We start from the raw sequence: 57,671 nt of genomic DNA on the forward strand, positions 1-57,671 counted from the left end.
GATCATTGAGCTTTACAAACGCCAAGGCCGCTTTGCTGCCACGGTTGAGCCAAAGATGGTTCAGCTGCCGCAAAACCGCGTCGATATTGTGTTTGAGATCAGCGAGGGGCCAAAGTCTAAAGTTCGCCAGATCAACATCATCGGAAACGAAGAGTTCTCCGATGGCCAGCTGCGCAGCGAAATGGTGACTAAGCAGGCGCGCCTTACCAGCTTCTTCAGCTCCAACACGAGCTATGACCCTGACCGTCTGGCGTTTGACCAGCAGAAGCTTCGTCAGTTCTATCTGACTGAGGGCTACGCTGATTTCCGTGTTGTCTCGGCGGTTGCCGAGCTGACCCCGGACAAAGAAGACTTCATCATCACCTATGTGGTGGAAGAGGGTGAGCGCTACAAATTCGGCGATGTCGAGGTTGAAAGCCAGATACGCGATTTCGATGGTGATGCGCTTGCGGGCCGCCTGCCGATGCAGTCCGGCGATTGGTATGATGCGAAATCGGTAGAAGACACGGTTGAGCAATTGTCCGATCTGGCCGGAACCTTTGGCTACGCCTTTGCAGATGTTCAGCCGCGCTTCGACCGCGACAAAGACAATCTGACGATGAACATCAACTTCGTGCTGCGCCAGGCGCCGCGCGTTTATGTTGAGCGCGTGGACGTCAACGGCAATACGCTGACCCAGGATAAGGTCATCCGCCGTGAATTCCGGATTAGCGAAGGCGATGCGTTTAACTCGCTCGGTGTCCAACGCACCACCGCGCGGATCGCTTCGCTCGGCTACTTCCAAGAGAATTTTGAGGTCAATCAGGTCGAGGGCAGCCAGCCTGACCGGATTGTTCTGGAAGCAAACGTCCAAGAGCAGCCGACCGGAGAATTGCAATTCTCCGCTGGTTTCTCTTCGATTGAGAGCTTTATTCTTTCGGGTAGCATCCGTCAGCGGAACTTCCGCGGGCGTGGCCAGACTGTCGGTTTGAGCCTCAATTACTCGCGCTTCTCGCGTTCTGCGCAGCTTAGTTTTTCAGACCCATATGTGTTTGATCGCAATATCTCGGCCGGGATCGATATCTATCGCCGCGATTTCGAAAACCCGAGCTTCCTTCTCGATGATCGTGCGCCTTCGTTCGAGCAGGCGACGACAGGCTTTTCGGTCCGGGGCGGTGTTCCGCTCACAGAATTCCTGTCACTGATCGGCAGTTATACTCTCAACTATGATGACGTGAACCTGGGTGACCAGTTCTTCTCCGATCAAAATGGCGATGGCATCGCGACTTGCGATCCAAACCTTGCCGGACGCTTCCTCTGCGATGCTTTGGGTGAACGACTTAGCTCCATCCTCGGGGTAAGTTTGGCCTACAACACGCTAAACTCTCGGATACGTCCGTCACGCGGTGCGAGCATCGATTTCACCACGCAATTCGCCGGTCTTGGCGGAGATGTGAGATATCTTCGTCTTCGCGCCAAGGGCACGCAGTATTTTAACCTTGGCAGCGGCTTTATCTTCTCACTGAGCGCGGAAGGTGGGTCGATCATTCCTCTCCAGGATCGCGTTGGTGCGGGCGTTGATGACGTTTTGCTTACCGATCGTTTCTTCTTGGGCGAACCGCAAATTCGCGGCTTTGATATTCGCGGTGTTGGACCGCGCATCTTGCGCCGTCCGCTCGATACTGACGGCAACCCGATTCTCGACCGCGACCAGGCGCGCGATGATGCGCTTGGTGGCCGCAAGTTCTATCTGGGACGTGCTGAACTGGAAATTCCGCTCGGCACCGGTGCGCGCGAGCTTGGCCTCCGACCATCGATCTTTGCAGATGTCGGCGCATTGTGGGGGATCACCGATCCGCTCCTTGTTTCGTCACCGCAGTTGTTCCAAGAGGCCGATGGGACAGTAACTACCGAAGCTGTAACCGCCGATGGTGTTGCGAATTCGCTCATCCAAGCCGGCTTCCAAGAAGTTTTCTTGGGCGACTCCCCATCACCGCGTGTAACCGTCGGCATCGGCGTCAATTGGAATTCACCCTTTGGGCCATTCCGCATCGACTTTGCGCATGCATTGCGCAGTGTCGAAGGCGATGAGACCAAAACATTTTCATTCAACGTAGGAACTCAGTTCTAATGAAACTCTTTGCTAAGTCGCTCGCGATTGCGGGCCTCGCCCTATCGACAGCTGTTGCTGTGCCTGCCACCGCTCAGGTGCAGGGTAATGTCGCGACCGTTGACACCGCGCGTGTTGTTATCGGCACCACCGCGTTCCAAACCGCTTACCAGCAGATTTCGACGACGTATCAGTCGCAAATCGACACGCGCCGCGCGCGCAATCAAGAGCGTCAGACGCTGCTGCAGCAGCTTGATACGAACAACGACAACCAGCTGGACGAGGCAGAGCAGGCCGCCGCCGCAAACGCCACGCAAACCACGCGGATCCAGGCGATTGACCAGGAAATTCAAACGCTGACCGCGCAAATTGATGGCGCACGCGTTTATGCGGTTGAGCAAATTCTCATGCAATATTCCGCTTCACTGCAAGAAGTGGTGCAGGCGCAATCGATCCAAATGATCGTCTCGCCTGATGCGATTATCTATGCGCCGCCTCAGGCCGATATCAGCCAGCAAGTAACTGCTGCGCTCAATGCGAAGGTCCCAAGCGTCACCATCGTGCCGGCTCAAGGTTGGCAGCCAAACCGTAATTCGGTCGCTGTGTTCCAGCAGATCCAGCAAGTGCTGCTCCAGGCTCAGGCCATTCAGCAGGCGCAGGCCGCTCAGCAGCAACAGCCAGCAGCACAGGCCCCAGAGGGCCGCTAAGTCCAGCTGGGCAAAACAGCAGCAACAGATAACGTACGGGGGCAAGGCATGAGTGAGGGTTCGGAAGCACCGGCCAGCGCGGAACAGATCGTGGACTATGACATCCACAAGATCCTGAAAGCCCTGCCGCACCGTTATCCATTGCTGCTGGTTGACCGGGTTCGCACCATTGATCTGGGCGAGCGCATCCACGCGGTGAAAGCCGTGAGCATGAATGAGGAGTTCTTTCAGGGGCATTTCCCTGGCGCTCCGATCATGCCGGGTGTGTTGCAGATTGAAGCCTTGGCTCAAGCGGCGGCAATTCTGGGAATTGAGACGCTGGAACTTTCGGGCACTGGCAAGCTGGTGATCTTCATGGGGATCGAGAACGCAAAGTTCCGCGCCCCTGTGACGCCGGGGTGCTTGCTCGATCTCAATGTCGAATTCCTCCAGAAGCGCAGCCGGGTCTATAAGTTCAAAGGCAAGGCGAGCGTCGAGGGCAAAACCTCTTGCGAGGTTGAGTTCACCGCGATGATCGCTGACCCGCCAGCCTAACCCAATAGTGCTTGCATTTTTGGGGAAGACGGCTAAATGCGCCGCTTCTCAATTCAACAGCGCAGCCGGTCGGTACCGGCGAAAGCTACGAAGGATATACCGCCATGAAGGCCGATACACACCCAGATTACCACATGATCACGGTCAAGATGACCGATGGTACAGAGTTTCAGACACGCTCCACCTGGGGTAAAGAAGGCGACACTCTGGCGCTTGATATTGACCCTACCAGCCACCCGGCTTGGACTGGCGGCAAGCAGCAAATTCAAGAGGGCGGCCGTGTTGCTGCGTTCAACAAGCGCTTTGGCGGTCTTTCGCTTAAGAAATAAGCGCTTAGCGAAATTTGCGATGGCAACATCGTGCCAATGGGGCGGTCCTGTGGGGCCGCCCTTTTTGTTTGCCCGAAAGCAACTTCACGGCCGCCATTGCCAATCACCCGCCCGGCGCTAATCTCGGCGGGCATGAACGCTTGGGTTTTTCTTGGTATCGCCATTGTGCTGGAGGTGACCGGCACATTCCTGCTCAAGCTCTCCAATGGCTTTGAGAAATGGCAATGGGGCGTGCTCTCTATCCTTTGCTATTCGGCGTGTTTCTGGATGCTTGCGCCCGCGATGAAAGTGATCCCGGTGGGCATCGTCTATGCGATCTGGTCTGGTGTGGGGATTGTTGCGATCAGCATAATTGGCATTTTCGCCTTTGATGAACGGCTGAGCGCGCTGCAATTTGCCTTTATCGGTATGATCTTGATCGGGGCGGTTGGCCTCAATCTCACCGTTCAGCACTAAGGCGCTGCTGAGGCACGATTACAGCGGGTGCAGGCCGCGCAAAAATGCGGCCAAAGATTCGCGCAAACCCGGTCCAATTCGCGCGCCGCCAACGCGGCCCAAATAACGGAGCGAAATATTCTTGCGCAAATGCGATTTCCGCGCAGTTTTCGCTTCACACGGGTCTGTGTTTGTGCAACAGGCTCGCCCCGCACGCAAGCGGCCTTGACCAGGCCGTCAGCACGCGTAACACGCCCCCCTTGCGTAGGCTTGGCAGCGACTTAGGTTGCGTTGAGACGGGGCATATGGCGATCGTAGCTCAGTTGGTTAGAGCGCCGGTTTGTGGTACCGGAGGTCGGGGATTCGAGCTCCCTCGGTCGCCCCATTTTCCCCCTTCAATGCCCCTTTCGATGTGTGGTCATGCAGAGCGCACCGCCAATTGAACTGGGGCTTGATCGCTGATGACCGCATTCTGGACCGAACCGGACTTTGACGAACACGAACTCGTGCAGGTTGTGCACGAGCGTAAGAGTGGCTTGACCGCGATTATTGCCGTGCATTCGTCGCATCTCGGCCCTGGCGCAGGCGGCACGCGGTTCTGGCACTATCCCAATCCCAAAGACGGCCTGCGCGATGCGCTGCGCCTCAGCCGAGGCATGAGCTATAAGAACGCGATGGCGGGCCTGCCGATGGGCGGCGGTAAAGCGGTGATCCTGGCCAATGATGCGCGCACTAAGACGCCCGAAATGTTGGCCGCATTCGGCGATGCTGTTGAAGCACTTGGCGGCCGCTATGTCACAGCGGAAGACGTCGGCATCAGCGAAGCTGATATGGTCGCCGTGGCCAAACAAACCGCGCATGTTTCCGGTCTGCCGGTAGAAGGTGAGGGCAATGCTGGCGGCGATCCCGGTCCGTTCACCGCGATGGGTATTTATCACGGCATCAAAGCCGCCGTTCGCCACAAGCTAGGCAAAGACAGCGTCGATGGCGTGCATGTGGCCGTACAGGGCACGGGCAGCGTTGGCGCCGGTGTTGCGCGCTTGCTCGCCAAAGATGGCGCGAAATTGACCCTCGCAGACATTCACGCTGATCGCGCATCGGAATTGGCGCGCGAATTGGGCGGCGAAGCCGTTGGCGCGGACGCGATCATGAGCACATCCTGCGACGTGTTCAGCCCCAATGCGCTCGGCGCGATACTGGATGAAGAGGGCATTGCTCGCCTCGATACGCCAATCGTCGCTGGCGGCGCGAACAATCAGCTCGCCCGCGCAGAGCACGGCAAAGTGCTGGCGGAACGCGGAATTCTCTACGCGCCGGATTATGTCATCAATGCAGGCGGCATTATTTCGGTCGCGCTGGAATATCTCGCACGCCGCAATGGCACCCCGGGTGACATCAACGACGTTCGCAAGCGGATTGCGCAAATCCCTGAACGGCTTGAGGAAATCTGGCTCAAGAGCGAAGAAACCGGTGTCTCATCAGACGTAGTTGCCGACCGGATGGCGCAAGAGCTGATCGGCCGCGGCTAAGCCTTTGGGCTTGCTCAACCGGGCGTTTCTGACGCGCGGATTGCCGGTGTTTCATCAAGCTTACCGGGTGTTGATAATTTTGCGCCCTTGCCGCGCGGCGAGGGTACGCTAAATCAACGGCGAACAAGCAACGGTATTTATGCACGGCTACGCCAACCCAACCCGTTTTCTATCCCTTGCCCGCTGGCTTACGCCAGTGCTGCTGCTGAGCGGAATTGTGCTGTCTGCGGGCGCGGTCGCATGGGGGCTGTTTGTCGTTCCGCCTGATCGGCTGATGGGTGAGACGGTCCGCATTCTTTACATTCACGTGCCATCGGCATGGCTCGGCATGGGCGGTTGGACCGGCATTGCGCTGTCCAGCGCGGCGCTGCTGATTTGGAAGCATCCGCTCGCCGCGATTGGTGCGCGCGCGGTTGCCGTGCCGGGCATGGTGTTCACCGCGATTTGCCTTGCGACCGGATCCATCTGGGGACGGCCGACCTGGGGCTCTTGGTGGGTGTGGGATGGCCGGCTTACCAGCATGCTGGTGCTGCTTTTCCTTTATGCAGGCTACATCGCCTTGGCTCAGGCCAGCGCGCGCGATGGCGGGTCTAGCAAGATCCCTGCGATCTTCGGCATCGTCGGCGCGGTCAACATCCCGATCATCAATCGTTCGGTCGTGTGGTGGAATTCGCTGCATCAACCGCCCAGCATCACCGTTGGTAAGAGCGCTATTGCAGGTGAATTTCTGATCCCATTGCTGATTGCTGTGCTTGGTTTCTCGCTGCTGTTCGGCGGAATTGTGCTAATGCGGATGCGCGCGCTGATCGCGGAAATGCAGGTTGAGGCGCGCCTGCGCCGCCGCGCGCTTGAAGATGATGTGCCGGCTGCCGCAACTATGGGAACCAGCTGATGCGTGAAGCGCTCAACCAGTGGGACTACGTAATCGCGGCCTATGTGGTCGGCATTGGCGCCTTGATCGCAGTGACGATTTGGGCGTGGCAAAGCATGCGGCGGGCTGAACGCCGCCGGGATGAGGTGAAGCGGCGATGACAGAGACAAGCACCGGGCTACGCGCGAAGCATCAGCGGATGGTGTTGGTGGTGATCGCGATTGTCGCGGTTGTCGCGGCCGGCCTGCTGGCTGCCTATGCGCTGCGCAATCAAGCAAACTTCTTCTATCTGCCGGAGCAAATGAGCGCGAACCCGCCTGAGACTGGCAAAGCGGTGCGGCTGGGCGGTATGGTTCAGCCCGGCTCGCTGGAGACGCTGGATGATGGGATCACGGTCGCCTTTGTCGTTACCGGCAATGAAGCAGCGACTATCCCGGTGCGCTACAGCGGCATCTTGCCTGACCTATTCGTGGAGGGATCCGGCGTGGTTGCCGATGGCAGCCTGCAGGAAAACGGCACTTTCCTCGCCACCAACTTACTGGCGAAGCACGATGAGAATTACGTGCCGCGCGAGCTGGAAGGCTTGGAGCAGCATCAATCGCCTGAGCAATCCTACACCACCACGATGTACACGGATTAAGGCCGCCTGATGATTGCAGAGATTGGCCTTGCTGCCCTGTGGCTCGCCGCTGCGCTGGCCGCGCTGCAATTGTTCGCAGGCGTTTTGGCACTGCGCCAGGAACAGGGCGAAGACGGCGAACTGGCACGACTGATGCGCCCGGCGGCCATGGTTCAGGCGCTGCTCGCAACGCTCGCGTTCTTCATGCTCATGTGGTGCTTTGCGATCACCGATCTTTCGGTGAAGCTGGTTGCGGCGAATTCGCATTCGCTAAAACCAATGCTTTTCAAAGTGACCGGCACTTGGGGCAATCACGAGGGCTCTATGCTGCTGTGGGTGGCGGTGATGGCGCTGTCTGGCGGGTTGATCGGCTGGCTGGAAAAGCGCCTTCCCGTACGCACGATGCAGGCAACGCTGGCAACGCAGGGTTTTGTCGCGCTCGGCTTTTACGCTTTCCTCCTGCTCAGCTCGTATCCGTTTGAACGCCTGCCGATCCCCGCGCCAGAAGGGCAGGGCCTCAACCCGCTCCTGCAAGACATCGGCTTGGCGCTGCATCCGCCGACGCTTTACATTGGCTACGTCGGCCTGTCGGTTGCCTTCAGCTTTGCGATTGGCGCGCTGCTAACGCGCAATGTGACGCCCGAGTTTGCGCGCGTCATGCGGCCATGGGTGCTGGGCGCTTGGGTGTTCCTGACGCTGGGCATTACCGCTGGCAGCTATTGGGCTTATTACGAGCTTGGCTGGGGCGGTTGGTGGTTCTGGGACCCGGTTGAGAACGCTTCTTTGATGCCATGGCTTGCCGCGACCGCATTACTGCATTCGACCAGCGTCCTGGCTGCGCGCGATGCTTTGCGCACTTGGACAATTATGCTCGGCGTGGTTGCCTTCTCGATGAGCATGCTGGGCACGTTCCTAGTGCGCTCCGGCGTGTTGACCAGCGTCCATGCGTTCGCCGTCGATCCAGAACGGGGCAGCTTTATCCTGGTCCTGCTGGCGATCTATATCGGCGGTAGCCTCGCGATTTTCGCTTTGCGCGCTGGTACGGTGGCAGAGGGTAAGCGCTTTGCCATGAGCAGCCGTGAGGGCGCGCTGGTGTTCAACAATGTGATGCTGTCCGCAATTCTCGGCATTGTGCTGCTTGGCACGCTCTATCCGCTGCTGACGGAGGCGTTTGATATTCGGGTGTCGGTTGGCCCGCCGTACTTCAATCCGGTCAGCGCGATTTTCGCTGTGCCAATGTTCCTGGTGATGGCTGCTGGCCCATTGATGCGTTGGCGTGAGGATAAGCCTGCGCGCATTCAACTGGAGCTGGCGATTGTCGGCGCGATCATTCTTGGCGTGCTAGTGCTCGTCGCGGTGCTGGGCGATTATTCTGTCTTGGCAATCATTGGCCTCGCATTGTCGGCCGGCCTTGCGATCGCATCTTTCATGCCCTTGCGCAGCCGCAAATTGTCGCGCGTGCCGCTGGCGACATGGGGCATGGTGTTGGCGCATTTCGGGGTAGCAGTGTCGCTGTTCGGCATGGCTAGCGAGAGCGCCTTTACGACAGAGCGATTGTCGGCGGTGACTGCGGGCGAAAGCCAGCAGGTTGCGGGATGGAACGTAACCTTGGAAAGCGTCGATCCGATTGCTGGCCCGAACTGGACCGCGATGGAGGCCCGAGTGCTTGTCCAGCGCGGCGGAGGCGAGGCCGACGTGATGATCCCGCAGGCACGCAATTTCTGGGCGCCCGCGCAGGCCACCAGCGAGAGCGCTTTGCTCACCCGCTGGGACGGACAGCTGTATGCGGTGATTGGCGATTCTGCCGGGGTTGATGCCAATGGCAATCAGCGCTGGCAGCTGCGGATCTGGTGGAAGCCGTTTGTCACCTTCATCTGGTATGGCGGTCTGCTGATTGCGTTCGGCGGCGCGCTGGCGATTATTGGACGGGTTAGCGCAGATTTGAAACGCCGCCGTGCGGTGCTGCGCGGAACCGAAAAACGCGCTGAAGTCGCAGCATTGAAGCACGGTGAGCTGGGCGAACCAGCGCTCGCCAAGGACGCGCAGGGCAAAGCGCAAGGGGAGCCTGCGTGATGCGCTGGACCATATGGATACCTCTGGGCCTGTTCGTCTTCTTTCTGGGAGTGGCGGGATATCAACTTACCCAGCCGAAGGATGATCAAATCCCCTCGGCCATGGTTGAGAAGGCCCTGCCTGAGTTTGAACTGCCCGCAGCGGTAGAGACCATGCCTGGCGCATCGCGCGCGGATTTTATCGGCGGTAAGCCAAAGCTGCTCAACATCTGGGCGAGCTGGTGCCTGCCCTGCATCGCCGAGGCAAAGCAGCTGGAAGTGCTGGAAGGGCAGGGCGTTGAGATCATCGGCGTCGCGATCCGCGACAAGCCGGAGGACGTGGCAAATTTTCTAGAGCGCTACGGCAATCCTTACACCCGCATTGGCAAGGACGATATCTCTTCACTGATGCTGGAAATTGGCGCGTCAGGCGTGCCGGAAACCTATGTGATCGATGCCGAGGGCGTGATCCGTTATCAGCATATTGGCGATATCCGGCTGGAGCATATCCCGCTCCTACTCGAAGAGCTCAAGAAGGCGGAAACGTGAGGGCGCTTAACACCGCTCTGCTTGCCGCCGTCCTAGCGCCTTTGGTGATGCTCAGTGTGCCGCTGACCGCGCAAGATTCGCTGCCGCCGGCACCCTATGCCTATACGCAGTTAGAAGACCCGGCGCTGGAGGCGCAGGCCGTAGAGCTGATGGCGACGCTGCGCTGCCTTACGTGTCAGAGCCAGAACATCCATGACAGCGACGCGCCGATGGCCGGTGATATGCGTCATCAGGTCCGCTCGCGCCTGGCCGCTGGGGAGGAGCCAGAGGCGATCCGCCAATGGCTGATCGTGCGTTATGGCGATTATGTCAGTTATCAGCCGGAGGTCAGCTCCACGACTTGGCCGCTGTTCATCGTGCCAGCGATTATCTTTGGCTTCGGTTTCCTGCTGTTGTTCCGCCGTCTGGGGCGCAAACGCTCCGATGGGGACGATGCGGATTGCGCGCACACCTCTGAGGAAAGCGCATAATGGGCTGGATCGCCGTCTCACTCCTGGCGCTTGCCGCGTTTGGCTTTGCCGCATTCGTGCTGCGCCTGCCGAAATCGAGCTGGACGCTGTTCGGCGCGGTCTTGGTGTTCGGTCTCACCGGCTATGCTTGGCAGGGCAGCGCCAGCCAGCCCGGCAGCCCGAAGGCCGCGATGGTGCAGGAGCCGCGCTCTGGCGAACAAATGGTCGAGGCGCGCCGCGCCCTGTTTGACGCGGGCGTACCTAAACCAAACTATCTCACAGTATCCGATGGCTTTGCCCGGCGTGGCCGCTTCTCTGATGCGGCTGGTTTGCTGCGCGGCGGCCTTGCAGACAATCCGGGGCACGCAGAGGGCTGGTTGGCGCTTGGCATGGCTCTGGTCGAGCATGCCGATGGCAGCGTCACACCGGCAGCGCACAATGCCTTTGACCGGGCGAGCAAGGCTGATCCGGCCAATCCGGGGGCGGGTTTCTTCCTCGGTGCGGCCTATTTCCGCAACCGCCAAGTGCGCGAGGCGCGCGCCGTTTGGGCCGAACTGTTGGAGCGGACACCAGAGGATGCACCGTGGCATGCAGAGCTCACCCAGCGGCTCGAGGCCATTGATGCCATGCTCTCTGGCGCTCCCAATCCGGCGGCCCAATAAGACGCGCATTCACCGCCTGAGTTGCAGGGCCGCCAAGGCGGTGCTAAGCGCGCGCACCTCACATGGTTCGTGAGGGGCAGAGTCGCTAAATCGGGCGGCTTTTTTACGAGGGCAGTATCGATAGGGCCGCGGCTCTACTTCGGGAAATCCATTACGCATGAGCGATACAGCAGCGCCAGCACACCAACCGCCACAAGGCGGCAAGGGCCATAGTGCGTCTAAAAAGGCGCTCGCGGTTGGCGCGATCGGTATTGTCTTTGGCGATATTGGCACCAGCCCGCTCTATGCATTTCGCGAGACATTTGTTGGCCCGCACCCACTTGCGGTTGATAACGCGCATGTTCTGGGCGTCATCAGCCTGATCTTCTGGTCGATGACGCTGGTCGTCTCGATCCAATATGTCACGATCCTGATGCGCGCCGATAACAAGGGGCAGGGCGGTTCGCTCGCTCTGGTTGCGCTGATCTCCAGCCAGCTCAGCAAATCCAAATATGGCTGGGTTGCGCTGTTGCTGGGCGTGTTTGCGACCTCGCTATTCTACGGCGACAGCATGATTACGCCCGCAATTTCGGTCCTGTCTGCGGTTGAGGGTCTGACGGTGGTGGACCCCGGATTGCAGCGTTTCGTTATTCCGATTGCGCTCGGGCTGCTCGTATTCCTGTTCATGCTGCAAAAGCGCGGCACGGCGAAGGTCGGGGCGCTGTTTGCCCCGGTCATGATCGTATATTTCACGGTCATCGCCAGCATGGGCGCATGGCAGATATTCAACACGCCAGAGATCCTGTGGGCGCTCAACCCGTATCACGCGGTGAATTTCTTTGTCCTCGATGGCTGGCTGGCGTTTCTGGCGCTCGGCTCAGTCGTTCTGGCAGTGACCGGCTCAGAGGCGCTCTATTCCGATATGGGGCACTTTGGCCGCGGCCCGATGCGGCTCTCGTGGTTCGGCTTTGTGATGCCCTGCCTGCTGCTCAACTACTTTGGGCAAGGCGCGATGATCATCGGCTTGCCACCGGAACAAGCCGCCGAGGCCATCCAGAGCCCGTTCTTCTTCCTCGCCAGCGAGGAATGGCGCCTCCCGCTGGTGTTCCTGGCGACAGTCGCAACCTTTATCGCCAGCCAAGCCGTGATCTCTGGCGCGTTCTCGATCACCCATCAGGCCATCCAAATGGGCTATATCCCGCGCCTGTCGATCCGCCACACCAGCGAGACCGAAGGCGGCCAGATTTATATTCCGGTGGTGAACTGGGCGCTGATGGTGGCGGTGATCATTTTGGTGCTGACGTTCCAGAACTCCTCCAACCTCGCAAGCGCCTATGGCATCGCGGTGACCGGCGCGGTCACGATCGACACGCTGCTGATGGCGGTGCTGCTCGTGGGCGTGTGGAAATGGAAATGGTGGTACGCCGCGCCTGTCGTGATCCTGTTCCTGATCGTCGATGGCGCGTACTTCGCCGCGAACCTTACGAAGGTGCCGGACGGCGGCTGGTTCCCGCTGATGGTCGGCTTCATCGCCTTCCTGCTGCTCACCACATGGGCACGCGGCCGCAAGCTGATGCGCGACCGGATGAGCGAGGTTGCTCTGCCGATGGAGATCTTCGCCAAGTCCGCCAAGAATTCCGCCACTCGCGTGCCAGGCACGGCGATCTTTATGGCTTCCAGCACCGCTGGCGTGCCCTCGGCGCTGCTGCACAATATCAAGCACAACAAGGTGCTGCACGAACGCGTGGTGATCCTGACGGTCGATATTCAGGACGTGCCCTATGTCGATCCGAGCAGCCGCTGCGAATACACGGATATGGGCGACGGGTTCTACCGCGCGGTGCTGCGCTATGGCTTTATGGAAGAGACGAACGTTCCGTTGGGCCTGAAACAGATGGAGCAGTGCGGCGGCGAGTTCGATATGATGCACACCAGCTTCTTCCTCTCGCGCCAAACCCTGCTGCCGAGCGACAAGCCGGGCATGCCGATCTGGCGTGAGAAGATCTTTGCGTGGATGCTGAGAAATGCAGCGACGGCGATGGAGTTCTTCCGACTGCCGACCAACCGCGTGGTGGAACTAGGCAGCCAGGTGGAGATTTAGGCTTATTCGTTAGCCTTTGTCTTCGAGAGCTACATCCAGTCCATGCTCAAGCAAGAGTTCGGCATATTCGTTAAGCTTATAGATGGTGCCACCCGACATGGGATCTCCAATTCTGCCGCCATCTATTCCTGCGACTGCTAGCAATCCGGCTCCAAAGAGTGCGTCAGCAATTGGATATTTTTCTCCTTGGGTGCCGGGTCTGAATTCGACGAGGAATTTGAGATCGGTCCAATAGCAACGGTTTACGATAGCGACCAAGCGCATCGCTTGGTCATATGTTAGGTTGCCCTCAACATGTGCAGCCATCAATCGGCCAACTACGCCAGGTTTATGAACGTCATCGGTCCGATCAAGAATAACCAGTATTGCTTCGCCAAACTCCTCTGTTTTGCCTTCCGACTTGAGACCTTCAAGAAAGCGTTGACGGGCTTCCTGCGCACAATCTGAAAATTCCAAGAGAAACCGGGCTATTTTTCGAATGAAGAGTTCGTCTCGTATGTGCGTCCCTGCCCGAATGAGTCCTGTGCCTATTCCTACAATTGGGACGCCATCAAGAGCTCCAGAGTTAATCGCAGCGTCGAGACCAGCATCGGCCACCGTAGCCATTGCGTCCGTAATCTCACTTGATGCTATACTTCTCGTTAAAGCACCCCCGAGCGAATCACGACTTTCATTCGGATTGACTGACATCGAGTCTACTTTCTTTCTTGTTTGATGTTCCCAGATCAATCGCTGGTTCGGAGGTAAAGGGTCGCTAGCAATAACCTAGTTTTGCGATAAGCGAACCACAGCTGTCGACCGTAACAAGATGTTACACGGCCATAGGTTGAACGAATCTAGGTAAGGGTCGATGGCCGCAGTCATCAACGAAAGAGAACGCAAATGACTGCACATCGCATTTTCGCATCAGGGTCGCGCGAGGCCAAATATGGCCATGGTCGCTATCTGAATGTCATCACCACAACCCGCTCAACCGACAATCAAGAACAGGTTGTGCGCGATGTCTTGCAGGAGCGGGCTCGCCGCGCGCTTTATGCCAATTGTGACCGCGCGCCGCTTGGCTGGGAAGACTGCGCCGCTTAAGGCGTTTCGTCCTTCGCCTCGGCCTTGTCTTCCTCACCCAGGTCCAGCCCATGCTTTAGCAGCATCGGGATATTGGCAAAGGTGAACAGGAAGGTGAGCGGCAGGAACACCCACAGCTTCGCCCACAGCCAGCCTTCAAAGGTCATGTAGGCGCGCAGGCCCTCGTTGAGCGCAGCCAGCACGAGGAAGAACACGCCCCAATTGCGCGACAGCTTAAGCCAGCCTTCGTCTGTCAGGCCTTCAAACGCGGCTTCCAGCAGGATTTTGAGCAGAGCCTTGCCCATCTTCCACCCGACCAGCAGGGCCACTCCAAAGAAGCCGTAGATAATGGTGGGCTTAAGCTGCACGAACACCGGATCGCCGAGGAAGATCGTCAGTCCGCCAAACCCTACGATGAGGGCGGTGGAGAACCACAGCATTGGCGAGATCTTGCCGAGGCGCCATTTCGACACCGCCAACGCGATAAGAGCCGCAACCATGAAGGCGCCGGTGCCGCGAATAATCGCGGACAGCTCGCTGATCGGCTCAGGCTCATCCGGCGCATAGAATTTGTAGACGCTGAGGAAGACCAGCAGCGGCCCATAATCAACCAGGACATTGAGCCAGCCTGAGCCTGCCTTTTTTGCAGGTGGGTCGGCAGTTTCAGTGTCTGACATTACGCCACTCCTGCAATAACTTTGGCGACCAGATCGGGGTCGAACGGTCGCAGATCATCCATCGTCTCGCCAACGCCAATCGCGTGGATCGGCAGGCCATATTGCTCCGCCGCCGCCACCAGCACCCCGCCGCGCGCGGTGCCATCCAGCTTGGTCATGATCAGGCCCGTGACGCCCGCGACCTCTTTAAACACATCAATCTGAGACAAAGCGTTTTGCCCATTGGTCGCATCCAGAACCAGCACAACGTCATGCGGTGCCTCTGGATTGAGACGGCCTAAGACGCGGCGAATTTTCTCCAGCTCGTCCATCAACTCGCGCTTGTTTTGCAGCCGTCCAGCGGTGTCCACGATCAGCGCATCAATGCCGGTGTCCGTCGCCTCTTTCACTGCATCGAACACGATGGAGGCTGGATCGCCGCCCTCTGGCCCGCGAACGATGGGGACGCCAACACGCTCTGCCCAAGTGGCGAGCTGGCCAATGGCGGCGGCGCGGAAGGTGTCCCCGGCGGCCAGCATCACGCCATAATCATCCTCTTGGAAGAGGTGCGCGAGCTTTGCGATTGTGGTTGTCTTGCCAGAGCCGTTGACTCCGATCACCAGGATCACTTGCGGGCGGGGAAAGGCGACCACGTCGAGCGGTTTCGCCACGGGGCGCAGGATCTCTGCGATTTCCTCAGCGACGGCCTCTTTCAATTCCTGCTCAGTGATCTCCAGGCCAAAACGCTTCTCAGACAGTTTGGCACGGATACGCCCGGCGGCCGACGGGCCAAGGTCTGAGATGATCAGCGCGTCTTCCACCTCGTCCAAGGTGGCATCATCGAGCTTCGCCGTGCCGACCACGCCAGTGAGATTGGTGGACAGCCGCTCAGAGGTCTTGCGAAAGCCCCCAAACAGCCGGTCACTCCAGCTAGAGCCCGCATTCTCGGGATCGCTCATTGCAGCAGGCCTTTCTCATGGGCATTCGGTGTGACGGTCAAAATCGTGCCGCGCTGTGTGCCGCTGGGCAGTGCGACGCGGGCATAGCTCTCGCTGTAGCCGCTGTTGTCGCCCTCGGCGAGGACCCGAAGAGGTTCGCCCACAAGGCTATCGAGCCAGTTGGTGCGCATTTCAGCGGCTAGAGCGCGCAGTTCAGCGGCGCGCTCCTTGATGAGCGCGCGGTCATGTTGGGGCATGCGGGCCGCTGGCGTTCCTTCGCGCGGGGAGAAGGGGAAGATATGGCCGTGGACGATGTCCAGCTCGCGAATGATTGAGAGGTTAGCCTGATGGTGCTCAGCGGTTTCGGTTGGGAAACCTGCGATCAGATCTGCGCCAATGGCGATGTCGGGGCGGCGTGCTTTGAGCCGCTGCACGAGATCCATTGCATCGCCGCGCAGGTGCCGCCGCTTCATCCGTTTCAGGATCAGGTCGTGGCCATGCTGCAGCGATAGGTGCAGATGCGGCATAAGGCGCGGCTCGCTGGCGAAGAGCTCAAACAGAGCCTCATCAATCTCAATGCCATCGAGCGATGACATGCGCAGGCGAGCGAGCTGCGGGAAGCGATCAAGGATCGCGCCAACCAGCGCACCCAGCGGCGGGGCATCCGGTAAATCGTGTCCCCAGCTGGTCACATCGACCCCGGTCAGAACAACTTCGCGCGCGCCAAGCTCCAGATGCTGCTCCACCTCGCGCAGCACCTCGGCAATGGTCATGGAACGGCTGGCGCCGCGCCCCTGCGGGATGATGCAGAAAGTGCAGGCGTGATCGCAGCCATTCTGGACCGCAATAAAGGCGCGGGTCTTGGTCGGGGCAAGCGGCGCGTGATCGCTGGGCAGGTTCCAGGCGCGCGGATCAAGCTTTGACTGGTTGGAGATAAGCCCGTCGATCTCAGGCATATCGGCGAGTTGTTCACGCTCGATATCGGCAGCGCATCCGGTCACAATCAAGCGCGCATCGGGCCGCGCACGGCGAGCCTTGCGGATGGCCTGGCGCGTCTGGCGCACCGCCTCATTGGTCACCGCGCAGCTGTTGACGACGACGACATCCTCGCCGTCTGGCAGCATCGCGCGCAGCTTCTCGCTTTCGGCAATATTGAGGCGGCAGCCCAGGGAGATCACGTCAGGCTGATTGGCGAGGGGGGCGCTCATGCGAAATCATCCCACTCGAATGTGCCGCGGAAGGCTTCGGTCGCTGGGCCTGACATTAAGATGGTATCATCGCTGCGCCATTCAATCCGCAGATCGCCGCCCGGTAATGACACCATGACGTCACGTCCGGTGATCCCGCGCCGCGCCGCTGCAACCGCTGTAGCGCAGGCCCCGGTGCCGCATGCGCGGGTAATGCCCGCGCCGCGCTCCCACACATGCAGGCGCAGATGATCCGGTGCGATCAGGCTCGCGACATTGACGTTCACGCGCTCGGGGAACACCGCATCGTGCTCTATGATGGGGCCGTAGGTCTCCAGGTCGACCGCATCGGCATCATCCACGAAGAACACCGCATGCGGATTGCCGACATTGACGGCGGCAGGGTTTTCCAGCACTCCCTCGTCCATTGGCCAGCCAAGCGGCATTGCGAGGGTGTCCATCGGATAGTCGAGCGGGATCGCGTCCCAATCGAAGCGGGGCACGCCCATATCGACGCTGGCGCCGCCTTCGCTTGGGTGCAGCGATAGAGTGCCGCCAGCGGTCTCTACTCTGGCGGGCTCGCCATGCAGGATCGCCACTGCGCGGCTGGCATTGCCGCATGCGCCCACTTCACCGCCATCGCTGTTGAAGAAACGCATTTTGAAATCGTGCAAAGTGCTTGGCTCCAGCAGTACAAGCTGATCGCAGCCAATGCCCGTGCGCCGATCCGCAATCGCCTTCGCGAGCGCATTCGTAACGCTTGGCAATTGGGTTTCGCGGGCGTCGAGCACCACGAAGTCATTGCCGAGGCCGTGCATCTTGATGAAGGGAGTGCGCATGATCTGGAGCGCATTTATGCACGCACAGGCGCTACGTCCAGTTTTGCGTCAGTGTTTGTCTGTGCGCAGGCGATGCTGGCGCCTCAGGAGTGCGGCCTTATTCGGCAACGCGCCTGAGGTTCTCGGGATCGACTGTGCTTTCGGTGGCGCTGTCCTGCGATGCAGGAGCTGCGTCTGGTTGCTCGACCAAGCGTCCCGCGGCTTTCAAGCGCAGGCGTACCTCTTCGGCGGTTTCTGGGCGGCCATAGAGATAGCCTTGGCCTTTCAGGCGGCCCATCGTTTTGAGCAGGTCGAGGATGTTCTCATCTTCGATGCCCTCGGCAGTGATCGGCATGTCCAGACCATTGCCGAGCGAGACAATCGCATCAACGATCTTGGAACTCGCATCGGGATTGCGCAGCTCGCTGATGAAGCTGCGATCGATCTTGAGCCGGTCAAACGGCAGCGAGCGCAGCTGTTCAAGGCTGGAATAGCCCGTGCCAAAGTCGTCGAGGCTGACCTTGACGCCTTGGTTGCGCAGGCTGGCAATCATAGAACGGACCATGCCGACATTGTCGTGCAAGCAGCTCTCGGTGATTTCAATCTCAAGCCGGTGCGCTGGGAAATTGTGCTCGACCAGCAGCTTCAGAAGTTTTTGCGCAAACCATGGATCGCGCATTTGGATTGGCGAGATGTTCACTGACAGGGTCAGATCTGGGTCCCAATCGCGGGCATCGGCAAAGGCCTCAACCATCAGCTTCTCGGACAAGTCGCCGATCACCCCAATGTCTTCGGCAATCGGAATAAAGATGTCCGGGCTGACGAGGCCCAGCTGAGGCGACTGCCAACGGGCCAGCATTTCGAAGCCGACCAGATCGCCGCTTTCCAGGTCAATTTGCTGCTCATAGAATGGCACAAACTCACCAACCGCAAGGCCGCGGCGAATGCCCGTTTCGAGTTCGTTGCGGAAACGCAGCTCATTTTCCATCGTTGGCTCAAACCAATAATAGCGGTTCTTGCCTTGGTTCTTGGCGTGATACATCGCGATATCGGCGTGATGCATCAGAGTTTGCGCGTCGCTTACCAGCGGGTTGAAACCTTGTTCGTCATGGTCGGTGGCAATGCCAATCGACATGGTTAGCTCAACCGCCATGTCATCGACTTGATACATGGCTGTTGCGGTTTCAAACAGGCGGATCACCTGCTCATCAATGCGTTCCGGGTGCTTGCCATCATAGGGCATGACGAAGGCGAATTCGTCGCCGCCAAGGCGCGCCAGCAGAGCGTCTTTGGGAAGTTTTTCTTTGAGCCGCGAAGCCAGTTCGATCAGCAATTTGTCGCCGATCGCATGGCCGTTCATGTCATTAACCTGCTTAAAGTTGTCGAGGTCAATCATGACGTAGGCCAGAGCCTGGCCATGCCGGTTTGGCCCGTTGCGCAGTTCTTCGGTTGCTTTCGCCATGGAACGGCGGTTGAGGCAGCCGGTGAGGGGATCAATTTCGGACAGCTTGCGGGCCTGCTCTTCGGCGGCACGGCGCTGTTGGATTTCAGAATGGAGTTCGCGGTAACGGCGCCAGCCAAAGATGATCAGCGCAATGTTCAGCAGCATGGCGTTGACGAGCAAAGGATCGGGGCCCTTGCCTTCGCCAAACGTCGCCTCGGCGATGTCGCCCATTACAGAGCCGCCGATACCAACAAAAATAATGATCGCAGCGGTGGCAATTCCCAGCGCCACAATGTCGCGCTCGGCCGTTCCTACCCGTTGCTCAGTTTTTTCTTCAGCCATAATCGGCTGTGCCCCCAGCGATTTCAGTCTCGGTCGTAATGAGGGCACATATTAAATATCCGGTTAAGACGAGCGCGCGGCCAATTTGGCGCTTGGCGCGGCGCGTCTCTATTGGCAGAACGTTAGCCGTCTGACAGCGCTAAACTGTGGAGCGACCCTGTGCCCAATTACTGGCTGATAAAATCCGAACCTTTCAAATACGGCTGGGATGATCTGATCGCAGAGAAAGAGGGCGTTTGGGACGGGGTGCGCAATCACCTGGCGAAGAATAATCTCAAGGCGATGGAGGTCGGCGATGACTGCTTCTTCTACCATTCACGAGAAGGGCTGGAGATTGTCGGCATTTGCACCGTCAGCGTGGCCGATATTCTCGATCCCACAGACGAGACCGGCAAATGGGCGGCGGTAAAAGTGAAGCCGAAGCGCAAGTTTGAAAACCCGGTGTCACTCAAGCAGATCAAGGCCGAGCCCAAGCTCGCCGAATGTCAGCTGGTGAAGCTGTCCCGATTGTCTGTCGCGCAGATCACGCCGGAAGAATGGCAGATCATTTGCGATATGGCCGAGGGATAGACGCTATCCCTTTGCGGCTGCATTCGCGCGCAGTCCGCTGATGCTCGCTCCGCTCGCGGCGAGTTGTTCAATATCAATCGACATGTGGATGAGGCGCAGGCCGCTCTTCTCGCGCGCTTCTGTCAGAGCAGACTTGAACTCTTCCGTTGTGCTTACGTGGGCGCTCCACGCGCCAAAGGCTGCGCCGAAGGCTGCAAAGTCTGGGTTGGCGAGTTTGGTGGCTGAAACGCGGCTGGGGTATTCGCGCTCTTGGTGCATTCGAATGGTGCCATAGGCGCTGTTGTCGACCACCAGGACGGTGAGGTTTGCGCCGTGCTGAGCTGCGGTTGCGAGCTCTTGGCCGTTCATCAGGAAATCGCCATCACCAGCAACGGTGACCACTTGCCGGTCCATATGCCGCAGGGCCGCAGCGATCCCGGCTGGGACGCCATATCCCATCGCGCCAGCTGTCGGGGCGAGCTGCGTCGGATAGCCATCATAGCGCCAATAGCGGTGCCACCATCCAGCGAAATTGCCCGCGCCATTGGTGACGATTGTATCGGCGGGATAGGCCTCTCGCATAAAGGCGACGCAGGCCGCCATATCGAGCGCATGGCCTGAGGGCTCGGCAGGGTCGTAGCTTGACCATTCGAGCCATTCCGCGTTCGCTTGCGAGCCTGCATCGAAGGGGATGACGCTGTGGTCCTCCCAGAGCGCGGCGGTCTCGGCAAATTCGTCGACGGCGCAGCATAGCGCGAGGTCTGCCCGGTAAACTCGGCCCAATTCTTCGGGGTCTGGGTGGACATGGATCAGCGTCTGATCGGGATGCTCTAAAGTCGGGAAGGTGTAGCCGTCGGTTGTCGCCTCTCCCAACCGAGCGCCGACGGCGAGCACCAAGTCAGCGGCTTTCATCCGTTCGACCAATTTGGGGTTCGGACCGTAGCCGAGATTGCCCGCATAGACTGGTGAATTGGGCGAGATAGCGTCTTGGCGGCGAAAGGCGGTTGCGACCGGCAGGCCAATGCTCTCAGCGAATTGCTGAAAGTGCTCGCGCGCCTTCGCGTTCCAACCGGCACCGCCGATAATCGCAATCGGGCTCGCCGCATCGCCAATCATTGCCAGCATCGCTTGCATTGCATCCGGGCATACCGCTTGCGCGGGGCGAGTAACCTCAGGGCGGGGCGGCGGCGGGTTTTCGCCCATCAGGTCGCACAGCATGTCTTCCGGCAAAGCGAGGACCACCGGGCCAGGTCTGCCTGAAATCGCCACCGAAAAAGCGCGCGCAATGTATTCTGGAATGCGCGCGGCATCATCAATCCGCGCCGCCCATTTGCAGATCGGACCGAAAAAGGCGGCGAAATCCACCTCCTGAAAGCCCTCGCGGTCCTTCATGCCGCGCGCGACATCGCCCACGAACAAGATCATTGGCTGCGAATCCTGATGGGCGACATGAACGCCGATGCTGGCGTTGGTCGCGCCGGGGCCGCGCGTGACAAAGCCGATGCCGGGGCGGCCAGTCATGGCTCCATCGGCGCAAGCCATGAAAGCTGCACCGCCTTCTTGCCGGCAAGTGACGACATCCACACTGTCGCTCGCATGTAAGGCGTCGAGCACGGCGAGAAAACTCTCTCCCGGAACGGTGAATATCCGGTCTGTGCCTTGTTCGATCAGGCAATCGACCAGCAACTTTGCCGCTGTTTGAGCAGTCTTTTCCATCATTCCCGTCCCGTCTTTACGGCGCAATTCACTGCGCTCTCACCGCGCTTAGCGGGGGTGCTGCACGCGCGCAATCCGGCGGGATTTTCCACAGGCCCAAATGAACAAAAGCACTTAATGTCCCGCAGCGCGACAGTTTACAAATCACCCCTGCCAAAACGGTTAAGAAAGTCTTAACAAGTGGCCCATGACATATGCGAGTCTCAAAACAGTCGCCATCGAACGCAATCTGCCAGAGCTTGGCTTAGAACCGAAAAGACGCGGCGGCCGCCGCGCTTTGGTGCTGACTGATGAAGCGGCTCAGCATTCGTTCCGCGCGTCACTGCCGCCGCATGTGCGCAGCGACGAATTGGCCGCACCGGCGGAATGCCTATGGCAATTGACCCGCGATGATGTGCGCGGTTTTGCGACGGTTTATGTCTCGACCTTTGCGGCGATCATCGCCTTTATCGCTTAAGTCATTGACGCTGCTCCGCGCGCTCTAAGCGTCGGCGTCGGCGTGCTCTAACTCAGCCTTGTGCAGCCGTTTGCCGAGCCAGGCAGAGACGAGGCACATGCCAGCGCTTAGCAGAACTTGCTCGACCACTGGCACGCCCAGCGCACTCAGTCCGATGGCCAGCAACGACCCAACCACCATCGCCCCCGAATTGACGATGTTGTTAGCCGCAATCGTGCGCGCGGCTTCGTCGGGTGCGCAGCGAGTGGTTAGAAACGCATAGAGCGGCACCACGAACATGCCGCCCGCCACCGCTATGCCAAGCAGACATAGCAAAATGACGGCGGCCAGCGGCCATGCGATGAATTCAGCGACATTCAGCAGTTCTGTCGGCTGATCCGCCTGCCACATCCGGCACACCAGATAGAACGCGACCACGAATGCGCCCATCGCAATGACGGATATGGGCGAATAGCGCGCCGACACTTTGCCTTTCAGCAGCTTGTTGATCGACACCGAACCGATCGCGACACCGATGGAGAAGATCACCAGGAACAGGCTGGCGACTTCTTTGCTAGCCATCAGCGTGTTCTTGGCGAGCGGCGGGAATTGGATGAACAGCACAGCGCCGATCGTCCAGAAGAAGCTGATCGAGAGGATCGCGTAGAATATCTGGCGATCGTGCATTGTGTTTTTGATGAGCGCGATCGACGCACGGATGATGTGCCAGTCTAGCTTTTCTCCGCCTTTGCCCAGCGGCGGTGCGGAGGGGATTTGCCGACTGGAGATATAGCCGATCACCGATGTCACTATGATGCCGCCGGCGGCCCATTCGACCGGGATCCACCCGGCCAAGATCGTGCCCAGCAAAATGGCGATGTAAGTGCCTGCCTCGACCAGCCCGGTCCCCGCTAACACTTCTTCTCTCTTCAAATGCTGCGGCAGGATGGCATATTTGATCGGTCCCAAAAATGTCGACTGCACCCCGGTCAGGAACAGGGCGAACATCAGCAGCGGTATCGCAAAGCTGTCGACCGCGATCCCGCGCCACGCCAGGAACAGTCCGGTCGCACCAATCAGCATCAGGCCAATCTCGCACATTTTCACGGTGCGTATGATCGCCGCCTTGTCGCGCATATCGGCCAGCTGTCCTGCGAGCGCGGACAACACGAAAAACGGCAGAATGAACAGGCCGGAGGCAACCGCACTAAAGATCGCCTCGGTGCTTTCGTCATTGTACACTTGGTACACGACGAACAGGACCATCGCGGTCTTATACAAATTGTCATTAAATGCGTTCAGCAGCTGAGTGCAGAACAATGGCAGGAAGCGCCTGCGGCGCAAAAGATGCGTCGTCGTGGTCATGAAAGTGTTCGCTCCCCTGACGCAGGAGATAGACGATACGCAGGCGTTAACAAGGTGCCTGTTTCATCTTTTGCGCTGTGGCAAAGGCGGCTAAGGACGCATTCACAATGATGACATTGCCCAACATTCTCACTTTGTCGCGCATTATGGCTTTGCCATTGCTGGCCTTCTTTTTGTGGTGGCCGGAATGGCAATTGGGCTATGCGATCGGCTTTGTCCTGTACGGGCTGATTGCGATCACCGATTTCTTCGATGGCTATCTGGCCCGGGCGCAGGGGACAGTGTCAAAGCTCGGCATTTTCCTCGATCCCATCGCTGACAAGATCATGGTCGCGACCGTTATCCTTGTGCTCACCGCGCAAGGATATCTGCGCGGGCCCTATGTCGGCGATTTCCATGTCATTGCTGGTCTGATCATTCTGATGCGCGAGATTGCCGTCTCTGGCCTGCGCGAGTTTCTGGGCGGTATTCAGGTCTCCATGCCGGTCAGCAAATTGGCGAAATGGAAGACCGCGTTTCAGCTGGTCGCTTTGGCGGCGCTGATTGGCGGCGGGGCATTGCACGGACAGCCATGCCAAGTCCCCGGCGATGCCTGCGCCTCGGTTGAACAGACCTGGCTACACTTGATCGGCCTGACGACGCTCTGGGCAGCTGCGGTGCTAACCTGCATCACCGGCTGGGATTACTTGCGGGTCGGCCTCAAACATATGGATTGAGTGGCTTAGGTTATGCGTAATCGATGCCTGACGAAAGCTAGCCTGCCCGCAATTCCTCTGCCAGCAGCTTAAAGTCATCTGCGCGCGGGCTGTTCTTGCGCCAGATCAGGGCAATCTCGCGGCTGGCCTGCGCGGACTTGAGCGGGCGCGCGACGACCTTGGTGTCGTTCAATATTCCCGCGTCCAGCGCCATTTGGGGCAGCATCGTCAGGCCCAAATCATTGTCGACCATCTGCACCAGAGTGTGCAGCGATGTGCCAATGATCGCCGCATTGGCGCGCATTTCTGGCCGCGCGCAGGCGGCCAGCGCATGATCGCGCAGGCAATGCCCATCTTCGAGCAGCAGCAGGCGGCCCTCATCAATCATGCTGGGCGGAATGCTGTCTGGCGGGTCGCGCGGATCATCTTTGGGAAAGGCAACGAACAGCTTGTCGTCGCTGATATGCTCGACTTCGACCTCGCCGGTGCCAAAGGGCAGGGCTAGCAGCACGCAGTCAACTCGGCCGTGCTGCAGCGATTCCACCGCATCCTGGCTGGTCTCCTCGCGCAGCAGCAGCTTCAGATCAGGCCGCTCGCGTTTTAGGCGCGGCAACATATGCGGCAGCATAAAGGGCGCGATGGTCGGGATGACGCTCATGCGCAGCGTACCGGACAGCGGCTTTCCGGCAGCTTGGACGAGGTCGGACAGCTCCTCTGCCTCGCGCAGCAGCCGGTGCGCCTTTTCCACCACCTGATCGCCCAGCGCAGTGAAGCGCACGACCCGGCGGCTGCGCTCGACCAGCGTTACGCCCAGCAGCGACTCCAGCTCGCGAATGCCCGCCGATAAGGTAGATTGCGAAACATAGCTCGCATCTGCCGCGCGGCCAAAGTGCTTATGCTCGTGCAAAGACACGAGATATTGCAGCTGTTTGATGGTGGGGAGATAGGTGGACATGGCTAAGTTCTATTCGGCCGCTGCCGTCTCCGCATCGGCTTCTGCCTCTGCCGCATCATCGCTAGCCGCAGCGGCCTCTTCCATGCTCGCCTGCATATCGTCGATGTGGGTCATGGCGAGCTTGCCATTTTTCACCGCAAATCCGAGCTTGCCCTCGACCAGTTCCAGCGCATCTTTGCCAAATACTTCGTAGCGCCAGCCTTGCAGCACTTTGAGGTCGCGCACACCGGCGGCGAGGGCTTCCATCTCGTCGGCTCTGGTGAGCAAGCGCGAGGCCACATCGATCTCGCGCGCCCGGATTTTCAGGAGCAGTTTCAGAAGGTCGGCGACCAATGCGCCTTCCTTGCCCAGAGGCGCCCCGCGTTTCATCTTCTCGGGAAGCTCGCTCTTGGGCAGCGGCTCGGCCTCTTCGATGACGCGCATCAGGCGCTTGCCAATATCATTGTCACGCCAGGCGGAGGACAGCCCGCGCACTTTGGCGAGATCAGCTTGTTTCTTGGGCGGATGGCTGGCGATGTCGGCCAAGGTCTCATCGCGCATGATCCGGCCGCGCGGAATATTCTTGTGCTGCGCTTCGCCTTCGCGCCAAGCGGCTAGACCCTTCATCCGGCCCAGCACCGCTGGATTACGGCCCGGCTGGCGAATGCGGCGCCAGGCATTGTCTGGATTGACGATGTAATTGCTCGCATCGGCAAGCTTTTCCATCTCCGCATCGAGCCAGCGCCCGCGCCCCGTCTTGATCAATTTCTTGAGCATCTTCGGGAAGATTTCAGACAGGTGCGTCACATCGCCGATGGCGTATTCGATCTGCCGGTCGGTCAGCGGGCGGCGGCTCCAATCAGTGAAGCGCGCGCCTTTGTCGATTTGCAGGCCCAGCCAGCTATCGACCAGATTGGCGTAGCCGATTTGCTCAGACTGGCTGATCGCCATCATCGCGATTTGGGTATCGAAAATGGGGAAGGGGGTCTTACCGGTCAGGTTGACGATGATCTCAACATCTTGCCCGCCCGCGTGGAAGACTTTGAGCACTTCGTCATTTTCGCACATCAGATCGAGCAGCGGCGTGAGATCAATCCCATCGGCTAGCGGATCAATCGCCGCGGCCTCTTCCTCATTGGCGATCTGCACCAGGCACAGTTCCGGCCAATAGGTATTTTCGCGCATGAATTCGGTGTCGATGGTGACAAATTCAGATTTCGCCAAACGCTCGCAAAGGTCGCTTAGAGCGTCGGTCGTGGTAATCAGATCATGTATTTTCATATCTGTCTTTTCAGTGTGTCAGGCGGAGTACCGCCTCCGGGCGTGAGCCCATTGATGATTGCTTGGCATGCGTGAAACTTGACAAAGCCCCGCGCTTGCCCTGTTAGCGCGCGCATATTGATATGCGCTTTAAACTAGGCCACGCCATGCAATCATTGCTGGCGCGCCTTTAGCGCCATACTCTCGAACAGGACAAGAGTTTAGCATGCACGCTTATCGTACCCATACTTGCGCACAGTTAAGTGAAGCCAATGTCGGCGAAACCATTCGCCTTTCTGGCTGGATTCACCGCAAACGTGACCATGGCGGCGTGTTGTTCGTCGATCTGCGCGATCATTATGGCATCACGCAAATCGTTGCGGACGAGGATTCGCCTGCCTTGCCGATCCTCGATTCGTTGCGCGCGGAAAGCGTAGTGACGATTGATGGCGAGGTGAAAGCGCGTTCGGCAGAGACAGTGAACAGCGGTCTGCCAACCGGCGCGATCGAAGTGTTCGCTCGTGCGGTGGAAGTGCAAAGTGCGGCGGAAGAACTGCCGATGCCGGTTGCTGGTGAACAGGAATATCCTGAGGACATTCGCCTCAAATACCGCTTCCTCGATTTGCGGCGTGAAACCATGCACCGCAACATCATGCTCCGCAGCCAGGTGATCACCTCGATCCGTGGGCGCATGATCGACCAGGGGTTCACCGAGTTTCAGACGCCGATCCTGACGGCTTCCTCACCAGAGGGCGCGCGCGACTTCCTGGTGCCAAGCCGCATGCATCCGGGCAATTTCTATGCGCTGCCCCAAGCGCCGCAGATGTTCAAACAGATGCTGATGGTCAGCGGCTTTGATCGTTATTTCCAGATTGCGCCGTGTTTCCGCGACGAAGACCTGCGCGCTGATCGGAGCCTGGAATTCTACCAGCTCGACTTTGAAATGAGCTTTGTGACGCAGGAAGATGTGTTCCAGACGTTGGAGCCGGTTCTTGCGGGCGTCTTCGCTGAGTTTGCCAATGGCAAGAGCGTGACCGCCTCGGGCGACTTCCCGCGCATTCCATATGCTGAGGCGATGCTGAAATATGGCAGCGACAAGCCTGATCTGCGCAACCCGCTGATCATTTCTGATGTCACCAGCCATTTTGAGAAATCCGGCTTTGGCTTGTTTGAAAAGATTGTGGGCGGCGGCGGCGTGGTTCGCGTGGTGCCTGCGCCAAACACCAATGGGAAGAGCCGCAAGTTCTTCGACGATATGAACAATTGGGCGCGCGGTGAGGGCTTTGCTGGCCTCGGCTATGTCACCCGCAAGGGCGGCGAGTTTGGCGGTCCGATTGCCAAGAACCACGGTCCTGACCTGATGGCTCAGCTCTATGACGAGCTCGACCTTGGCCCAGACGATGGCCTATTCTTTGCTGCTGGCAAGGAAAAGGACGCAGCGAAATTAGCAGGTGCCGCTCGCACTCAGGTTGGCGAGCAACTTGGTCTGATTGAAGAGAACTGCTTCAAGTTTTGCTGGATCGTCGATTTCCCGATGTTCGAGTACGACGAAGACGCCAAGAAGGTCGATTTCAGTCACAACCCATTTTCCATGCCGCAGGGCGAGATGGACGCGCTGGAAAATCAGGATCCGCTTGAGATCAAAGCGTGGCAATATGACATTGTCTGCAACGGCTATGAGCTGTCCTCCGGTGCAATTCGGAACCACCGCCCGGACATCATGTACAAGGCGTTTGAGATCGCTGGTTACTCTAAGGAAGACGTTGACCGCGAGTTCGGCGGGATGATCGAAGCGTTCAAGCTTGGTGCACCTCCCCACGGTGGCTCTGCGCCGGGCATTGACCGGATCGTAATGCTGCTGGCGGGCGAAGAGGCTATCCGCGAAGTGATCGCATTCCCGATGAATCAGAAGGGTGAAGACCTGATGATGGGCGCGCCGAGCAAAGCGGAATTGCCGCAATTGCGCGAGCTGTCCCTGCGGGTGATTGAGCCGCCGAAGAAGGAAGGCGATGCGGCGAAACCCGCGGCAAGTAGCTGACCCGCCAGTCTTTGCTCCGGCGAATATATCGCAGCTGTAGCGGGCAAAACCGGTTCACCTTTCCCTAATCTGCAGGGCGCGATAGAATACGCTCAGGGCAATTGGGGAATCGGCATGACGTTCACAAAATGGGCACGAGCTGGAGCGCTATGCGCCGGGTTGGCATTGGTTGCTACGCCGGCAAACGCAGAGACGCTGACTGTGGGTGCGCACATGCCCGCGACGACGGATGCTGGGCTCGAGATCGAAACGATTTCTGTCGATACGCTGAGCGGCAGCAAAGGCGCGCAGCTCGCCTATGAACTCAAAGATGCTCTGCAAAAGGCGCGCGCTCAAAATGAGCCGTGGTTTGATGTGATAACCATCGGTGGCGCGCCCGTGGATGCCATCATCCAAGGCAGCGCCAGCATTCAATCCTCGGTTATTGAGTTGGAGCCAAAGGGCGAGCGCAAGTGCGCTGAGAAGGACGATGATAAGAAGTGCGTCCGTTATCGGACGACCTATTACGATTGTAGCCGGACCGAGGTGTCGTTCTATCCTGATATCGAGATCATCGCTCAGGATGGTGCCATTTTATATGCCGCTCGCGATGAAATGACGCGCAGCAAAGAGGCGTGCACCAACAGCAATTCGCAGGCGTCGATACCAGACATGACAGATTCGCTCGTATCGAGCTTCGCTTGGCGGGTGAGAACAGCTCTCGCGCCGCGCTTCCACGAGAGGCAGTACCGCATTCTTGAGCGGCGCAAAGGGCTCGAAAAGGCTGATCGCAAGGCATTTAGAAATGCCGTTAAACTGACAAAGAGCGATGAGGATGCAGCCTGCGATGGTTTCAAGGCGCTGGAGACCAGCAATCCGCAGCAAGTCTCCGTGCTGTTCAATGTTGCGATGTGCCACGAGCGCAATGGCGAGTTTGCGCTCTCGCTTGAGACCTTGCAGCGAGCCTTGGCGATTGAGCCTGAAAAACTGATGGCGCTGGAATCTGTAGACCGCGTTGAAGGGTGGATGCGCGCAGAAGATCAACTCGCGGCACGCACCGAAATCTTGAATCGGCGCTATGCTGATGTCGAAGAACCGAGTGATAGCTCTGAAGGTCTTGGACCAGCTGAAGGTGGATAGGCGCTATATCTGGTGCGCATTGTAACGGAGCAGGTGTGCGGTACGAATAACCGCTTATGACATTCACCCGCCGCTCCGCTGTTCTTGGCTCTTTGGCCGCTGGGATATCAAGCTCGCTGCCGTTGAGTGCATGCGCTCCAAGTCCGGCTAAGCCATCCAGCACAACGCGCCTGCATGTGCTCGGCGCGATCCATTCGAGGCATCGCAGCAGCACAAAATACTCGCTCGACGTGCTGCGAGAGGCAGTGCGCCGGGCAAAGCCAGATGTGATTATCACCGAAATTCCACCTGACCGGCTCGAGGCTGCGAAGGCCGGGTTTGCTGAAACAGGCGCGGTGGCCGAGCCACGAACCAGAGTTTTTCCCGAATATACAGATGTCATTTTTCCACTGAGCCGCGAGATGGACTTCGAGATTCTTGCCGGGGCAGGCTGGACAGAGGCGATTGCAGATGATCGCCGCGAGGCGCTTAAGCAAATCGAAAACGATCCAGCCAGGGCTCAGCAATGGGCTGAGCATTTGGCCGCTCGCAGGCGGTACTCTGTCGAGCTAGACGGCCGCGGCGATGACCCAAGGTTCATTCATACAGCGGAATATGACGCCATCGTAGAGCGCGCCCAGACGCCTTATCAGCGCTATTTCGACGCCGATCTTGGGGCCGGCGGATGGACGCAAATTAACCGCGCGCACAATGACTTAATCAATTCAGCGCTCGATTCCATCACCGGCAAAGGGTTGCGTGCCCTTGTAACTTTTGGAAGTTGGCACAAATATATGATTGCGCGGTCCGTGGCTGCGCGCAGCGATATTGAATTGCTCGACACCCGGGCGCTGTTCGATTGATGCATCCATCACCGCTTGGGACGGGCAATCTTCCCCCCTTGCACTCATGCGCGCCGTTCATTAGGGCGAACGCGAGTTTTACACCCCAAAATTAAGAGGGAACATTATGAGCGATACTGCCGACCGCGTGCAGAAAATTGTTGTCGAACACCTCGGCGTAGAGGCCGACAAGGTTTCGCAAGATGCGAGCTTCATCGACGATCTGGGCGCAGACAGCCTCGACATCGTCGAATTGGTTATGGCTTTCGAAGAGGAATTCGGCGTCGAAATCCCTGACGATGCGGCCGAAAAAATCACCACTGTTGGTGATGCGACCAAATATATCGAAGGCAATAAGGGCTAATCAGCTGAGGCTGACGGCTCGCATTGCGCGCCGATCATTCCATAGCTTTGCCAAAATCACAGGCCCGCGCCCCGAAGTGGGCGTGGGCCTGTAGCGTATTTGAAAGGCCAAGAGCCTCGAAAGGACTGCAATGCGCCGTGTTGTCGTTACCGGTTTGGGCCTCGTCACGCCTCTGGGGGCAGATGTCGAGACCGTTTGGGCGAACTTGATTGCTGGGAAGAGCGGGGCTGGGCCGATTACCAGCTTTGATGCTTCCGATCAGAAATGTCAGATCGCCTGCGAGGTCAAAGGCAAGGATCATGAATACGGATTTGATCCTGACAAGCGCGTTGATGGCAAGATCCAGCGCCAGGTTGATCCGTTCATTGTTTACGGCATTGATGCCGCCGGTCAGGCGCTTGAAGATGCTGGCCTCGAGGACATGGACGATGCGCTGAAGTTGCGCACCGGTTGCTCGATTGGCGCCGGGATTGGCGGCCTTCCGGGCATCGAAAAAGAAAGCGTCAATCTGCATGAGCGCGGCCCTGGCCGGGTCAGCCCGCACTTTGTCCATGGCCGCTTGATCAATCTGGTCACCGGTCAAGTTCAGATCAAATATGGCTTTATGGGCCCCAATCACGCTGTCGTGACGGCTTGCTCCACTGGCGCGCACTCCATTGGTGATGCGGCCCGCATGATCATGCTCGACGATGCCGACGTCATGCTTGCAGGCGGCGCGGAAAGCACTGTGAACCCGCTGGGCATCGCAGGCTTCGCTCAGGCGCGCGCGCTCAACACCAGCTATAACGACCGCCCAACCGAGGCGAGCCGTCCTTACGACAAAGACCGCGAAGGCTTTGTCATGGGTGAGGGCGCGGGCGTTGTTGTCCTTGAAGAATATGAGCACGCCAAGGCACGCGGCGCGAAAATCTATGCCGAAGTGACCGGTTACGGCCTTTCTGGCGACGCCTATCACGTCACTGCGCCTCATCCAGAGGGCAAGGGCGCAGAGCTGGCTATGCGTATGGCGCTTAAGAAGGCGGGACTGTCCGCTGGCGATATCGACTATGTCAACGCGCATGGCACATCGACTATGGCAGACACGATTGAGCTTGCTGCTGTAAAGCGCGTACTCGGCGATGATCTGGGCGGGGCTTCGATGAGCTCGACCAAATCAGCCATCGGTCACTTGCTGGGCGGTGCAGGCGCAGTTGAGGCTGTGTTCTGCGTGCTCGCAATGCGTGACGGCATCGTTCCGCCGACGCTCAATCTTCACAATCCTGACGATGGCACAGAGGGGATCGATCTCGTTCCGCTGACTGCGCGTAAGCGCGACGTGCGGGCCGTGCTCAACAACAGCTTCGGCTTTGGCGGCACCAACGCTTCGCTCGTCATGCAAAAGGTCGACTGAGGCAGATGAAGCGGCTCGGCCTGATCGCTGGCCTCATTTGCGCGCTATTGCTGGCGGCGGGTGCCTATGCGGGCAGCCTTTATCTTGGCTCGGCTACGGTAAAGGTCGAAAGCAGTTTCATCATTCCGGCTGGCGCTTCGCTCAGCTCGGTTGCGCGCAAGCTTGAGGAGGAGGGGCATATCACCTCTTCCGAAGGGTTTGTGATGCGCGCGCGCCTGTTCGGCTCTAGCGATCCGATCCAAGCTGGCGAATTTATGCTCGCGCCGGGCATGACGCAGGGTCAGATCCTATCGACCTTTCAAAGCGGGGATGTGATCCGGCGCTTCGTCACCATTCCCGAGGGCATGCCTTCGATCCTTGTTCACGAACGCCTGATGGCTGAAGAGCTGCTGACCGGTGAGATTGAAGTCCCGGTCGAAGGTTCGGTCCTGCCAGACACCTATGATTTTGAGCGCGGGGAAAGCCGGCAAAAGGTTGTCGAGCGGATGCAGGCGGCGATGGACCTGTATCTTGCAGAAGCCTGGGCAGAGCGCGGCCCCAATATCGCGGTTGATACCATGCGAGAGGCACTGATCCTGGCTGCCATCGTCGAGAAAGAGACGGGCAAAGCATCCGAACGCCGCAAGATCGCTGGGCTCTATTCCAATCGGGTCAAGACAGGGATGCTGCTGCAAGCGGATCCGACGATCATCTATCCGATTACCAAGGGCAAGCCGCTGGGCCGGCGCATTCGCCAGTCTGAAATTGCGGCGGTTAATGGCTACAACACGTACACCCGCGTCGGTTTGCCGGTCGGGCCGATCACCAATCCTGGCAGGGAAAGCATCGCTGCCGTGCTCAACCCGGACCAGACAAGCGCGCTGTTCATGGTGGCGGATGGAACCGGCGGCCATTGGTTCGCCGAGACCTTGGCTGAGCACAACGCCAATGTTGAGAAATGGTACGCGATCCGCCGTGAACGCGGTGAGATGTAGCAGCAGGGTGCATTTGAGTGTGCCCAGTGCGACGCCTCTGAAAGCGATTTAGGACATGGCTCGTCCGTTCATTGTCACTGCCGCTTTGCCGCCTGAGATCGCTGCTTGGGCCGAAGGATTGCGGCGCAAGTATTATCCCGCCCATCGCAATCATTTGCACGCGCATGTCACGATGTTCCATTCCTTTGCACCTTCTTTGCTGGAGGAGCTGAAAAGCTACCTGCCGCGCATCGCAGCGGAATATTCGCCGCTCGAAGGGCGCATTACCGGGGTGATGGATTTGGGGAAGGGCACAGCCATCGCCCTTGAGAGCCCACATTTGCTCAGCCTTCGCGCAGAGATCGCCGATCATTTCCATGGCAGCCTGACGGATCAGGATCTTTACGAGCCGCGCCCGCACATCACGATCCAAAACAAGGTCACGAAAGAGGAGGCGCGCGCTTTGCAAGCGGCCCTAGCGTTGGAGATTGAACCGCGCAGCTTCACGTTTCCTGCGCTGGAACTGCACCTCTATGAAGGTGGGCCGTGGACTTTTGTAAAGCGCGCAGCCTTTCGCAGAGCGCCGCGCCGCTAAATAGAGCACCAGTTCCAGCGCAAACAGTGTCAAACAGGTGTTGACCCGGGCTCTGCCCCCGCCTAAACGCGCCGCCTGCGGTCCGGGCGAAAACACCCTAGAGACCAGCCAGACTTTGGTTTGGCGGAGTAGCTCAGCTGGTTAGAGCAGCGGAATCATAATCCGCGTGTCGGGGGTTCAAGTCCCTCCTCCGCTACCAAACCATGGGATACATCCGCACAATTGTTTGATGAGCCGAATGGTCGCGCTTGCGGGCTTTCCTGACAGGAAAATCGCACTGGCTTGACGAGTTTCAGCGCCTCACAACATCGGCAGAAAATGCCGTGCGTTTCCTGAAAGTATTCTGAACCATCGATGTGCGGAATGATTTGGCGAAGGTTCAATGCCGGACACTGGTCGTTCACAGCCGCGGGAATATGCGCATTCCGTTTGCGACAGGGCGATCCATCGCATTGCGAATTCCGGGTTCGCAGCTGGCCAGCTTGAGAGTCAGGACCACCTGCTGTTGGGCCGCGAATCGGTTTCGACTCGATTCGTGGAATTGACCCAAGATTTTCTGAAATCCGGGTGAAAATCCAAAAAAAGCCCATTTTTCGCAAAAAAAGTGGCTGAAAACGCAAATTACAACGCTTTTACAACGCTTTTACAACGCTCATTACAACGGTCGCCTGTCATCACTGATCCATCTGGAAGCCAATTGTTGGCTGCCAATGAAAGGGTCAGACATGCAAGACACAGCAACCGAGCGGGCAGCGAAAGCGTCGCCAGCACCAACCAAACCAGCAGCATCGACGCCGCAAAGCGTTACAGCGAGCCAGACGCGGCCCAAAGAACCCAAAGCGGAATATTCGCTGTCTGGCGGTTTACTTCAGCGGCTGCATCGAATGAACGCGGCGCTTGCTTTCACATCTTACCAGTCCGGTCTGCTTTATATGCTGGGCAGCAATGCTCAGGGCAAAGCGCAGCTTCACCAATCAGGAATGCCAAAGCCGATGGGTTTGTGTGCGGATGGCAATGGCCGTCTGGTGATGTCGACAGGCGCGCAAATCATGCGCCTGGAAAACGTGCTGGAGCCTGACCAGCGGATCAACCAAACTTATGACGCCTGCTTTATGCCGCGGACACATTATGTGACCGGCCAACTCGACGCGCATGATGTTGGCGCGATGGCCGATGGTTCGATCATGTTCGTTAATACCCGCTTCAATTGCCTCGCCAAGGTGTCTGAGCGCCATTCATTTGATCCGATTTGGAAGCCTGAATTTATCAGCGATATCGTTGATGAAGATCGGTGCCACCTCAACGGTTTGGCGATGCGCCATGGCGCCCCGGCCTATGTCACGGCAGTCTCCAAATCCGACACTATTGATGGCTGGCGCGATCGCCGCGCCGATGGCGGTGTGGTGATCGATGTTAAGTCCGGCAAGATCGTGTGCGAGGGGTTGTCCATGCCGCATTCGCCGCGCTGGCATGATGGCAAGCTGTGGGTGCTGAATGCGGGCACGGGCGAGCTTGGCTATGTCGAAATGCCAAAAGGCAAGGCGAAGATGGGCAAGTTTAAGCCGGTCGCCTTTTGCCCCGGCTTCCTGCGCGGATTGTCGTTCCACGATGGCTTTGCCTTCGTTGGCCTGTCGCGCCCGCGCTACAAACGCTTCGAGGGGCTGGAGCTCGATGAGCGCCTGAAGAAGGCCGACAGCGAGCCATGGTGCGGGGTCCAGGTGATTGACCTCAAATCGGGCAATTGCGCCGATTGGTTCCGGATCGATGGCGACATTGGCGAACTTTATGACATCGAGCTGGTCGAGGGTTTCCGCTGTCCCATGACTGTGTCGCCCAGCTCTACGGATGCGGCGACATTGCTCACCTTTGACAAGCTCAAAACCTAGCCAATCAAGCATCAAAACACCGCATTTTTCGCCGGGCCGATCAGCTCAGCAGCAGACCATTCAAACAAGAATTCGCGCTCAACAATCAGCAGCGCATCGAGGGCAAAATGACACAAGCAAACAACACGAATTCAAGCGCACTGAAGCTCAACAATGTGGCGTTTGGGGCGAACAATTTTCTGCGCTGGAGCCGGTCAGCCATGCTGCGGGGCGGACGTGTCACAAAGTTCAAAGGAATTGCAGCAAGTTTCTCTCCTGAGCTTGGCCTGGTTTGTCCAGGGTCAAGCTCAGAGGCAGTCGGCGGGCAGGGATCATCGACCCTTTCTCTTGCCCGCCGATTGCTAAAATGGTCCGCGGCTCCAGCTGCCCTACTGGCCGCGCAATCGCCCGCCTTTGCACAGGCGCAGGACGAGTGTGTTGAGGGCGCCCCGGGTGAGTTCGTGTGCGAGGACAATGGCGACCCTGCGACGACCGAACAGGATATCTCTGACGGAATCGGTAATGTTCCGGTTGTCGCGGTCATTGAAGATGGGTTCGATATAGATACCTCTGGCACCGGTCAGCGCGGCCTTACTGCCATATCGGCTCGAGGGATCACGATAACGCTGGCTGATGGCGCGCAAAGCACGATCATCGGCGGCACTATCGGTGTACGCCTCGACAACGAAGATAATGGCGCGATCAACGCGGTTCTGGGCAATGTCACCGGCGGAGCAGAGGCTGGTATCTCCATTATCAACACGGCTCCGCAAGGCGGAGGTGTTGCGCTTGATACCACAGCGGGCGACGTCACTGGCGGCGAAAATGGCATCGAAGTTCGCACTGGTGGAGCGGGCGATGTGACCATTGTCACCGGCGACGTAGATGGCGAGGGCGGCGATGGGATCGACATCAACAAAGGTGCTGCGGCTGGTGATGTGATTGTCGACAGTTCCGCAGGCTCGGTGACAGGACAGGTCAACGGTATCGACGTCCTCAGCCAGGGCAGCGGCGTCGTGAATGTGGTGACAGGGGATGTCACCGGCCAGACCGGCGATGGTGTTGAGGTTGGCGGCAATGCCAATGTGAGCGCAATCTTTGTCGACACCAGCGCCGGCGCAGTCAGCGGCGCGCAATATGGGGTCGTCGTCAATAACAATGGCTATGGTGCTGTTACCGTCATTACCGGCGATGTCTATGCCACCAATCGCGACGGGATCGATGTCGACGATGACGGAGAAAAAGGCGCTGGACTTGATGGCACGGATATCACCATCGACAGCTCGGCCGGTTCGGTAACGGCCGGCGAGAAAGGGATCCATGCGCGCAATTTCGATACCGGCGATCTGACGATCATTGCGGGCGATGTCACCGGGCTTTCAAACGATGGTATCACGGCTTCGAATTCCAGTGGCACGGGCGATCTCACCATCGACAGCAGCGCAGGCGCGGTCACAGGACAAGTCAACGGCATTTTCGCTCGCAACAATGGCACCGGCGACACCACCATAACCACGGCCGCCGTGACAGGCGGTGATGATGGGATCAACGCGAGGAACACCGCAGACACCGGAGACCTCACCATCGACAGCAGCGCTGGCGCGGTCAGCGGCGGATCCAGAGGCATCTACGCGCGCAACAATGGCACCGGCGTGCTGAGCATTACAACTGGCGATGTGAGCGGAGTCACGGGGAGTGGCATCTTTGCCGGAAATGGCGAACAAATTGTCCGTGCCGGAACCGACATTGTGATCGACAGTACAGCTGGATCGGTTGTCGCCGCAGCAAATGGCGTCGCTGCGTTCAACAATGGAACCGGCTCGACCAGCGTCACCACAGCGGATGTGACCAGCACGGCGCAGACCGGGATTGATGTCATAAACTATGGTGCAGACACAACCGACCTCACCATCGACAGCAGCGCAGGCGCTGTGCTTGGCGATGTTAATGGGATTTTTGCGCGCAACAATGGCACGGGCGACACCGCCATCACGACTGGCGATGTCGATGGCGAAGACGGCAACGGCATTGACGTAGAGAACGCAGCTCGCACCGGCAATTTGTCTGTCGATAGCAGCGCGGGCACCGTATTTGGTCGATATAGCGGCATAGTCACTCGGAACCAAGGCAATGGCGCGACCACGATCATCACTGCGGACGTGGAGACTGGCGCTGGTGAAGGCGGCATCCGGGATGGCATCTATGCGGTCAATTATTCGAGCGCAACCGATCTGACGATCGACAGCAGCCAAGGCTCAGTTACCGGCGTAATCAACGGCATCTCCGCGCGCAATTACGGGACCGGCGATGCCTCGATCACTACCGGAAATGTGACGAGCACTTACTCGGATGGGGTTAATGCTTACACTAGCTACAGAGCAGGGTCTTTAACAATTGACACAAGCGCTGGTGCGGTTTCCGGCGGTGTTGACGGGATCGAGGTCTTTCACTCTGGCGTGGGCGATCTCACAATTACCACTGGCGATGTTAGCGGCTCAGCCGAAGACGGCATCCGTGCGCGCAGCTATTATGGTGATATCAATATCAACAGCGTCGCAGGCTCGGTTTCCGGCGCGCGAGATGGCATCGACGTCATTCACTATGATCAATCTTTTGGAGGCTACTCTATTGCCATCACGACCGCTGATGTGACCGCAGCAGATGGAGACGGCATCAGGGCGGAGAACGAATACGGCTCTGGCGACATCAGCATCGATTCAAGCGCTGGCGCAGTTACTGGCAGCAATAACGGCATCGACACTTACAATCGCGGCTATGAATCGCGCACCACTATCACCACAGGCGATGTCACTGGACAAAGTGGTTCGGGTATTGTCGCTGGTACATATGGCGTCGGTGCCTATGGCGCTGGCGGAATTGCAATCGACAGTTCGGCAGGCTCCGTTACTGGTGCGACTTACGGCATTGAGGCCACCAATAATGCTCTTGGTGATCTTTCGATCACCACTGCGGACGTGACCGGCCAGTCAGCAGCCGGTATTCTTGCAAGAAACGCCAACGCCTCGACGGGCGACCTGACTATCGACAGCAGCGCAGGTGCGGTGTCTGGCATTTACGGCGGAATTGATGCGCATAACAATGGAGCCGGCTCCACCACCATCACTACCGCAGATGTAAGCTCCTATGGTGAATCTGGCGATGCAATTGAAGCGGTGAACGAGGGCGAAAACCTTGTCATCGATACAACCGCGGGACGGGTTTACGCTTACGATGCCAACGCCATTGATGCGACCAATTCAGGCACGGGTTCAACAACAATCACGACGGCTGATGTTGTTTCCAATACCGGGGGCGCAGCTCTAACGGTCACGAACTACGGAACTGATGTTACGGTTGATACCTCGGCGGGTTCAGTTGCCGGAAACGGACAGAATTCTAGCGGCATAGCCGTGACAAACCGGGGAACGGGCGCTGCGACTATTACCACTGCGAATGTGACCGGCGACACAGCTGGCGGCACCGGGCACGGCGTTGAAATTTACAACGGGATTGATGCCGGCGAACTGATCCTCGACACCAGCGCAGGCGCGGTCACGGGCGCGCAAAACGGCATTTTCGTGCGGAACGCTGCCAATGGTTCGAACGCTGCTGTCATGACGGCAGATGTAACCGGCCTGGCAGCGGACGGCATCTTTCTGACCGATCAAGGCGAGAATAGCGATGGAGCGGACCTTACGCTTGATAGCACTCTTGGCAGTGTCACGGGCGCTGTCGACGGTATCGAAGCGCTTAACTTCGGCACTGGCGATCTGTCCATCACAACCGCCAATGTCGATGGTGAGGCCGCCGATGGCATCAATGCAACCAACCAAGGACCGGGTACTGGCGATCTTAACATCAATAGCTCCGCTGGGTCTGTTACCGGCAACGGTTCCGGCATTGTGGCCACTAACAACGGCACCGGCGAAACGACAATCACTACCGGTGATGTAACGGGTGCACAGTTTGGGATACGCCTATCTGCTGGAGGCGGTTCCGGCGCAGTTTCGGTCAACACTGTTCAGGGTGAGGTTTCTGGCGGAACGGGTGCCGGCGTAAGTGTGGCGCATAACGGCACCGGGGATCTTGTCATCACGACTGGCCGTGTTTCTAGTAACACAAATAGTGGTATCAATGCTTTTACGGCTACAAATACTGCCGATCTAATCGTGGATTCCAGCGCAGGCGCCGTATCCGGGGGCAATTACGGAATCAGCGCCAGCCAGAACGGGACTGGCGATCTGATTGTCACGACTGGCGATGTGACCGGTGGCAATGACGCTCTTGGCCTTGTTAACAATGTGGGTGATCGCACACTTGTTGATACCTCAACCGGTGTCGTAACCGGCGGCGTGAACGGTATCAGAGTGAGAGCTGGTGTTGCGCCCGGCGCGATTTCCGTCACCACAGCGCAAGTCACTGGTGAAATCGCCAACGGCATTTACATCACCGCAAATTATGCCGAGGCCATCGTAATTGACAGCACCGCAGGCGCGGTCTCGGGCAATAGTCGAGGCATCTTCGTCGATCATGAGGGCAGCGGCGCGACAACGATCACCACTGCAAACGTTGCTGGCACCAATAGTGATGGGATCTATGTAAATAATGCAACGGGCACGACCGACCTCACTATCGACACCACTGCTGGCGCGGTTACAGGCGGTCGCAACGGCATCGGTGCTGAGAACAATGGCTCAGGCGCGACAACAATCACCACGGCGGATGTTGCTGGCGCCGGTGAAATCGGCATTCTCGCTGGGATCAATGCAGTAAATGACACAACCGCAACCGATCTGACGATCGACAGCAGCGCAGGCAGTGTAAACGGCCAAGCCTTCGGCATTTACGCGATCAATTACGGAACGGGCCAAACAAGCATCACAACTGCAAATGTGAATGCCGATGGCGTTGGTATTGGGGCGCTATCTTACGGTACGAGTGGCTTCACGATCGACAGTACTGCGGGTGCGGTTCAAGCGGGTAATGTTGGCATTGCCGCGCTTCATTTTGGGACTGGCGATCTCACCATCACGACAGGCGATGTCACAGGCGAATTTGGAGACGGGATCATCGCTTACAGCGAGGCGGTCTCTGGCGATATCATTATCGACAGCTCTGCTGGCGATGTGACCTCACGTGAGGAAGGCGTTACCGCGGTCCACAGTGGTTCTGGCGCTATATCAATCACCACTGGCAATGTGACCACCACTGATGCCGTTGCGGTCTTAGCTTATGCGTACGCGGGTACTGACGGCATTCTGGTCGACACCAGTGCTGGTGCAGTGATGAGCGGCTATCGCGGGATTGAAGTGCGTAACGAGGGCAATGGTGACACTGTGATCATCACCGCCGATGTGACGGGCAGTGACGAGATTGGCATTCAGGCCACTATCAATAATGGAGCCACCGGCGACCTGACAATCGACAGCAGCGCGGGTGCGGTTACCGGCGGCATTGCGGGTATTCAGGCCCGCAACAACGGCACAGGCGATGTCAACATCACAACCGCCGCTGTAACTGGGCAATCTGGCAATGGGGTCGATATCTTCAACGATATCATTGGCGGAGAACTGATCCTCGACACCAGCGCAGGCCCTGTAGAAGGGGCTCTGAATGGCATTTTAGCACGCAATTATGCCGACGGGCAAAATGCCACGATCACCACTGCTGATGTCACCGGCCTTGCCGAAGACGGCATCAATGTGCGCGATGATGGAGAGATCGGCAACGGCGCGGATATCACGATTGATAGCACGCTTGGCACCGTGACTGGCGCTGAAGATGGGATCGAGGCGTCGAACTTTGGAACCGGCGATCTTTCGATCACTACCGCTAATGTCAACGGCTCCGATGGCGACGGCATCAATGCGTTGAACTTCGATAGCAATGCCGGGGATCTTAGCGTGGATAGCACCGCGGGCAGTGTCACGGGTGAGGACGATGGGATCTATGCAAGTAATCGGGGTTCTGGCAGCGTTGCTATCATTACCGGAGACGTTACCGGGAATGATGGCTTTGGTGTTACGGGTATCAATTCCGGCACCGATTTGGCAATTGATACCACGGCAGGGTCTGTCTTTGGAGGCAATGAAGGCATCAATGCCCGCAACGATGGTACTGGATCGTTAACAGTCATCAGCGCGGACGTGGTTGGCGGCGTAGACGAAGGCATTCAGGCCTTTAACTATGGGACAAGTCTGACGATCAATAGCTCGCTCGGCAGCGTGTCGGGTCAAGGTGGCGGCATTTATGCAACCAATGGAGGCTATTCCTCAGACAATAGCGCGGTCGAGGCGCTTTCGATCACCACTGGCGATGTCGTCGGATATGGCGAGGAAGGCATTGAAGCGCGCAATTTCGGGACTGATCTTACCATAGATACATCGGCTGGATCGGTATCGAGCGAGAGGGATAATTCCAGTTCAACCCCAGGTGCAAATGGTGGTTTCGGCATCGCGGCTTTGAACTATGGTTCGGGCACCTTGTCGATCGCCAGCGCTAATGTTTCGAGCCTAAGCATCGATGCCATTTACGCACGGAACGAAGGCACTGATCTTTTAATTGATAGCAGTGTTGGAACCGTGAGCGGCGGGGCAGATGGCATAAATGCGCGCAATAACGGCAGCGGCGATACCGTAATAACAACAGCAGATGTGATCGGCGGTGAGAACGGTGTTACCGCGAACCATTTTGGTGCCAATCTCACGATTGATACCAGCGCGGGTGCCGTTTCAGGCGCTAGCGTAGGGATTGACGCGTATTCCTTCTCTATAGGCCAAACCTCTGTAGTGACCGGAAATGTCGTTGGCGGCGAAGATGGCATCACCGCTACCGCAATGGGAGGCGATCTTGCGATTGATAGCTCGGCTGGTTCTGTCACAGGCGGCCAAACTGGCATTGATGCATTGCTGATAGCCGGCGACACCGCCGCGATTGTAACTGGCAATGTGACCGGCACCGCAGGCGATGGCATCTACGCTCGAACTGGTAGTTCCTCCGAAACGCTCGACATTGACACCAGTGCAGGCGCAGTGGTTGGCGGCAATCGCGGCATCTTTGCCGACCATCAAGGCTCAGATGATCTGACGATCACGGTCGGCAATGTGACGGGCCAGGGCGCTGAGGGTATTCTGGCCTCCACGTCGCAAGACACCGCCAACATTATTGTCACTGGCGGGGAAGGCGTTGCCAGCAACGTCGTTGGCGCAACAACCGGCATCGCTCTTTCAACGCAAGGCGCTGACATCACCGTTATGGGGATCGACAGCGTGACGGGACAAGCAGGCGATGCGCTGAACCTTGTCTCGAACGGCGGCAATATCGCGGTCAGCGACATTGGCACGATCACAGGGCTTGGCGGCAATGGCATCTTTGCCAATGCTGACACCGGCAATATCACGATCGACAATGTTGGCCTGATCGGAGGGATCACTGCGACTGATGGCGTGGGCATTGCGGCCTATGCCGACAATGGCGGCACGATCACCATCGGCACCTCGGGCGAGGTTTCAGGCACGACATATGGCGTGGATGGCTCTGCTCCGGGCGGCGCGGGTGATATCACGATCAACACCACCAACTATGCTGTGAATGCAGCGGTCGGTATCCGCGCGGTCAATCTGGGCAGCGGCAACACCAGCGTGACGACTGCGGATGTCACCGGCACAGGCGGCGAAGGCATTCTCGCATCTGCGGATGGCGGCGATGTCCTGGTGGACACAGTGGCCGGTACGATCACCGGCCTTACCGATGGCATTGAGGCTAGCAACAGTCAGGACGGCAATATCGTAATTACGACAGCCAATGTCACTGGCACGACAGCAGCTGGCATAAGCGCGATCAGCGACGGTGATAGCATTGCTATCGACAGCACAGCGGGCCGAGTCAGCGGCGGTACGAACGGTATCGAAGCATCCAATCGAATCTCTGGTGGCATCACGATAACGACTGCCGATGTATCGGGCGCAGCCGGCAATGGTATCGAGGCACGCAGCGCTGAGTTTGGCGATGGTCTGACAATTGATAGCAGCGCGGGCAGTGTTGAGGGCGGCCTGTCGGGTATTGTCGCCAATAACAATGGCGGCGCGTTTAACATCACAACTGCAAACGTTTCAGGTGAAGTCGGCGACGGTATCAGTCTCGACAACAGTGATTTCAGCGGCGATCTTTCAGTCAATACAGCGGCGGGTGACGTTGTTGGCGCACAAGACGGCATTGATGTCGACAATAATGCAGGTTTCAGTGGCGCTGCGACCATCGTGACCAGCAGTGTTACAGGCGGTGACAATGGGATTGCTGTCCGCAACTTTGCAGATGCGCTCACCATCAACTCGGCGGCGGGAACCGTCACCGGCGGCCTTGATGGCATCACGGCGGACCACCGCGGCAGTGGCGCTTTGGCGATCATCACAGCAGGCGTTGACGGCGGCCAGAACGGCATTACCGCGCGCAGCAACGGTATCGACCTGCTCGTCAATAGTGCAGCAGGTGCGGTTTCTGGCGGCGCGGTAGGCATTGATGCTCTGCATGAGGGCACTGGCACAGTCACGATTATCGCTGCCGATGTGACTGCCAATGGCGGTGACGGCATCAACGCGGCCAATGCTGCGTCTGGCGCTGATCTGATCATCAACTCGGCGGCGGGCACAGTCACAGGCTCTGAAGCTGGGATCGATGCGGAAAGCAATGGCGCGGGCGCGCTGATCATTACCTCCGCCAGCGCTGTAGGAACAGCGGACGACGGGATTGCAGCAGATGCCAGTGCGGCTGGCACAGACCTGCTGATCAACAGCGTCGCTGGCAACGTCAGCGGCGGTCAAAACGGCATCGCAGCCAGCAATCTGGGCACGGGCGGGGTGATTGTCGTTTCTGCTGGCGCTGAGGGCGCTGTGGGTGATGGGATCAGCGCAGCGAACAGCGCGTCAGGTCTGGGCGTCACCATCGACAGCAGCGCGGGCGCGATCAGCGGCGGCACCAATGGTGTTGCGGCGGTCAATCAAGGCTCAAGCGTGCTGCTGATCACCACTGCCAATGCGTCCGGCGTAGCAGGGGCGGGCATCCTCGCCTCAAACACTGGGCTGGATACGATTGTGAATTCCACCGCTGGCACGGTTAGTGGCGGAACGGACGGCATAAGCGCAGTCAATGAGGCGGGCTTGTTAGCTGTGAACACCGCTGATGTCAGCGGCGCAGCGGGCCAAGGCATAAGCGCTGAAAATGCGGGAACTGAGCTGATCATCAACTCTTCGGCAGGCATGGTTTCCGGCTCGCAAAACGGGATCCTGGCGGACAACCAGGGCACCAGCATTCTGAACATCACGACGGCCGATGTGACCGGTGAGAATGCCGCTGGTATTTCTGCCACAAATAGCGGCACAGACCTGCTGGTGTTCTCTGACACAGGCAGCGTGAGCGGCCAGACAGACGGTATTTCGGCCATCAACAACGGCTCAGGCTTCCTTTCGATCATCAGCGGCAATGTTGATGGCGCAGAAGGCCAAGGCATCAGCGCGGTCAACTCTGGCACAGACCTAGTGATCGACAGCAGCGCGGGAGCGGTGACGGGAAGTATCAACGGAGTGGATGCCGATAACAGCGCTGGCACCGGCATTGTCAGAGTTACGACAGCCGATGTGACCGGAACGGCTGCGATTGGCATTCTGGCGACGAGCACGGGCGGGAGCATCGACGTCAACAGCAATGCAGGCGCAGTGACCGGCGCGACTATCGGTATTCAGGCGCAGCAATCGGGCGCCGGCGATATCACCATGCTGGTGAATGAAGTGACCGGCGCGGTTGGGATTGATACCAATGCGACCAGCGGTGCGACTGAGATCACGCTTGGTTCGACTGCGATTGTTACGGGCACGGCGGGCTTCGGCATTGATGCACGCTCAACTGGCGGCGCAATCACGGTGCTAGGTTCCTCGGGTAGCGTCATTGGCGCGACCGATGGCATCTATGTGCGGCCAACCACGGGTGATATTACCATCGCCAATATCGATCTGGTCGAAGGACTCGCAGGCGATGGCCTTGATCTGCTCACGGCAGGCGGCGCTATCACCGTGAGCGACATTGATGCGGTTATCGGCACAGGCGGCAATGGCATCACCGCGACGACCTCTGGCGGCGTGATCGATATCCAGAACGCTGGCGATATCACTGGCTCGGTCTCTGGTATCGCGGCGACAACCTCGGGCGCTGGCACAATCGGCATCATTGTTGGCGGCGATACGACCGGCGCGCAAAACGGGATTGATGTCTCGAGCGCAGGCGGCGCGGTTTCCATCAGCAATACCGGCGCATTGAGCGGCGGCGACTTTGCTGTCCTCGCTAGTGGAGTGGACACAGGCGTGATCACGCTGGACAATGCTGGCACACTCGCCAACGCAGTGCAGCTTTCCGCAAACGACGACCAGTTCCTGAACTCCGGTACGTTCAACGCGGCAGGGATCAGCGACTTTGGCGAAGGCGAGGATACACTCACCAACTCCGGCACATTGTTCATCGCGGCCTCAGCTCAGTTTGACCGTTTGGAACAATTGCAAAGCTCCGGCCTCATTGATCTGTCCAATGGCCGCGCCGACGGGACGCTTTCCATTGCGGGTGATTTCGCCGGAGACGGCGGGCAGCTCGGCCTCGATGTCAGCTTCGCCGCTGGCACAGGCGATCTTCTGACAATCGACGGGGCTGCAACCGGCAACACCGGTCTGGTGATCAATGTCGTCGATGGCGATTTCTCGCTCGGCAACGACGTCCTCATCGTTGATGCTGGTGCGGGCACAGAGGCAAGCGCCTTCAGCGTAGTGGCAGGCGCGGGATCGGCCACACCGTTCCTCGCCTTTGAGCTAAATTTCGATGCGGCAACAAACGACTTCCTCGTCGCAATCGAGCTTGAAGACCGCGTCTTTGAAAGCACCAAGATCGCCGAGGCGGCGCAGGCTCTTTGGTATCGCAGCGCCGATGCCTGGGCTGACCACCGCGCCTCGGCCCGCTTTGGTGGGTCTGATGCGTCTCCTGCGTGGGCGGTCGCTTATGGCTCCGTGACTCAGCGTGATGAGCAGTTTGCCGATCCAACTGGATTTGGGCTGGCCGATACCAATCTTGATTACGAGCAAGATTTCTTCGGCTTCCAAGGCGGCGCGGATCACAAGCTTGGTGACAATCTGACCCTGGGTGTAACTGGCGGCTATCTCAGCTCCAGCTTCCGTCGGGATTTGACCGGCACCCGTGCTGTGTTCGATGTGCTCAATATCGGCCTGTCGGCATCGTTTGAGACGGACGGCTTCTTTGCGGACGCATTGCTCAAATATGACAGCATTTTGGGTGATTTGTCTGATCCGGCACAGGGCGGTTTCACCGGCCAGCTTGATGGCCAGGCTTATGGTGCCCGGATCGATGCGGGCTACCGGATTGGCGGCGAGCGCTTCTATGTCGAGCCGCGCGTCAGCCTGGACCTACAACGCACGGATCTGGACGATCTCATCGTCGATGCGGCAAGCTTCGAGTTCGACAACCTCGATGGCCTGCGCGGCGCCGCGGGCATTCGCCTCGGCGGCTATGGTAAAACCGGCGGTAGCACTAGGATCGGCTACTTCCTTGATGCCAGCGCCGTGCGCGAATTCAGCGGCGAGGCAGACGTTCGCTTCCGCGTATCGGGCGATGCTGTTGACTTTCAGAACAACCCGCAAGGCACCTATGGCCACGTCGAGGCCGGGATCACACTCGATGGCGAAGGGCCGATCTCCGGTTTCTTCCAAGTCGAAGGCGACGCCGGCTCAGATTACTCCAGCTTCGGCAGCAAGGTGGGCGTGATCTTGAAGTTCTAAAGGGGGAGCCTAGCCGGTCGCAGAGTTGCGAACCGGCTGGGTCCCAATGCTAAAGGAGCGGAGTGTGCGTCCAATCGGCTGGGCCAGCTCTTTTTCCAATAAATGAGATATTTGCTTTGGATGGGGAAGCGGGCAAACGATCAAATTTGACCTTCGAGACTTTTCTACGGGCAAACTATTGTGCGTTGTCGAACTTAATTGGATCAGTCGCCTGCAGAACGACGGCAGCGTTGGGATGGAACTCCAAACCAGACAGTCGGCTTACGGCCCAGATGCCGACTGCGCGTCATGCTCTTCTTTGGCCACGCAATCAGTTGCGGTCAGGTTGAGCGTCTCCTATCACGCTTCAGCGCTCAGCCAACTCTGAGCGTTAGGCTTTAGAACCTCCATATGCACGCGCCGGTCGAAATTCCATCGACCGGGTGGCCGCACACGTATGTCCAGAGCTTCGCATAAAGGTGGCGGCGCTTCGTGCGTGCATGGAGTTCTAAACACCCGGTTCCGATCTTGTGATGCCTCTGAACAATTAGGAGGCAAAAATGCAAATCACATCTACGGTAGTCGCGCTCTTTCTGTCTGCAGCACAGCAAGCCGATACATCCGCACCCAGCGCTGAGGAATTGCAACCCGATCTCACGCCCTATTTCAAAAATTGGCTGGAGAACAACGCGAAAGACCCCGACTCGATCAAATTGAAGCTGGTCACTCCAGCTCGCCGCGAAGACATTGTGTTGAAGCGCGGTTTCCTTGGAAAGAAGCAATCGTCCGGGGTGGTCGCTTGTTATCGGTTCAACGCCAAAAATTCATATGGCGCATATGTTCTCCATCAGCGCCTATGGCACAGATTAGCGGTTGAAGTTTAGGAGAGTTTTGGTTCTCGTCGTAGTGACGAAGGAACGAAGATGAGAACCAAAAAATCGCAGTCGAAACAGCCTGCCGAGCAGGTTTTGAAGGACATCCGCCGTCGGACGCGGCGGCACTTCTCAGCAGAAGACAAGATCAGGATAGTGTTGGAAGGTCTGCGCGGCGATGACAGCATTGCCGAGCTGTGCCGGCGTGAAGGGATCGCCCAGAGCCTGTATTACACTTGGTCCAAGGAGTTCATGGAAGCAGGCAAGCGTAGGCTTGCTGGCGATACAGCCCGTGCTGCGATCACGGATGAGGTGAAGGATCTGCGTAATGAGGCGCGTGATCTGAAGGAGTGCGTGGCTGATCTGACCCTGGAGAACCGGTTGCTCAAAAAAGCATGACCGGGCTTGGGGGAGGCGACGCATGAGATACCCTGCATCCGAGAAGCTCGAGATCATCAAGCTCGTTGAACAGTCGCACCTACCAGCCAAGCAAACGCTTGATCAGCTCGGTGTGGCGCGGCGCACCTTCTACCGCTGGTACGATCACTACCTTGAAGACGGACCTGAAGCTCTGGAAGATAAGCCTTCAACGCCCAGCAGGGTGTGAAACCGTATTGCGCCTGAGATCCAGGACCAGATCGTCGATATGGCGCTGGAGCATAGCGAGCTCAGTCCGCGTGAACTTGCGGTGCGCTTCACTGATGAGAAGCGCTACTTCGTCTCTGAAGCGACCGTTTACCGACTTCTGAGGGCTCATGACCTGATCACCAGTCCTGCTTACACGGTGATCAAGGCGGCAGACCAGTTCCACATGCAAACCATGCGACCGAACGAGATGTGGCAGACGGACTTTACCTACTTCAAGATCATCGGGTGGGGCTGGATGTACCTCTCCACCATGCTCGATGATTACTCGCGCTACATCATCCGCTGGAAGCTGTGCACCACCATGCGAGCCGAAGACGTCACTGAGACGCTCGATATGGCACTTGCCGGCTCAGGTTGTGAGCATGCCCACGTCGAGCACAGGCCCCGCCTGCCGTCCGACAATGGCCCGAGCTACATCGCTGGCGAGCTGGCTGATTACATCAGCGCCAAGAAGATGGATCACGTGCGAGGTGCACCGTTCCATCCACAAACCCAGGGGAAGATCGAACGCTGGCATCAAACCCTGAAGAACCGCATACTGCTGGTGAACTACTTCCTACCCGGTGATCTCGAGGCTCGGATCGAGGCGTTCGTCGACCATTACAACAACCAGCGCTATCACGAGAGCCTCGACTATGTGACACCCCCGACGCCTACTTCGGCAGGGCACCAACCATCATCAAACGAAGAGAAAGGATTAAACGAGAGACGCTAAAACATCGCCGCTTGCTTCACCGCAAGCTAGCCGCCTAAACTGAAACCAACAGACGACGCCAATCCTCCAAACGATCAACTCTCAGTTTGTGCCAAATGTCCTGATGACGGACAGCTTGCGCAATCCTGAGGTCAGACAAATGCGATTGTCCAATCTCGGCATGACTGGCGAGGGCTTTTACAAGCGCCGCGGCAACCGCGGTCTGCCTGATGAAATGTGTGTAGCGTTTTGAAGTCCCACTCATTGCAGGAAGTTGCAATGAAACAAACTATAACCCCGATCATCGCCCTGTTGGTTTCAGCTTGCAGCGATCAAAGCAGCCCTGATCTTTCAGAAGCAGATCCGGCTGAAGCTGCGGCAAAATCCGCTGCGTCTACGCCCATTATTGCAGAAGAATCAGCCACAACAAATGCACTGCCTTGGGACATCCCGATCATGCCCGGCGCGCGCTATGTCAGTGGCAGCACTGAATTTTCACGTACGACAGAGAAACGCGGCGGTGAGGCTAATGCAACGATCGCAGTTGATGGATCGGTGGCTGATATCAGCACCTATTACGAAGGCGTGCTCCCTGAACTTGGCTTTGAGATCACCTTCAACCGAATTTATGATGAAACGACGGGATCGCTGCATACTCAAAATGCCAAAGGCGAACAGTTCCGCGTCGCGGCAATGCGCGGCGGGTCAAATGCGCGTGAAGGAGAGAGCACTGCTGGATTGCTCGCAATCAAACCAAAATTGGCTGTAACAGAGTAGGATTGGCGGAAGCGTATGACTTTACGAATGGGATTTATCATCGCCAACATAATTGGCCTCACCGCCTGCGGTTCGGGCCAGTCGGCTCAGGCCTCGAGCGAGGACACACTGACGAGCACACCGATCTCCTTCGCTGCTGCCACGGGTAAGACGGCTGAAATGCTAGAGGTCGGACCTTGTCCGTTCGTATCTGACGACGTGATGATCTCCAGTGTGCGATCACGTTTTGAGATTGTCCGGCGCGAAGTTTCAAATACCAATTGCCGTTGGTCTTACAATGCAGGTTTCGCGATCGATGTAACGATTGAAGATCTTGCAACTGCCAAGCCTGTTTCCACCCGCCGATACGACATGGATATCGACCCCGTTTTGAGCCCGCAGGATCGGCCAGGCAGGAGAAATCTATCCACCTCTGCATGGGATATCTTTGAAGACGGAGTTACTGGACGCCGAACCGCCGCGTTCCATATCTACGAGCCAGAACCCGGCAAGAAACAGGAATACGAATACTCCAGTTACTTAGCGTATACAGAGGATGACGAAATTCACTATCTGCGAAAGTCCGATTCCGATTTTGGCCTATACGTTCACATTGTTACGCCGCGGCCACAAGGCATAGTCCACGTCACCGTTTTAGACGCCAATGGTGCCCTAACCTTGGTGGCAAAGCGTTTGCAGAATAACTTGCTCACCCGATTGGTGAATTGAAGCGCACAGTAAACTATCAGTTCAACAAGAGTTGATGACAGCCTTAGCTAACACTCAGGTGCGGCGGCTAGACATTCACTTACTGTCACGGGGTGATGGTTCGTAGCGGGCCGATAGATGTGCCTTGGTATCTTAGGAAAATTCCCGAATCCGGTCATCGACTGACACTCGATTAGAGGTATGCGGACTGATCTTGAATGAATATTGCGAAGAAGCTCAAAGGCCCGGCGATGCCTCCTTTGGAGGCTTCACGTAAAAGCCTATTTGACCTGTAGATGCGGCAAGGTCTGATGGACAGTTAACCCATCAATCTTTACCCTGACTGGAAAGAGCTAGGGAAGAGGAGTGGGCACGAATGGGGACTCGTGAGGCAATGCCATGACAGAGGTAGGAAAGGCGACCAGCTGGAGATCCAAGCTGGCTCTGTTCCTGCCGGGAATATTCCTGATCGGCTTTAACATTGGCACCGGCAGCGTCACCACCATGGCTTCTGCAGGAGCCAATTACGGCATGGCGCTCTTGTGGACGGTGCTCATTTCCTGCGCCGCAACCTTTTTGATGGTTGCGACCTATGGCCGCTACACGCTGGTGACCGGCGAAACCGCGCTTGAGGCGTTTCGCAAACATATCCATCCGGCTGTGGGCCTGTTCTTTATCGCTGCCCTCGGCATTGGCGTTTTTGCAAGCCTGATGGGCGTTATGGGCATCGTTGCTGAGATCGCCTACGAATGGTCCAAGACTTTCATTCCGGGCGGGATTAAGCCGCTTTATTGCGCCGCGTTTTTCTGCGCGATTGCCTATTATATCTTTTGGGGCGGCCACACTCAGATTTTCGAGCGCATTCTCGCTGTGGTCGTCGCCATTATGGGCGTCTGCTTTGTACTCAATTTCTTTATTCTGATGCCGCCCGTTTCGGATATGGCCGCAGGGTTGGTGCCTTCTGTGCCCGATGTCGGGTCAAGCGAAGCCGGGCCCTTGCTGCTGATAGCCTCAATGGTCGGCACCACCATTTTTTCTGGCCTGTTCATCATGCGCACCACCCTAGTGAAGGAAGCCGGTTGGACCATTGCCCAAGACCAGCAACAGCGCCGTGACGCGGCATTCGCGGCGGTAATGATGTTCATCATCAGCGCATCGATCATGGCGGCCGCCGCGGGCAGCCTGTTCGCAGAAGGCATTCCGCTCGAAAAAGCGTCGCAAATGATCGGCTTGCTTGAACCACTTGCGGGACCATTGGCCGTTTCCATCTTTGCCATTGGCATCATTGCGGCGGGGGTCTCTTCGCAGTTTCCCAACCTCATTCTAATCCCGTGGCTGCTGTGCGATTACCGCAGCACGCCGCGCGATATGACGCTTTGGCAGTACCGATTGTTCGTCGGGATCATCTCTTTGCTGGGGCTTGTCGTGCCGCTTTTCGATGCGAGGCCGGTTTTGGTCCTGATCCTGAGCCAGGCCTTCAACGTTGTGCTGCTTCCGGTCACGGTTGCTTGCATTATGTATCTGGGTAATCGCGCTGATTTGATGGGCGAATATCGCCATTCATGGCTGACGAATTCAGGGCTCGGGGCGATATTTCTGTTCTCGCTCGTCACTGGCTATATGGGCTTTCAAGGCCTGATGGGCATGATTTAACGGAGCGACGATTATGCGCGAATCCTGGCGTTGGTTTGGGCCAAACGATCCGGTCAGTCTGGAAGAGATCCGCCAAACGGGCGCGACGGATATCGTCAGCGCCTTGCACGATATTCCGATTGGCCAGCCTTGGCCGCGCCAGCAGATTGCGGGCCACCGTGCAATGATTGAAGAAGGCAATGTGCCGGGCTCAACTCTGCATTGGACCGTAGTTGAAAGCATTCCGGTGCACGAGGATATTAAGCTCGGCGCAGCAGGGCACGAGGCCTATGTTCAGGCTTGGATCGAAAGCATGGAAAACCTCGCGGCAGAGGGGATCAAGACCATCTGCTACAACTTCATGCCTGTGATTGATTGGACAAGAACGGATTTGCGCCACCGCCTGCCAAACGGGGCGTATGCGCTCAAATTTGATCAAGATCGCTTTGCAGCGTTTGATCTCTTCATTCTGAAGCGCGAGGCCGCTGATGCGGATTATGACGAGCCGGAGTTGGCGCGCGCAAAGGCCGCATTTGATGCGATGTCGCAGGAAGAGGTTGATAGTCTCACCAAGACGATCATCGCTGGGCTTCCGGGCAAGATGACCGATGCCTATTCACTTGATGATTTTCGCGCCATCCTGGCGAGGTATGATGGGATGGATCACGACCAATTGCGCGCAAACCTTGTCGGCTTTCTGGAGCGCGTCCTGCCGTCCGCAGAAAAGCTGGACGTAAAGCTCGCCATCCATCCTGATGATCCGCCATGGGATATGTTTGGATTGCCGCGCGTGATTTGCACGCCGGCTGATCTGGACAAGCTGTTTGCGGCGGCTCCAAGCCCGTCAAACGGCATTACCTTATGCGTTGGCACCTACGGCAGCAGGCCCGATAATGATTTGCCGCAAATGGCGCGCGATTACCGGGACCGCATTCATTTTGCGCATTTGCGCGGTGTCTCGCGCAATTCAGAAGAACCGCGAACATTTATCGAAGCAAGCCATCTGGATAGCGATATCGATATGCTGAGCGTCATTCGCAATCTGCTTGCAAATGAGCGCGCGACGGGACGCGAAATTTTCATCCGGCCCGATCACGGCCATTTGATGATGGGGGATGTCTCCAAGACCACCAATCCAGGGTATTCGGCAATTGGCCGGATGAAAGGCTTGGCGGAAATCCGCGGGGTAATCCGCGCGCTGACGGCCAATGCTGTGCCGGGCTGATCCTTCGAAATGGGTCTTGCGCGGACATTTGGCTTGAGCAACTAACTGGCTCGGCTGCTAATTTCGAGTGGGCTACTGTCGATCATCTCGTTCGATCTCTCCCGCTATGGCAGCCGTTCGGCTCTGAACCTAACTCCTGAGGTAAGAAAGTGCCTGCTTGGGGGCAGAAGGATATTGCTTCTCCCCCAAGCAGGCTCGCGATCAAAACCCGAACGCGACGCCGACGCGTCCGCCTGTGGTGTTTCGCGCAGTTGAACCAGTCACACCGCCAGAAACATACACTTTGTTCGCAACGCGCGCAGTGATCGCACCTGCAAAGCCCTGCTCTCCTTGAAAGGTGGACGCGTTGAGGCTGACCGAGACATTGCTATCCGGCACAATCATCGTCCCGCCAAACGCCATCGCCGCTGCGATCCCGCCGCTTGCGCGCTGGTCGAGGTCTTGCAGGCGGAAATCCAGATCCTGCACCCTGCCCGACAGCGCATCGAACTGCGCGGTCGAGACTTGGGCGACAGCATTGAGCGCCACCCGCACATTGTCGACCGAGGCGGCGGTGGCCACGCTTTGACGGCCCAGTGTGCCGTTCGCATCCACCGTCACCGCATCAACCGGGCCCACCTGAGCCGCCGTGCTGGCGTCGATATCGCCGATCCGCACGGATGATCCGTCTCCTCCGAGCGCCACTTGGTTGGCTGCCGTGGAGGCTGCCTGAAAACCAACCGCAGTCGAGTTCACATGCGTAACGCTCGCCTCACGGCCCACAGCTGTACCAAATTGCGCGGTGACCTCGCTTGAGCTGCCCACCGCTGTGCCAGCGCTGCCGCTGACGTTTGCTTGAAAGCCCACCGCAGCCGCTGAGTTGGCTGTGTCAGTAATATTGACGCCTGCACCGATGCCGGTTGAGAAAGCGCCTTCAACCCGCGCTGAGTTGCCAATTGCGGTCGCATTAAGCGCGCGGGCTTGAGACCCCGTCCCAAAGGCCGATGTGCCATTTGAGGTTGCCACAGAACGCGCGCCCACAGCCGTTGCCAACGCGCCATTGGTCCGCGCCCTTGCGCCAAACACTGACGCCTCCTGACCAATCGCAATCGTAGCTGACCCAACAGCACTCGCATCCTGACTGCTCGCCACCGCGTCCGCGCCAAGGGCGATGGCTTGCTCACCGGTAGCCTGCGCGCCGAGAACATCACCATCAACGCTATCACTGCCGATGGCAATAGAGTCTACGCCGCCAGCAACACTGCTGATCCCAAGTGCGATCGCCCTATCTCCCTGAGCCTGAGCACCGGTGCCAAGCTCGCCTGAGCCTCCGGCACCAAGGGCGATTGAGCCGTTTCCCGATGCCTGCGCTTCTGCGCCTAGGGCTGTCGATGCGAACCCAGACGCAATGGCAGTAACACCAAAAGCTGATGCATTAGCGCTGGTTGAATTTGCGCCCACGCCAAAGGATGATGTGTTATCGGAACCAGCCACGGCATTCACCCCAACTGCGGTTGACGCCTCTCCGGTTGCAAAAGATGATTGGCCAACAGCAGTCGCGAACGAACCGGTAGCGTTGGAAAAAAATCCCACGGCAGTGGAGGCATTGCCAGTGGCATCGGAATCGGCACCCAGCGCAGTTCCGCTGCCCATTGATACAGCGCCCATGCCAAGCGCGGTGCCTATATCTGATGTTGCTCTTGAGTCTTCGCCAATTGCGGTGCCTTCAGCTGATGATGCATTTGGGCCTAGCGCAACCCCCGCACCTTTCGAACTTGCGCCCGATCCGATAGCGAGGCCGTCTCCTGTGGAACTTGTGCCCGATCCAATAGCGATGCCGTTGAGTCCTTCTGCCCTAGCTAAAACGCCGATTGCTGTTGAGTTGGAACCTTCAGCTTTACTGAGAATTCCAATTGCGATCGTTTGGACGTTCGATGCCGATGCAGAAGATCCCAAGGCGACGCTATCGTTTCCACCTGCGGATGCGTCCGCTCCAACACTGGTCGCCCTTTCACCCTGTGCACTCGCTCTAAACCCCAAAGCAGTCGCGGACAAGTCAGACGCAATGGCATCCGCGCCGATAGCGACTGCTTGCTCACCGGTGGCCTGCGCGCCAATTGAGTCGCCATCAACGACATCCCCGCCAATCGCAATCGCGCTTGTGCCAAGAGCGTCGCTTTCAAAGCCAATCGCGATGCCGTCGAATCCCACTGCCCTTGCTGAAACGCCGATTGCGGTTGAGTTGAAACCTTCAGCTTTACTGAGAATTCCAATTGCGATCGTTTGGACGTTCGATGCCGATGCCGCGTTACCCAAGGCAATACTACTGTCTCCACCTGCGGATGCGTCCGTTCCAATACTGGTTGCCTGTACGCCCTGTGCACTCGCCCTAAACCCCAAAGCAGCCGCGGACAATCCAGACGCAATGGCATCCGCACCGATAGCGACTGCTTGCTCACCGGTCGCCTGCGCGCCAATTGAGTCGCCATCAACGCCATCCCCGCCAATCGCAATCGCGCCTGCAACAGTGGCGTCGCTTTCAAAGCCAATCGCGATAGCGTTGGTGAGCTGCGCATTTGCACTGAGGCCGATTGCGATCGATTCAGACCCTGCCTCCGCAAAGGCACCGATTGCGGTTGCGTTGTTCCCAAGTGATTCTGCGCTCGCGCCCACGGCAATTGCGTTGACATGAACAGCTTCCGCATCGAAACCGACGGCAATGGCTTGCGTCTCCGATGCATCTGCATTGCCAATGGCAATTGCGTTATTAGCGCCAGCATCAGAACCGGCCCCAACGGCAGTTGCAGTTGCCCCATCTGCTAAAGAATTAAATCCGATAGCGGTTGCATTGTTGGCGGCGGCATTTGCGCCAACACCAAATGCCGATGCTCCATTGCCTACAGCCCTCGTAATGTTATTTGCACCATGGCTGTCGGCATCGCCTCCCACGGCCACTGCACCGACTCCGTCAGCAAGCACATCTTTGCCTATCGCCAGAGCACCTGGGCCTAGCGCATCCGCGCTAATGCCAAAGGCTGTGGCCCCGTCGCCAGCTGTGTTTTCCGGATCAACTACAGAAGAATTGCCGCATGCCAACGACTGCCCGTTTGTGGTAGAATTGTCCGAAGCACCGGCGGTGCCATCTGATTCGGTTCCTGTATTGGCGACCCCATCACCATTGATGTCGAGCAGGCAGGTTTCCGCCTGTGCGGTTTGCGGCATGGTCATAATCCCCATCGCCACCGCAGTGGTCGCCGTGGCGGTCAAAAGTAACGTACGCATTTGTATTTCCCCTTTTTTACCCAAAAAATTCTGGCGCAGGCTTAGGGGAGCGCTTGCCTGCCGTATATACCGCGATCGCGGTATGGTGATTGCGCGGCAATTGCTTGGCGAGATTAGAGCTGATCCAGCACAACCTGCGTTGCCGGTGGCATCGCCCCTGTCAGAACGCGAGTTTGAAGGGCTTAACCCGCTCGCGCGCGGATTTTCCTACCACAGCGGCTTGCGCTAGTCCGAACGAGGCTCTTTCCCATCGTCAGTGTCAGTCATTACCAGCTGCGTCTTTGCGCTGCCGAGCCGCATTGTTGCGCGTGCAAATTCCAAAAGTCACAACGTCACGTTGCATTTTGCGTGCAAGCCGCTGGAAATTGGCACTTTTGCGCAAAAGTCACGGAATTGAAAAACGCAAATGCGTTCCAGTGCGGCTCGCCGCACTGCTAAAGCCTAGCCATAGCCCATCAGAGCCATGACTTCCTTGCGGCTGCGGTGATCCTCTAGGAAACAGCCCAAGAGCCGCGAGGTGATCATGCCAACGCCCGGTGTGCGCACACCGCGCCCGGTCATGCAGCCATGCTGCGCCTCGATCACGACGGCAACGCCTTGCGGCTCCAGATTGTCCC

The 57,671-nt window shown here is 58.1% G+C and carries 43 protein-coding genes, 2 tRNA genes and 2 pseudogenes (2 of these 47 only partly in view); 35 read left to right on the forward strand and 12 right to left on the reverse strand.

The genetic code is table 11. The annotated features are described in order from the left end of the window. The 15 genes from bamA to AC0V6V_RS13855 form a co-directional block, all read left to right on the forward strand. Positions 1-2,110, forward strand: the 3' portion of a protein-coding gene (bamA, locus tag AC0V6V_RS13785) for an outer membrane protein assembly factor BamA (RefSeq protein ID WP_486165899.1). 533 nt of this gene lie to the left of the window's left edge; 2,110 of the gene's 2,643 nt are visible here — the last part of the coding sequence; the start codon falls outside the window, past its left edge; it ends in the stop codon at positions 2,108-2,110. After that, entirely contained in the window at positions 2,110-2,796 is a 687-nt protein-coding gene (locus AC0V6V_RS13790) for an OmpH/Skp family outer membrane protein (protein WP_486165900.1), read from the forward strand. The genes bamA and AC0V6V_RS13790 overlap by 1 nt, the downstream gene beginning before the upstream one ends. A gap of 48 nt (positions 2,797-2,844) precedes the next feature. Beyond that, positions 2,845-3,330 carry a 3-hydroxyacyl-ACP dehydratase FabZ gene (fabZ, locus tag AC0V6V_RS13795; RefSeq protein ID WP_486165901.1) on the forward strand — a complete coding sequence of 162 codons (486 nt, stop codon included), beginning with the start codon at positions 2,845-2,847 and terminating at the stop codon, positions 3,328-3,330. A 104-nt stretch (positions 3,331-3,434) separates the two neighbouring features. Continuing rightward, positions 3,435-3,659 carry a 50S ribosomal protein L31 gene (gene rpmE, locus AC0V6V_RS13800; RefSeq protein WP_472639169.1) on the forward strand — a complete coding sequence of 75 codons (225 nt, stop codon included), beginning with the start codon at positions 3,435-3,437 and terminating at the stop codon, positions 3,657-3,659. 132 nt (positions 3,660-3,791) lie between these two features. After that, positions 3,792-4,115, forward strand: a complete 324-nt coding sequence (locus tag AC0V6V_RS13805) for a DMT family transporter (protein ID WP_472644795.1) — start codon at positions 3,792-3,794, stop codon at positions 4,113-4,115. Between the two features lie 287 nt (positions 4,116-4,402). Beyond that, positions 4,403-4,479, forward strand: a tRNA-His gene (locus tag AC0V6V_RS13810). A 76-nt stretch (positions 4,480-4,555) separates the two neighbouring features. Next, positions 4,556-5,623, forward strand: coding sequence for a Leu/Phe/Val dehydrogenase (locus AC0V6V_RS13815; protein ID WP_486165902.1), 1,068 nt, complete (start codon positions 4,556-4,558; stop codon positions 5,621-5,623). Between the two features lie 139 nt (positions 5,624-5,762). After that, a complete protein-coding gene (gene ccmC, locus AC0V6V_RS13820; protein ID WP_486165903.1) occupies positions 5,763-6,515 on the forward strand; it encodes a heme ABC transporter permease CcmC in 753 nt (250 codons plus the stop codon). Next, positions 6,515-6,655 (forward strand): hypothetical protein, encoded by a 141-nt coding sequence (locus AC0V6V_RS13825; RefSeq protein ID WP_472644797.1) that lies wholly within the window; start codon positions 6,515-6,517, stop codon positions 6,653-6,655. Before ccmC ends, AC0V6V_RS13825 begins: the two co-directional genes overlap by 1 nt. Next, positions 6,652-7,134: a cytochrome c maturation protein CcmE gene (ccmE, locus tag AC0V6V_RS13830; protein WP_486165904.1), complete on the forward strand. Its 483-nt coding sequence runs from the start codon at positions 6,652-6,654 to the stop codon at positions 7,132-7,134. The genes AC0V6V_RS13825 and ccmE overlap by 4 nt, the downstream gene beginning before the upstream one ends. Positions 7,135-7,143: 9 nt before the next feature. Further along, positions 7,144-9,186 carry a heme lyase CcmF/NrfE family subunit gene (locus AC0V6V_RS13835; RefSeq protein ID WP_486165905.1) on the forward strand — a complete coding sequence of 681 codons (2,043 nt, stop codon included), beginning with the start codon at positions 7,144-7,146 and terminating at the stop codon, positions 9,184-9,186. Beyond that, complete coding sequence (locus tag AC0V6V_RS13840; protein ID WP_486165906.1) at positions 9,186-9,713, forward strand: DsbE family thiol:disulfide interchange protein; 528 nt, start codon at positions 9,186-9,188, stop codon at positions 9,711-9,713. Before AC0V6V_RS13835 ends, AC0V6V_RS13840 begins: the two co-directional genes overlap by 1 nt. Positions 9,714-9,760: 47 nt before the next feature. Beyond that, positions 9,761-10,183: a cytochrome c-type biogenesis protein gene (locus AC0V6V_RS13845; RefSeq protein ID WP_486166109.1), complete on the forward strand. Its 423-nt coding sequence runs from the start codon at positions 9,761-9,763 to the stop codon at positions 10,181-10,183. Further along, positions 10,183-10,824 carry a tetratricopeptide repeat protein gene (locus tag AC0V6V_RS13850; protein ID WP_486165907.1) on the forward strand — a complete coding sequence of 214 codons (642 nt, stop codon included), beginning with the start codon at positions 10,183-10,185 and terminating at the stop codon, positions 10,822-10,824. The genes AC0V6V_RS13845 and AC0V6V_RS13850 overlap by 1 nt, the downstream gene beginning before the upstream one ends. Positions 10,825-10,981: 157 nt before the next feature. Next, on the forward strand, positions 10,982-12,904 hold the full coding sequence (locus tag AC0V6V_RS13855) for a potassium transporter Kup (RefSeq protein WP_486136857.1): 1,923 nt from the start codon (positions 10,982-10,984) through the stop codon (positions 12,902-12,904). Positions 12,905-12,913: 9 nt separating this feature from the next. On the opposite strand, the gene AC0V6V_RS13860 is transcribed toward AC0V6V_RS13855, so the two are convergent. Continuing rightward, a complete protein-coding gene (locus tag AC0V6V_RS13860; protein WP_486166381.1) occupies positions 12,914-13,594 on the reverse strand; it encodes a hypothetical protein in 681 nt (226 codons plus the stop codon). Positions 13,595-13,786: 192 nt separating this feature from the next. On the opposite strand from AC0V6V_RS13860, the gene AC0V6V_RS13865 reads away from it, so the two are divergent. Further along, a complete protein-coding gene (locus AC0V6V_RS13865; protein WP_486165909.1) occupies positions 13,787-13,987 on the forward strand; it encodes a hypothetical protein in 201 nt (66 codons plus the stop codon). On the opposite strand, the gene AC0V6V_RS13870 is transcribed toward AC0V6V_RS13865, so the two are convergent. The 5 genes from AC0V6V_RS13870 to AC0V6V_RS13890 form a co-directional block, all read right to left on the reverse strand. Then, positions 13,984-14,643, reverse strand: a complete 660-nt coding sequence (locus AC0V6V_RS13870) for an inner membrane-spanning protein YciB (RefSeq protein WP_486165910.1) — start codon at positions 14,641-14,643, stop codon at positions 13,984-13,986. The two genes, AC0V6V_RS13865 and AC0V6V_RS13870, sit on opposite strands and share 4 nt — an antisense overlap. Continuing rightward, the gene (gene ftsY / locus AC0V6V_RS13875; protein WP_486136854.1) at positions 14,643-15,581 is read right to left on the reverse strand and encodes a signal recognition particle-docking protein FtsY; all 939 of its coding nucleotides are present in this window, start codon (positions 15,579-15,581) and stop codon (positions 14,643-14,645) included. The genes AC0V6V_RS13870 and ftsY overlap by 1 nt, the downstream gene beginning before the upstream one ends. Beyond that, positions 15,578-16,768, reverse strand: a complete 1,191-nt coding sequence (mtaB, locus tag AC0V6V_RS13880; protein WP_486166382.1) for a tRNA (N(6)-L-threonylcarbamoyladenosine(37)-C(2))-methylthiotransferase MtaB — start codon at positions 16,766-16,768, stop codon at positions 15,578-15,580. The genes ftsY and mtaB overlap by 4 nt, the downstream gene beginning before the upstream one ends. Next, positions 16,765-17,586, reverse strand: a complete 822-nt coding sequence (dapF, locus tag AC0V6V_RS13885; protein ID WP_486165912.1) for a diaminopimelate epimerase — start codon at positions 17,584-17,586, stop codon at positions 16,765-16,767. Before dapF ends, mtaB begins: the two co-directional genes overlap by 4 nt. A 97-nt stretch (positions 17,587-17,683) precedes the next feature. After that, positions 17,684-19,351 carry a putative bifunctional diguanylate cyclase/phosphodiesterase gene (locus AC0V6V_RS13890; RefSeq protein ID WP_486165913.1) on the reverse strand — a complete coding sequence of 556 codons (1,668 nt, stop codon included), beginning with the start codon at positions 19,349-19,351 and terminating at the stop codon, positions 17,684-17,686. Between the two features lie 159 nt (positions 19,352-19,510). On the opposite strand from AC0V6V_RS13890, the gene AC0V6V_RS13895 reads away from it, so the two are divergent. Further along, positions 19,511-19,921 (forward strand): EVE domain-containing protein, encoded by a 411-nt coding sequence (locus AC0V6V_RS13895; protein ID WP_486165914.1) that lies wholly within the window; start codon positions 19,511-19,513, stop codon positions 19,919-19,921. 3 nt (positions 19,922-19,924) lie between these two features. Here AC0V6V_RS13895 and AC0V6V_RS13900 read toward each other — a convergent pair whose 3' ends face one another. Beyond that, positions 19,925-21,616 carry a thiamine pyrophosphate-binding protein gene (locus AC0V6V_RS13900; RefSeq protein ID WP_486165915.1) on the reverse strand — a complete coding sequence of 564 codons (1,692 nt, stop codon included), beginning with the start codon at positions 21,614-21,616 and terminating at the stop codon, positions 19,925-19,927. Between the two features lie 187 nt (positions 21,617-21,803). Here AC0V6V_RS13900 and AC0V6V_RS13905 point away from each other — a divergent pair, with 187 nt between their 5' ends. Then, on the forward strand, positions 21,804-22,073 hold the full coding sequence (locus tag AC0V6V_RS13905) for a hypothetical protein (protein ID WP_486136846.1): 270 nt from the start codon (positions 21,804-21,806) through the stop codon (positions 22,071-22,073). A gap of 24 nt (positions 22,074-22,097) precedes the next feature. On the opposite strand, the gene AC0V6V_RS13910 is transcribed toward AC0V6V_RS13905, so the two are convergent. After that, positions 22,098-23,417 carry an MFS transporter gene (locus AC0V6V_RS13910; protein ID WP_486165916.1) on the reverse strand — a complete coding sequence of 440 codons (1,320 nt, stop codon included), beginning with the start codon at positions 23,415-23,417 and terminating at the stop codon, positions 22,098-22,100. Positions 23,418-23,524: 107 nt separating this feature from the next. Between AC0V6V_RS13910 and pgsA the strand changes: the two genes are divergently transcribed. Next, positions 23,525-24,133 (forward strand): CDP-diacylglycerol--glycerol-3-phosphate 3-phosphatidyltransferase, encoded by a 609-nt coding sequence (pgsA, locus tag AC0V6V_RS13915; RefSeq protein ID WP_486136843.1) that lies wholly within the window; start codon positions 23,525-23,527, stop codon positions 24,131-24,133. 37 nt (positions 24,134-24,170) lie between these two features. Here the strand turns inward: pgsA and AC0V6V_RS13920 are convergent, their stop codons facing one another. Together AC0V6V_RS13920 and rnd are read right to left on the reverse strand one after the other, a co-directional pair. After that, positions 24,171-25,067, reverse strand: coding sequence for a LysR substrate-binding domain-containing protein (locus AC0V6V_RS13920; protein WP_486165917.1), 897 nt, complete (start codon positions 25,065-25,067; stop codon positions 24,171-24,173). A gap of 9 nt (positions 25,068-25,076) precedes the next feature. After that, the gene (rnd, locus tag AC0V6V_RS13925) at positions 25,077-26,327 is read right to left on the reverse strand and encodes a ribonuclease D (RefSeq protein ID WP_486165918.1); all 1,251 of its coding nucleotides are present in this window, start codon (positions 26,325-26,327) and stop codon (positions 25,077-25,079) included. Between the two features lie 205 nt (positions 26,328-26,532). Between rnd and aspS the strand changes: the two genes are divergently transcribed. From aspS to uxuA, 16 genes and pseudogenes are all read left to right on the forward strand, one after another. Beyond that, positions 26,533-28,344 (forward strand): aspartate--tRNA ligase, encoded by a 1,812-nt coding sequence (gene aspS / locus AC0V6V_RS13930; RefSeq protein WP_486166383.1) that lies wholly within the window; start codon positions 26,533-26,535, stop codon positions 28,342-28,344. Positions 28,345-28,458: 114 nt separating this feature from the next. Further along, positions 28,459-29,463, forward strand: coding sequence for a tetratricopeptide repeat protein (locus AC0V6V_RS13935; protein WP_486165919.1), 1,005 nt, complete (start codon positions 28,459-28,461; stop codon positions 29,461-29,463). Between the two features lie 56 nt (positions 29,464-29,519). After that, entirely contained in the window at positions 29,520-30,305 is a 786-nt protein-coding gene (locus AC0V6V_RS13940; protein ID WP_486165920.1) for a hypothetical protein, read from the forward strand. Between the two features lie 106 nt (positions 30,306-30,411). Further along, positions 30,412-30,648, forward strand: a complete 237-nt coding sequence (locus AC0V6V_RS13945; protein WP_472639148.1) for an acyl carrier protein — start codon at positions 30,412-30,414, stop codon at positions 30,646-30,648. A 130-nt stretch (positions 30,649-30,778) separates the two neighbouring features. Beyond that, positions 30,779-32,038 (forward strand): beta-ketoacyl-ACP synthase II, encoded by a 1,260-nt coding sequence (gene fabF, locus AC0V6V_RS13950; RefSeq protein WP_472644819.1) that lies wholly within the window; start codon positions 30,779-30,781, stop codon positions 32,036-32,038. A 5-nt stretch (positions 32,039-32,043) separates the two neighbouring features. Beyond that, the gene (gene mltG, locus AC0V6V_RS13955) at positions 32,044-33,012 is read left to right on the forward strand and encodes an endolytic transglycosylase MltG (protein WP_486165921.1); all 969 of its coding nucleotides are present in this window, start codon (positions 32,044-32,046) and stop codon (positions 33,010-33,012) included. A 55-nt stretch (positions 33,013-33,067) separates the two neighbouring features. Continuing rightward, a complete protein-coding gene (locus tag AC0V6V_RS13960; RefSeq protein ID WP_486165922.1) occupies positions 33,068-33,586 on the forward strand; it encodes a 2'-5' RNA ligase family protein in 519 nt (172 codons plus the stop codon). Between the two features lie 122 nt (positions 33,587-33,708). Beyond that, positions 33,709-33,785 (forward strand) — tRNA-Met (locus tag AC0V6V_RS13965). 526 nt (positions 33,786-34,311) lie between these two features. Further along, complete coding sequence (locus AC0V6V_RS13970) at positions 34,312-35,472, forward strand: TIGR03032 family protein (RefSeq protein WP_486165923.1); 1,161 nt, start codon at positions 34,312-34,314, stop codon at positions 35,470-35,472. A 107-nt stretch (positions 35,473-35,579) separates the two neighbouring features. Continuing rightward, entirely contained in the window at positions 35,580-47,279 is an 11,700-nt protein-coding gene (locus AC0V6V_RS13975; protein WP_486165924.1) for a hypothetical protein, read from the forward strand. 539 nt (positions 47,280-47,818) lie between these two features. Then, positions 47,819-48,142: a hypothetical protein gene (locus AC0V6V_RS13980; protein ID WP_486165925.1), complete on the forward strand. Its 324-nt coding sequence runs from the start codon at positions 47,819-47,821 to the stop codon at positions 48,140-48,142. A 39-nt stretch (positions 48,143-48,181) separates the two neighbouring features. Beyond that, positions 48,182-49,531 (forward strand): annotated as a pseudogene (locus tag AC0V6V_RS13985) (IS3 family transposase). A gap of 205 nt (positions 49,532-49,736) precedes the next feature. After that, positions 49,737-50,249 carry a hypothetical protein gene (locus AC0V6V_RS13990; protein WP_486165926.1) on the forward strand — a complete coding sequence of 171 codons (513 nt, stop codon included), beginning with the start codon at positions 49,737-49,739 and terminating at the stop codon, positions 50,247-50,249. 15 nt (positions 50,250-50,264) lie between these two features. Continuing rightward, entirely contained in the window at positions 50,265-50,957 is a 693-nt protein-coding gene (locus tag AC0V6V_RS13995) for a hypothetical protein (RefSeq protein WP_486165927.1), read from the forward strand. Between the two features lie 378 nt (positions 50,958-51,335). Then, complete coding sequence (locus AC0V6V_RS14000) at positions 51,336-52,589, forward strand: Nramp family divalent metal transporter (protein WP_486165928.1); 1,254 nt, start codon at positions 51,336-51,338, stop codon at positions 52,587-52,589. Positions 52,590-52,602: 13 nt separating this feature from the next. After that, positions 52,603-53,793 carry a mannonate dehydratase gene (uxuA, locus tag AC0V6V_RS14005; RefSeq protein WP_486165929.1) on the forward strand — a complete coding sequence of 397 codons (1,191 nt, stop codon included), beginning with the start codon at positions 52,603-52,605 and terminating at the stop codon, positions 53,791-53,793. A 201-nt stretch (positions 53,794-53,994) separates the two neighbouring features. Here uxuA and AC0V6V_RS14010 read toward each other — a convergent pair whose 3' ends face one another. Together AC0V6V_RS14010 and folE are read right to left on the reverse strand one after the other, a co-directional pair. Beyond that, positions 53,995-57,054, reverse strand: coding sequence for a YadA-like family protein (locus AC0V6V_RS14010; RefSeq protein ID WP_486165930.1), 3,060 nt, complete (start codon positions 57,052-57,054; stop codon positions 53,995-53,997). Between the two features lie 441 nt (positions 57,055-57,495). Beyond that, positions 57,496-57,671, reverse strand: a pseudogene (folE, locus tag AC0V6V_RS14015) (GTP cyclohydrolase I); its annotated part runs 313 nt beyond the window's last position; the annotation flags it as partial.

It is taken from the genome of Erythrobacter sp. S249 (assembly GCF_057364975.1).

Bases quoted from the DNA above. Each gene is read 5' to 3' on its own strand.
- AC0V6V_RS13790 (WP_486165900.1), top strand. From the start codon at position 2,110: ATGAAACTCTTTGCTAAGTCGCTCGCGATTGCGGGCCTCGCCCTATCG.
- fabZ (WP_486165901.1), top strand. From the start codon at position 2,845: ATGAGTGAGGGTTCGGAAGCACCGGCCAGCGCGGAACAGATCGTGGAC.
- rpmE (WP_472639169.1), top strand. From the start codon at position 3,435: ATGAAGGCCGATACACACCCAGATTACCACATGATCACGGTCAAGATG.
- AC0V6V_RS13805 (WP_472644795.1), top strand. From the start codon at position 3,792: ATGAACGCTTGGGTTTTTCTTGGTATCGCCATTGTGCTGGAGGTGACC.
- AC0V6V_RS13815 (WP_486165902.1), top strand. From the start codon at position 4,556: ATGACCGCATTCTGGACCGAACCGGACTTTGACGAACACGAACTCGTG.
- ccmC (WP_486165903.1), top strand. From the start codon at position 5,763: ATGCACGGCTACGCCAACCCAACCCGTTTTCTATCCCTTGCCCGCTGG.
- AC0V6V_RS13825 (WP_472644797.1), top strand. From the start codon at position 6,515: ATGCGTGAAGCGCTCAACCAGTGGGACTACGTAATCGCGGCCTATGTG.
- ccmE (WP_486165904.1), top strand. From the start codon at position 6,652: ATGACAGAGACAAGCACCGGGCTACGCGCGAAGCATCAGCGGATGGTG.
- AC0V6V_RS13835 (WP_486165905.1), top strand. From the start codon at position 7,144: ATGATTGCAGAGATTGGCCTTGCTGCCCTGTGGCTCGCCGCTGCGCTG.
- AC0V6V_RS13840 (WP_486165906.1), top strand. From the start codon at position 9,186: ATGCGCTGGACCATATGGATACCTCTGGGCCTGTTCGTCTTCTTTCTG.
- AC0V6V_RS13845 (WP_486166109.1), top strand. From the start codon at position 9,761: ATGCTCAGTGTGCCGCTGACCGCGCAAGATTCGCTGCCGCCGGCACCC.
- AC0V6V_RS13850 (WP_486165907.1), top strand. From the start codon at position 10,183: ATGGGCTGGATCGCCGTCTCACTCCTGGCGCTTGCCGCGTTTGGCTTT.
- AC0V6V_RS13855 (WP_486136857.1), top strand. From the start codon at position 10,982: ATGAGCGATACAGCAGCGCCAGCACACCAACCGCCACAAGGCGGCAAG.
- AC0V6V_RS13860 (WP_486166381.1), bottom strand. From the start codon at position 13,594: ATGTCAGTCAATCCGAATGAAAGTCGTGATTCGCTCGGGGGTGCTTTA.
- AC0V6V_RS13865 (WP_486165909.1), top strand. From the start codon at position 13,787: ATGACTGCACATCGCATTTTCGCATCAGGGTCGCGCGAGGCCAAATAT.
- AC0V6V_RS13870 (WP_486165910.1), bottom strand. From the start codon at position 14,643: ATGTCAGACACTGAAACTGCCGACCCACCTGCAAAAAAGGCAGGCTCA.
- ftsY (WP_486136854.1), bottom strand. From the start codon at position 15,581: ATGAGCGATCCCGAGAATGCGGGCTCTAGCTGGAGTGACCGGCTGTTT.
- mtaB (WP_486166382.1), bottom strand. From the start codon at position 16,768: ATGAGCGCCCCCCTCGCCAATCAGCCTGACGTGATCTCCCTGGGCTGC.
- dapF (WP_486165912.1), bottom strand. From the start codon at position 17,586: ATGCGCACTCCCTTCATCAAGATGCACGGCCTCGGCAATGACTTCGTG.
- AC0V6V_RS13890 (WP_486165913.1), bottom strand. From the start codon at position 19,351: ATGGCTGAAGAAAAAACTGAGCAACGGGTAGGAACGGCCGAGCGCGAC.
- AC0V6V_RS13900 (WP_486165915.1), bottom strand. From the start codon at position 21,616: ATGGAAAAGACTGCTCAAACAGCGGCAAAGTTGCTGGTCGATTGCCTG.
- AC0V6V_RS13905 (WP_486136846.1), top strand. From the start codon at position 21,804: ATGACATATGCGAGTCTCAAAACAGTCGCCATCGAACGCAATCTGCCA.
- AC0V6V_RS13910 (WP_486165916.1), bottom strand. From the start codon at position 23,417: ATGACCACGACGACGCATCTTTTGCGCCGCAGGCGCTTCCTGCCATTG.
- pgsA (WP_486136843.1), top strand. From the start codon at position 23,525: ATGATGACATTGCCCAACATTCTCACTTTGTCGCGCATTATGGCTTTG.
- AC0V6V_RS13920 (WP_486165917.1), bottom strand. From the start codon at position 25,067: ATGTCCACCTATCTCCCCACCATCAAACAGCTGCAATATCTCGTGTCT.
- rnd (WP_486165918.1), bottom strand. From the start codon at position 26,327: ATGAAAATACATGATCTGATTACCACGACCGACGCTCTAAGCGACCTT.
- aspS (WP_486166383.1), top strand. From the start codon at position 26,533: ATGCACGCTTATCGTACCCATACTTGCGCACAGTTAAGTGAAGCCAAT.
- AC0V6V_RS13935 (WP_486165919.1), top strand. From the start codon at position 28,459: ATGACGTTCACAAAATGGGCACGAGCTGGAGCGCTATGCGCCGGGTTG.
- AC0V6V_RS13940 (WP_486165920.1), top strand. From the start codon at position 29,520: ATGACATTCACCCGCCGCTCCGCTGTTCTTGGCTCTTTGGCCGCTGGG.
- AC0V6V_RS13945 (WP_472639148.1), top strand. From the start codon at position 30,412: ATGAGCGATACTGCCGACCGCGTGCAGAAAATTGTTGTCGAACACCTC.
- fabF (WP_472644819.1), top strand. From the start codon at position 30,779: ATGCGCCGTGTTGTCGTTACCGGTTTGGGCCTCGTCACGCCTCTGGGG.
- mltG (WP_486165921.1), top strand. From the start codon at position 32,044: ATGAAGCGGCTCGGCCTGATCGCTGGCCTCATTTGCGCGCTATTGCTG.
- AC0V6V_RS13960 (WP_486165922.1), top strand. From the start codon at position 33,068: ATGGCTCGTCCGTTCATTGTCACTGCCGCTTTGCCGCCTGAGATCGCT.
- AC0V6V_RS13970 (WP_486165923.1), top strand. From the start codon at position 34,312: ATGCAAGACACAGCAACCGAGCGGGCAGCGAAAGCGTCGCCAGCACCA.
- AC0V6V_RS13975 (WP_486165924.1), top strand. From the start codon at position 35,580: ATGACACAAGCAAACAACACGAATTCAAGCGCACTGAAGCTCAACAAT.
- AC0V6V_RS13980 (WP_486165925.1), top strand. From the start codon at position 47,819: ATGCAAATCACATCTACGGTAGTCGCGCTCTTTCTGTCTGCAGCACAG.
- AC0V6V_RS13995 (WP_486165927.1), top strand. From the start codon at position 50,265: ATGACTTTACGAATGGGATTTATCATCGCCAACATAATTGGCCTCACC.
- AC0V6V_RS14000 (WP_486165928.1), top strand. From the start codon at position 51,336: ATGACAGAGGTAGGAAAGGCGACCAGCTGGAGATCCAAGCTGGCTCTG.
- uxuA (WP_486165929.1), top strand. From the start codon at position 52,603: ATGCGCGAATCCTGGCGTTGGTTTGGGCCAAACGATCCGGTCAGTCTG.
- AC0V6V_RS14010 (WP_486165930.1), bottom strand. From the start codon at position 57,054: ATGCGTACGTTACTTTTGACCGCCACGGCGACCACTGCGGTGGCGATG.